55 protein-coding genes (1 of these 55 running past the window's edge) are annotated in these 56966 nt (G+C 61.7%); 33 read left to right on the forward strand and 22 right to left on the reverse strand.

The genetic code is table 11. From position 1 onward, the window contains the following. Window positions 1–63 precede the first annotated feature (63 nt). The 5 genes from G4D79_RS08925 to G4D79_RS08945 are packed head-to-tail and all read left to right on the forward strand — an operon-like array spanning window position 64 to window position 5442. A complete protein-coding gene (locus G4D79_RS08925) occupies window positions 64–303 on the forward strand; it encodes a hypothetical protein (protein WP_047271996.1) in 240 nt (79 codons plus the stop codon). Beyond that, the gene (locus tag G4D79_RS08930; protein ID WP_180279648.1) at window positions 303–1853 is read left to right on the forward strand and encodes a sodium:solute symporter; all 1551 of its coding nucleotides are present in this window, start codon (window positions 303–305) and stop codon (window positions 1851–1853) included. The genes G4D79_RS08925 and G4D79_RS08930 overlap by 1 nt, the downstream gene beginning before the upstream one ends. A 42-nt stretch (window positions 1854–1895) precedes the next feature. Further along, on the forward strand, window positions 1896–2783 hold the full coding sequence (locus tag G4D79_RS08935; protein WP_099698380.1) for an alpha/beta fold hydrolase: 888 nt from the start codon (window positions 1896–1898) through the stop codon (window positions 2781–2783). 32 nt (window positions 2784–2815) lie between these two features. Beyond that, window positions 2816–4069, forward strand: a complete 1254-nt coding sequence (locus G4D79_RS08940) for a DUF1116 domain-containing protein (protein WP_180279647.1) — start codon at window positions 2816–2818, stop codon at window positions 4067–4069. Continuing rightward, the gene (locus tag G4D79_RS08945; protein ID WP_099698378.1) at window positions 4066–5442 is read left to right on the forward strand and encodes an amidase; all 1377 of its coding nucleotides are present in this window, start codon (window positions 4066–4068) and stop codon (window positions 5440–5442) included. The genes G4D79_RS08940 and G4D79_RS08945 overlap by 4 nt, the downstream gene beginning before the upstream one ends. 87 nt (window positions 5443–5529) lie before the next feature. Here the strand turns inward: G4D79_RS08945 and G4D79_RS08950 are convergent, their stop codons facing one another. Beyond that, window positions 5530–6765 carry an MFS transporter gene (locus G4D79_RS08950; protein ID WP_214514234.1) on the reverse strand — a complete coding sequence of 412 codons (1236 nt, stop codon included), beginning with the start codon at window positions 6763–6765 and terminating at the stop codon, window positions 5530–5532. Between the two features lie 69 nt (window positions 6766–6834). On the opposite strand from G4D79_RS08950, the gene G4D79_RS08955 reads away from it, so the two are divergent. Next, window positions 6835–7848, forward strand: coding sequence for an AraC family transcriptional regulator (locus G4D79_RS08955; RefSeq protein ID WP_099698376.1), 1014 nt, complete (start codon window positions 6835–6837; stop codon window positions 7846–7848). 54 nt (window positions 7849–7902) lie between these two features. On the opposite strand, the gene G4D79_RS35215 is transcribed toward G4D79_RS08955, so the two are convergent. Further along, complete coding sequence (locus tag G4D79_RS35215) at window positions 7903–9078, reverse strand: CdaR family transcriptional regulator (RefSeq protein WP_207624349.1); 1176 nt, start codon at window positions 9076–9078, stop codon at window positions 7903–7905. Between the two features lie 150 nt (window positions 9079–9228). Here G4D79_RS35215 and G4D79_RS08965 point away from each other — a divergent pair, with 150 nt between their 5' ends. From G4D79_RS08965 to G4D79_RS08990, 6 genes are all read left to right on the forward strand, one after another. After that, a complete protein-coding gene (locus tag G4D79_RS08965; protein WP_047272007.1) occupies window positions 9229–10557 on the forward strand; it encodes an MFS transporter in 1329 nt (442 codons plus the stop codon). 88 nt (window positions 10558–10645) lie between these two features. After that, on the forward strand, window positions 10646–12295 hold the full coding sequence (locus G4D79_RS08970; protein ID WP_214514235.1) for an amidohydrolase: 1650 nt from the start codon (window positions 10646–10648) through the stop codon (window positions 12293–12295). A gap of 42 nt (window positions 12296–12337) precedes the next feature. Next, window positions 12338–13099 (forward strand): maleylpyruvate isomerase family mycothiol-dependent enzyme, encoded by a 762-nt coding sequence (locus tag G4D79_RS08975; protein ID WP_235867987.1) that lies wholly within the window; start codon window positions 12338–12340, stop codon window positions 13097–13099. 23 nt (window positions 13100–13122) lie between these two features. Beyond that, window positions 13123–14511, forward strand: coding sequence for a 4-aminobutyrate--2-oxoglutarate transaminase (gene gabT, locus G4D79_RS08980; protein WP_083056527.1), 1389 nt, complete (start codon window positions 13123–13125; stop codon window positions 14509–14511). After that, window positions 14508–15974: an NAD-dependent succinate-semialdehyde dehydrogenase gene (locus G4D79_RS08985; protein ID WP_099698650.1), complete on the forward strand. Its 1467-nt coding sequence runs from the start codon at window positions 14508–14510 to the stop codon at window positions 15972–15974. The genes gabT and G4D79_RS08985 overlap by 4 nt, the downstream gene beginning before the upstream one ends. 122 nt (window positions 15975–16096) lie before the next feature. Next, window positions 16097–16420, forward strand: a complete 324-nt coding sequence (locus G4D79_RS08990) for a putative quinol monooxygenase (RefSeq protein WP_099698651.1) — start codon at window positions 16097–16099, stop codon at window positions 16418–16420. 782 nt (window positions 16421–17202) lie between these two features. Here the strand turns inward: G4D79_RS08990 and G4D79_RS08995 are convergent. From G4D79_RS08995 to G4D79_RS09010, 4 genes are read right to left on the reverse strand one after another with little or no spacing between them, the layout of a single operon-like run. Next, window positions 17203–19116, reverse strand: a complete 1914-nt coding sequence (locus G4D79_RS08995) for an ABC transporter ATP-binding protein (protein ID WP_064112376.1) — start codon at window positions 19114–19116, stop codon at window positions 17203–17205. After that, the gene (locus G4D79_RS09000; RefSeq protein ID WP_047272016.1) at window positions 19117–19968 is read right to left on the reverse strand and encodes an ABC transporter permease; all 852 of its coding nucleotides are present in this window, start codon (window positions 19966–19968) and stop codon (window positions 19117–19119) included. Window position 19969: 1 nt separating this feature from the next. Continuing rightward, window positions 19970–20923 carry an ABC transporter permease gene (locus tag G4D79_RS09005; protein ID WP_099698652.1) on the reverse strand — a complete coding sequence of 318 codons (954 nt, stop codon included), beginning with the start codon at window positions 20921–20923 and terminating at the stop codon, window positions 19970–19972. A gap of 36 nt (window positions 20924–20959) precedes the next feature. Next, window positions 20960–22597 (reverse strand): ABC transporter substrate-binding protein, encoded by a 1638-nt coding sequence (locus tag G4D79_RS09010; RefSeq protein WP_134929666.1) that lies wholly within the window; start codon window positions 22595–22597, stop codon window positions 20960–20962. Window positions 22598–23259: 662 nt separating this feature from the next. On the opposite strand from G4D79_RS09010, the gene G4D79_RS09015 reads away from it, so the two are divergent. From G4D79_RS09015 to G4D79_RS09030, 4 genes are all read left to right on the forward strand, one after another. Further along, the gene (locus G4D79_RS09015; protein WP_099698653.1) at window positions 23260–24321 is read left to right on the forward strand and encodes an FAD-binding oxidoreductase; all 1062 of its coding nucleotides are present in this window, start codon (window positions 23260–23262) and stop codon (window positions 24319–24321) included. Between the two features lie 119 nt (window positions 24322–24440). Then, a complete protein-coding gene (locus G4D79_RS09020; protein WP_007729973.1) occupies window positions 24441–25628 on the forward strand; it encodes an ATP-binding protein in 1188 nt (395 codons plus the stop codon). Next, window positions 25625–26344 carry a M50 family metallopeptidase gene (locus G4D79_RS09025; RefSeq protein ID WP_003940327.1) on the forward strand — a complete coding sequence of 240 codons (720 nt, stop codon included), beginning with the start codon at window positions 25625–25627 and terminating at the stop codon, window positions 26342–26344. The genes G4D79_RS09020 and G4D79_RS09025 overlap by 4 nt, the downstream gene beginning before the upstream one ends. 173 nt (window positions 26345–26517) lie before the next feature. Continuing rightward, on the forward strand, window positions 26518–27354 hold the full coding sequence (locus G4D79_RS09030) for an NAD(P)-dependent oxidoreductase (protein ID WP_099698654.1): 837 nt from the start codon (window positions 26518–26520) through the stop codon (window positions 27352–27354). A gap of 54 nt (window positions 27355–27408) precedes the next feature. Here the strand turns inward: G4D79_RS09030 and G4D79_RS09035 are convergent, their stop codons facing one another. Both G4D79_RS09035 and G4D79_RS09040 read right to left on the reverse strand, forming a co-directional pair. Further along, window positions 27409–28416, reverse strand: a complete 1008-nt coding sequence (locus G4D79_RS09035; RefSeq protein WP_003940093.1) for an NAD(P)H-dependent glycerol-3-phosphate dehydrogenase — start codon at window positions 28414–28416, stop codon at window positions 27409–27411. Window positions 28417–28513: 97 nt separating this feature from the next. Beyond that, window positions 28514–29242, reverse strand: a complete 729-nt coding sequence (locus tag G4D79_RS09040; protein WP_047272025.1) for a FadR/GntR family transcriptional regulator — start codon at window positions 29240–29242, stop codon at window positions 28514–28516. Window positions 29243–29375: 133 nt separating this feature from the next. Between G4D79_RS09040 and G4D79_RS09045 the strand changes: the two genes are divergently transcribed. From G4D79_RS09045 to G4D79_RS09065, 5 genes are all read left to right on the forward strand, one after another. Next, window positions 29376–30764 carry a GntP family permease gene (locus G4D79_RS09045; RefSeq protein ID WP_003939838.1) on the forward strand — a complete coding sequence of 463 codons (1389 nt, stop codon included), beginning with the start codon at window positions 29376–29378 and terminating at the stop codon, window positions 30762–30764. A 12-nt stretch (window positions 30765–30776) separates the two neighbouring features. Next, window positions 30777–31307, forward strand: a complete 531-nt coding sequence (locus G4D79_RS09050; protein ID WP_003940404.1) for a gluconokinase — start codon at window positions 30777–30779, stop codon at window positions 31305–31307. 46 nt (window positions 31308–31353) lie between these two features. Next, window positions 31354–31893: a LiaF domain-containing protein gene (locus tag G4D79_RS09055; RefSeq protein WP_030536533.1), complete on the forward strand. Its 540-nt coding sequence runs from the start codon at window positions 31354–31356 to the stop codon at window positions 31891–31893. A 10-nt stretch (window positions 31894–31903) separates the two neighbouring features. Next, window positions 31904–32341, forward strand: a complete 438-nt coding sequence (locus tag G4D79_RS09060; RefSeq protein WP_007729979.1) for an SRPBCC family protein — start codon at window positions 31904–31906, stop codon at window positions 32339–32341. 143 nt (window positions 32342–32484) lie between these two features. Then, a complete protein-coding gene (locus tag G4D79_RS09065; RefSeq protein WP_099698655.1) occupies window positions 32485–33456 on the forward strand; it encodes an alpha/beta hydrolase in 972 nt (323 codons plus the stop codon). Between the two features lie 6 nt (window positions 33457–33462). On the opposite strand, the gene G4D79_RS09070 is transcribed toward G4D79_RS09065, so the two are convergent. Genes G4D79_RS09070 through G4D79_RS09080 form a run of 3 tightly spaced genes read right to left on the reverse strand, consistent with a single transcriptional unit; the run spans window position 33463 to window position 35736 of the window. Beyond that, entirely contained in the window at window positions 33463–34266 is an 804-nt protein-coding gene (locus tag G4D79_RS09070; protein WP_007729981.1) for a transglutaminase family protein, read from the reverse strand. Window positions 34267–34324: 58 nt separating this feature from the next. After that, window positions 34325–34891, reverse strand: a complete 567-nt coding sequence (locus tag G4D79_RS09075; RefSeq protein WP_007729982.1) for an NTP transferase domain-containing protein — start codon at window positions 34889–34891, stop codon at window positions 34325–34327. Window positions 34892–34893: 2 nt separating this feature from the next. Continuing rightward, window positions 34894–35736: an alpha/beta hydrolase gene (locus G4D79_RS09080; protein WP_019745522.1), complete on the reverse strand. Its 843-nt coding sequence runs from the start codon at window positions 35734–35736 to the stop codon at window positions 34894–34896. 146 nt (window positions 35737–35882) lie between these two features. Between G4D79_RS09080 and G4D79_RS09085 the strand changes: the two genes are divergently transcribed. Then, entirely contained in the window at window positions 35883–36992 is a 1110-nt protein-coding gene (locus G4D79_RS09085; protein ID WP_065454953.1) for a DUF6670 family protein, read from the forward strand. 18 nt (window positions 36993–37010) lie between these two features. Continuing rightward, window positions 37011–37586 (forward strand): AAA family ATPase, encoded by a 576-nt coding sequence (locus G4D79_RS09090; protein WP_099698656.1) that lies wholly within the window; start codon window positions 37011–37013, stop codon window positions 37584–37586. Here the strand turns inward: G4D79_RS09090 and G4D79_RS09095 are convergent. Together G4D79_RS09095 and G4D79_RS09100 are read right to left on the reverse strand one after the other, a co-directional pair. Then, a complete protein-coding gene (locus tag G4D79_RS09095) occupies window positions 37569–38213 on the reverse strand; it encodes an SUMF1/EgtB/PvdO family nonheme iron enzyme (RefSeq protein ID WP_063316032.1) in 645 nt (214 codons plus the stop codon). The genes G4D79_RS09090 and G4D79_RS09095 overlap by 18 nt on opposite strands. A gap of 26 nt (window positions 38214–38239) precedes the next feature. After that, window positions 38240–39760, reverse strand: coding sequence for a PucR family transcriptional regulator (locus tag G4D79_RS09100; RefSeq protein ID WP_228401375.1), 1521 nt, complete (start codon window positions 39758–39760; stop codon window positions 38240–38242). A gap of 175 nt (window positions 39761–39935) precedes the next feature. Here G4D79_RS09100 and G4D79_RS09105 point away from each other — a divergent pair, with 175 nt between their 5' ends. After that, entirely contained in the window at window positions 39936–40400 is a 465-nt protein-coding gene (locus G4D79_RS09105) for a nucleoside deaminase (protein WP_003940577.1), read from the forward strand. Continuing rightward, complete coding sequence (gene codB / locus G4D79_RS09110; protein WP_099698657.1) at window positions 40397–41728, forward strand: cytosine permease; 1332 nt, start codon at window positions 40397–40399, stop codon at window positions 41726–41728. Before G4D79_RS09105 ends, codB begins: the two co-directional genes overlap by 4 nt. A 94-nt stretch (window positions 41729–41822) precedes the next feature. On the opposite strand, the gene G4D79_RS09115 is transcribed toward codB, so the two are convergent. Continuing rightward, window positions 41823–42668, reverse strand: coding sequence for a mechanosensitive ion channel family protein (locus G4D79_RS09115; RefSeq protein WP_003939801.1), 846 nt, complete (start codon window positions 42666–42668; stop codon window positions 41823–41825). 86 nt (window positions 42669–42754) lie between these two features. Between G4D79_RS09115 and G4D79_RS09120 the strand changes: the two genes are divergently transcribed. The 4 genes from G4D79_RS09120 (at window position 42755) to G4D79_RS09135 (ending at window position 46482) form a co-directional block, all read left to right on the forward strand. Further along, window positions 42755–43393, forward strand: coding sequence for a DUF2461 domain-containing protein (locus tag G4D79_RS09120; protein WP_003939783.1), 639 nt, complete (start codon window positions 42755–42757; stop codon window positions 43391–43393). 428 nt (window positions 43394–43821) lie between these two features. Further along, the gene (locus G4D79_RS09125) at window positions 43822–44814 is read left to right on the forward strand and encodes an ABC transporter substrate-binding protein (protein ID WP_099698658.1); all 993 of its coding nucleotides are present in this window, start codon (window positions 43822–43824) and stop codon (window positions 44812–44814) included. 83 nt (window positions 44815–44897) lie between these two features. After that, a complete protein-coding gene (locus G4D79_RS09130; RefSeq protein ID WP_214514236.1) occupies window positions 44898–45683 on the forward strand; it encodes an alpha/beta fold hydrolase in 786 nt (261 codons plus the stop codon). Between the two features lie 70 nt (window positions 45684–45753). Continuing rightward, window positions 45754–46482, forward strand: coding sequence for a Clp protease N-terminal domain-containing protein (locus G4D79_RS09135; RefSeq protein ID WP_081558480.1), 729 nt, complete (start codon window positions 45754–45756; stop codon window positions 46480–46482). Window positions 46483–46551: 69 nt separating this feature from the next. Here the strand turns inward: G4D79_RS09135 and G4D79_RS09140 are convergent, their stop codons facing one another. Further along, window positions 46552–46755 (reverse strand): cold-shock protein, encoded by a 204-nt coding sequence (locus G4D79_RS09140; RefSeq protein ID WP_003939930.1) that lies wholly within the window; start codon window positions 46753–46755, stop codon window positions 46552–46554. Between the two features lie 346 nt (window positions 46756–47101). On the opposite strand from G4D79_RS09140, the gene G4D79_RS09145 reads away from it, so the two are divergent. Both G4D79_RS09145 and G4D79_RS09150 read left to right on the forward strand, forming a co-directional pair. Further along, entirely contained in the window at window positions 47102–48151 is a 1050-nt protein-coding gene (locus G4D79_RS09145; RefSeq protein WP_235867875.1) for an ABC transporter substrate-binding protein, read from the forward strand. A gap of 46 nt (window positions 48152–48197) precedes the next feature. Beyond that, window positions 48198–48917, forward strand: a complete 720-nt coding sequence (locus tag G4D79_RS09150; RefSeq protein WP_058226622.1) for a dienelactone hydrolase family protein — start codon at window positions 48198–48200, stop codon at window positions 48915–48917. On the opposite strand, the gene G4D79_RS09155 is transcribed toward G4D79_RS09150, so the two are convergent. Beyond that, on the reverse strand, window positions 48918–49643 hold the full coding sequence (locus G4D79_RS09155) for an SDR family NAD(P)-dependent oxidoreductase (protein WP_075834490.1): 726 nt from the start codon (window positions 49641–49643) through the stop codon (window positions 48918–48920). It lies immediately after the preceding gene. A gap of 72 nt (window positions 49644–49715) precedes the next feature. Between G4D79_RS09155 and G4D79_RS09160 the strand changes: the two genes are divergently transcribed. After that, window positions 49716–50255 carry a MarR family winged helix-turn-helix transcriptional regulator gene (locus G4D79_RS09160; protein ID WP_099698127.1) on the forward strand — a complete coding sequence of 180 codons (540 nt, stop codon included), beginning with the start codon at window positions 49716–49718 and terminating at the stop codon, window positions 50253–50255. Here G4D79_RS09160 and G4D79_RS09165 read toward each other — a convergent pair whose 3' ends face one another. The 6 genes from G4D79_RS09165 to pcaH are packed head-to-tail and all read right to left on the reverse strand — an operon-like array spanning window position 50256 to window position 56184. Continuing rightward, window positions 50256–51467 carry an acetyl-CoA C-acetyltransferase gene (locus G4D79_RS09165; RefSeq protein ID WP_007730007.1) on the reverse strand — a complete coding sequence of 404 codons (1212 nt, stop codon included), beginning with the start codon at window positions 51465–51467 and terminating at the stop codon, window positions 50256–50258. A gap of 24 nt (window positions 51468–51491) precedes the next feature. After that, entirely contained in the window at window positions 51492–52316 is an 825-nt protein-coding gene (locus G4D79_RS09170) for an IclR family transcriptional regulator C-terminal domain-containing protein (protein ID WP_007730008.1), read from the reverse strand. Beyond that, on the reverse strand, window positions 52313–53494 hold the full coding sequence (gene pcaD, locus G4D79_RS09175) for a 3-oxoadipate enol-lactonase (RefSeq protein WP_099698120.1): 1182 nt from the start codon (window positions 53492–53494) through the stop codon (window positions 52313–52315). The genes G4D79_RS09170 and pcaD overlap by 4 nt, the downstream gene beginning before the upstream one ends. Next, the gene (pcaB, locus tag G4D79_RS09180) at window positions 53491–54819 is read right to left on the reverse strand and encodes a 3-carboxy-cis,cis-muconate cycloisomerase (RefSeq protein WP_030536552.1); all 1329 of its coding nucleotides are present in this window, start codon (window positions 54817–54819) and stop codon (window positions 53491–53493) included. The genes pcaD and pcaB overlap by 4 nt, the downstream gene beginning before the upstream one ends. An 11-nt stretch (window positions 54820–54830) precedes the next feature. Continuing rightward, window positions 54831–55472, reverse strand: a complete 642-nt coding sequence (gene pcaG, locus G4D79_RS09185; RefSeq protein ID WP_099698119.1) for a protocatechuate 3,4-dioxygenase subunit alpha — start codon at window positions 55470–55472, stop codon at window positions 54831–54833. Further along, on the reverse strand, window positions 55465–56184 hold the full coding sequence (pcaH, locus tag G4D79_RS09190; protein ID WP_007730015.1) for a protocatechuate 3,4-dioxygenase subunit beta: 720 nt from the start codon (window positions 56182–56184) through the stop codon (window positions 55465–55467). The genes pcaG and pcaH overlap by 8 nt, the downstream gene beginning before the upstream one ends. Before the next feature lie 171 nt (window positions 56185–56355). Here pcaH and G4D79_RS09195 point away from each other — a divergent pair, with 171 nt between their 5' ends. Next, a protein-coding gene (locus G4D79_RS09195; RefSeq protein WP_007730016.1) for a CoA transferase subunit A crosses the window boundary here: on the forward strand, window positions 56356–56966 show its 5' portion. It continues 136 nt past the right edge of the window; the window shows 611 of its 747 coding nt (coding positions 1–611); its start codon is at window positions 56356–56358; its stop codon lies beyond the right edge, outside the window.

The raw sequence follows: 56966 nt of genomic DNA on the forward strand, positions 1-56966 counted from the left end.
TCATCTGGCTATACGCCGCCCAGCCGGCCCTGTTGACGGCCTGCAGAGACGAAAAGAGTACCAATGAAACGCACTGGCTTATTCAGTCGTTCCCCAGCGAGGAACATCGCCTTCGGCGCACTATTCGCGCTGATCAATATGATCGCGCTCTGGCCACCTTTGTACATCGCAATGTCCCACCAGCACGGTCTGGTCATCGGCGTACCGATTTCGGTCTGGTACCTGATACTCGTGTCCGCAGCTGCGATCGCAGCAGTCACCGGCCTCTGGGTCACCGAGTGTCGTCAGGGAGCGGTGGACTGATGATCGTCACTTTTGGCGCCTTAGGCGTCTTCTTCGTGGTCATCGTTATTGTCCTTCACATCTCCAAGAACCGGCAAAGCGTCGCGACGTTCAGCAACTACGCCGTCGGCGAGCGCTCGTTTTCGAGCTGGTTCGTGTCGATGGCGTACACGAATTCATGGTGGCCCGGTTCGACTTTTACCGCGGTTTTCGGTCTGACCGTTGCTAGTGGCGTGATCGGGTTGTACTTTCTCGTCTACTCCGTCCTTGGTGTTCTCGCGATGTATTTCATCGCCCGGCCAGTATGGAAGTGGGGTAAGAAGTTCGACCTGCGGACCCAGGCGGATCTACTGGACCTGCGGTACAACAGCCGCGGCCTGAAATTGATCGGAAGCGCCATCAGTGTCGTCGCCCTCGTGCCCTGGCTCGTTCTCGGGCTCATTGCAATGGGCGCGGTAGTTCAGTGGGCATCGCTGGGTAAACTCTCTGACGCCGACTCCATCCTGATCGGGATTGCAGTATTGGTCGTGCGTCAGTTCTGGACCGTCCAGATGGGTATGAGGGGTCTCATCCTCACCGATATGGTCCAGGGGATTGTTGCCTACATCGGATCGGCCATTTTGTGCCTGGGCCTGTTGTTCTTCTACTTCGGTGGCATCTCGAACATGAGCAAGCTTACCGACGCTCAACTGAGCCTGCCCGGCTTCGGATCCGATGAAGGCGGACTCTACTACTTCGGCATCGTGGCCGCCGGAATCATTGGAAGTCTTTGCTGGCCTATGATATTCACGCGAATCTACACTGCGGCCAGCGTGCGTGAAGTGAAAAAGGGCTCGCTGCAAACAATGGCAATCGGCTTCGTGTTCTGCGTTCTACTCATGTTTGTCGCGCTGTGCGCGGCGCCGATTCCTTTCGCGGCCGCCAATCCAGTATCGTCGTTCTTCGCGATCGCGCAGGACGCCGGTGGTACCTGGTTGTTGGCGATCGCGCTTGTCATAGTTTTCGCGGCGGGAATGGGTTTCGTCGACGGGGTCACCCAAGCGATCGGCACTCAAGTTGCAAACGACATCGTTGCTGTCGTTCACCCACTGCGGGACAAGCAGGAGCTCTACCTCGCCAAGGCTGCGATGGCAGTTACCGCAATGGTTGCCGCGATCATCGCGTACCGCATCTACGATTCACCCAAATTGGCCGGCGTCACGCAGTTGGCGTATCAAGCCATCATCCAACTTGCCGTACCGATCTTCGGTGGACTCATGTGGCGCAAAGGTAACAGGGACGGCGCAATCGCCGGGCTGCTCGTCGGTGCGGTAATCGCTCTGGCGCTGACGGTTCCGTACATGGACCAAGGCGGGGCAGTGCCGTGGCTTGAGGGGTTAGGTTCCGGGCTGGTCGGCCTCGTAGCCAATCTTGTCGTCTTCGTCGCGGTCAGTCTCCTTCGAGCCAGTGACCGGGAAGAGTTGGAACGAGTTGATCAGCTCTTCGAGTCGGCCCGAGAGCCGTCCCGCAGCCCCGGCCAGACAACACCCGTGCCGAGTGCCGGCCAGGTAGCGCCCGCACCTTTACCGTGACCCGATCTCGGGACTTTCCCACAAAGAAGAGGAATTGAGTTCATGAGCACGTTTGATCAAACCATCACCATCCCCCACCTCGGCGGCTCGGTCATAGGGGCCACGTTCGGGCGACCTTACAACCCCGAATTGCCGACCCTGGTCATGATCAACTCGTACACCACCTCTGCGGAGTTGTACCGCGACCAGTTCGCGGATACTGCGCTGACCGGCAGGGCCAACCTGCTGGCGCTCGAGCCGTACGGTCATGGTCGAACCCGTTCGACATACAAGCATTTTACCTACTGGGACAGCGCAGTTGCGAATCTGCAGGCGCTTGCGGCACTGGACATTCCGAACGCATTCGTCTTGGGGACTTCGCAAGGGGGGTGGATTGCCACTCGGATGGGCTTGCTGGCACCAGAGGTAGTCAAAGGCCTGATTCCGTTGGGTACCTCGCTGGACGTCGAGAGTCAACGCAGTCGTGACCTCGGGTGCTGGGACGGGCCGGGATTCTGCACCCCCTACATCGAGGCCTTCGGCGAGCCGGTCGACGACGACTGGGTTGTTCCCGATGATTTCGTCGATGCCACCTTCGACGCTGCGCTGGGAGGCTTGAGCCCGGAAGACCGAGTGAGGTGGCTCGAGATCTACCGCACGAACTATTCCGGCGACGCGGGCCGGCACCGACTGCGGCTCGCCACGATCAATCTCCGTGATCGCGACGGCTTGTTCGGGCGATTGGACGAAGTGACGCAGCCGGTTCTGTGGCTCCACGGCACGGCAGACCAGGTTTATTCAGTGGCCAACGCCGAGGACGAAATCAAACTGTTCACCCGTGCGGCAGAAGTGCGCCTCGAGACGATCCCGAACGGGCATCACTTCCTGAGTGCGTCCAAACCCGCTGAAGTCAATGCTGCTGTGATCGATTTCCTTGGTCGGTGGGCATGACCGACACACAGCTCGAGCAAAAGGAAGAAGCTATGCAAGACATATTGTCGGACAGGCGAATTCATGCAAATGCGGTCGCAGTGAATGCGATGCTGCAAGCAGACCCCGTCTTGATCGACGTCACCCCGGCACTCGATGCGCTCCCCGGCATGACCCGCCACACCATCCTCACCTCGGGGGCCCCGTTGCCCTGGCCTGCATACGAAGGAGGCCAGCGCCGAGCAATACTGGGAGCAGCACTCTTCGAGGGGCTCGCGAACTCGGTGGAAGAGGCCGACGCTCTCCTGCATGCGGGAGACATCCTCGTCCGGCCGTGCCATGACTACGGGAGCGTAGGCTCGCTGACCGGGGTGACGACGGCGTCGATGCCTGTCCTCGTTGTCGAAGATTCGATGTCGGGTTCACGCGGACACTGCGTTCTCTACGAGGGAAGTGCCCGCGAACGCCTCACCTACGGGGTATGGAACGAGGCCGTACACCAACAATTGACCTGGATCAAGGACGTGCTCGGCCCAGCTCTCTCAGCGGCACTACGGCGCACTGGCGGTCTACACACCAGTCCGATCATTCGGCGTGCCCTCGGTATGGGCGATGACTTGCACAGCCGTAATACAGCGGCAACAGCGGTGTTCTTCGAACAGATCTACGAGTCTGTTCTCGAGGCCAACGGCTTCACTGCAGCAACCCGCGACGTTCTGAACTTCCTCAGTCGGAACGACCTGTTCTTTCTCCATGTCGCCATGGCGACGGGTAAGAGCATCGCGACAACCGCCAGCAATACACCGCACAGCAGCATCGTCACCGCTATGGCGTTGAGCGGGAAGGAGTTCGCGATTCGTACAGCTGGCACCGGCCAGCGATGGTTTCGCGCGCCGATTCCCACGTTGCAGGCGAAATATTTCGACGGGATCACCGCTGAGGATACTGCGTACATGGGCGGGGAGAGCCTGATCACCGAGACGGTGGGACTCGGCGGCCTCTCGGCGGCGGCTGCTTTTTCGCTTCAGGATTACAGCGGCGGATCGGCTCAGAACATGGTCGAAACGACGGAGACAATGTACGGCATTACTCACACTGAGCACCCCCGGTGGAAGATTCCGTATCTAGGGTTTCGTGGCGTTCCGTTCGGAATCGACGCGGCACGTGTGGTTTCCACCGCGATCACTCCACATATCCACATGGGTGCCGCCCTGCGTGAGGGCGGACACGCGGGCGCCGGTCTGCTCATCGCCCCGATCGAACCCTTCCGCGAGGCCATCGCGGCGCTCACCGTGTCGGCGGCATGACGGAGAATCCCCCTTCGGCCGTCCATGGCTCCGCGACTGGCGGCTACTTCAGCCGAAGAACCATCACGGACCTGGCTGCGGACCTTCGGGCTCGTCGGGTCACGTCAGCGGACTTGATCGGGATTGCCATCGAGGAGGCCGAGAGCTCGCAATCGACAATCAACGCGTTCGTCACCATCGACGTGGCCGGAGCTCGTGCGGCCGCAGCCGCCGCCGATCGAGAATTGGCCGCAGGTGCTGACCGGGGTCCGCTGCACGGGGTGCCGATAGCGGTGAAGGACATGATCGATGTACGAGGTCTCCCGACGACCGCCAGTTCGCGTCATTTCGTGAATCGGATCGCCGCTCGCGATGCAGATTGCGTCGAGCGGCTCAGACGCGCAGGTGCGATAGTGATCGGGAAGACGACGACGCATGAATTCGCGAACGGTCCGACGGGGGATCGTGCTGCTACTGGACCCACTCGTAACCCACATGCATTGGGGCACATGTCCGGAGGGTCTAGTAGCGGTTCGGCGGCCGCCGTCGCTGCCGGCATCGTTCCAGTCGCACTCGGCACCGATACCGGTGGTTCCGTGCGAATCCCCGCAGCATGCTGCGGCGTCGTCGGTGTTCGCCCCACACAAGGGGCGATCAGCACGCACGGAGTACTTCCTCTGGCCAGTTCGATGGACACTGTGGGCGTTCTGGCTCGCTGTGCGGCTGATGCACACGTCGTACTGTCGGCGTTGATCGACGATTTCTCACCACCGGCCGAGGGCACTTCCGTCGCCGGTGTGCGCGTTCGCTGGATATCGCCGAGATCAATTCATGCCACTCAACCATCGATTGCCCGTTCTGCCCGCGATCTGGTCGCACCATTTCTCGCCGACGAAATAGATATCCACGGCGCGGAGGCACTTCGCTTCTCCTATCGTGTCATCCAAGGGCGTGAAGCTCACGCGGTCCACGCCGAAAGGCTCAGTCTCGCAACCGATCTCTACGACACAGAGGTGCGTGAGCGTCTCGAGATGGGCGGCACGTACACCGATTCGCAGTTCTTGCAGGCGATCGCAATTCGTGAACAGTTCCGTGCAGGTGTTGCTCAGCTACTCAGTGCGGTCGATTTCATTGCGCTGCCTACGATTCCCTTTTCGGCACCGCCGCTGTTCAGCCGTCGGGTGAGTGTCGAGGATCAGCCGGTCGACGTTCCAAGTGGTCTGCTCTCACTCACCGCGCCGTGGAGTCTCATCGGACTGCCCGCAGTGTCCATTCCAGCAGCCGACGTCGACGGTTTGCCTGTGGGTGTACAGCTCGTCGGACGCTCACACACCGAGGCTGGTCTTCTGTCGTTCGCGGCGAAGCTCGAGGCGCGGAAGCTGTTCGAGAGTTGAGCGGGCCAGATCACGCTGCTCGCGCACCGATCAGCTGACCTCGCTGATTCGTAGTCCCAGTCTGCCGCCGTATGCAGGTAACCGGTGTCACGCAAGGTGATCGGGGTTCTTCACGGACAATGTGATGAACAATGCTGACGCAATCAGCACGACTCCGAAAACCGAAAACACCGCCATGGCACCCCCGGCTCCGAACATCGCACCGCCTGCTGCGGCACCTGCAGCGATTCCGGACTGGACACCGACCACCACGATCCCGCCTGCACTTTCCGCCTTGTCGGGCACGGTCCTGGTCGCCCACGTCGACCACGCCACCGAAACTCCGCCGAATGCCAAGCCCCACAACACCACCAAGGCTGCGCTTACGCTCTGAGTTGCAGGCACCAGTGCCAGACCTAGAGCAGCTGTCCCGATCAGTAAGGGCATCAGCGCCAATGCCAGACGCAGGCTGAGTTGGAGGAGCCATCCGGCGACAAGTGTGCCTGCCAAGTTCGCCACTCCGAAGGCGAACAATAGAACAGTCAAGGTGGAGGCGCCGACATCGACCATGGTTTCGAGCGCCGGTCGAATGTAGGTGAACAGTGCATAGTGCCCGATATGGACGAGCAACATGCCGACGATGCCGATCCCGAAGCGTGGATGTACCAACACCGACCACAAAGTTCTCAACCGTGCCTCGTGCCGCGGTGCCATCGGGGGCAACGCGAACAGTTGGAAGGCAAGCGTCACGACCCCGAGGGCCGCGGTGACCCAAAAGGCACTGCGCCAACCGGACAGTTCACCGAGGTAACTACCGAGCGGCACGGCCACGATGGTTGCCACGGCGATACCGCTGAAAATGATTGATACAGCGCGAGGTACCGACGATTCCGGTACCAGGCGCATCGCCGTGGCAGCCGCCATGCTCCAGAAACCACCTAACGCAATACCGAGCAGGATCCGCATCGCCAACAGCACCAACATGTTCGGGGCCAGGGCCACGAGCGAGTTCGACGCGATCATCAGCACAGTGAAGCTGAGCAGAACAATCCGCCGGTCCATCCGTCGTGTCAGGCTTGCCGTCAGTAGTCCAGAGAGGATTGCTGCTCCAGCCGTGACGGTGACTGCTTGGCCCACCAGTGCTTCCGGCACGCCCAAATCATCGGCAATCGGAGTCAACAGACTAGCCGGAAGATACTCGGCCGTAAGCAGTCCGAATACGCCCAGAGCCAGTGACATCACCGCCATCCACTTCGGTGTTACCGGCAGCGGTGGCGGGTCGACAAATGCGGCTGCTCGGACGGGTCGGGTATCGGGCGCGGTGCTGCACACATCACTGGACAACGGCTGTACTTCTCCTGGATCGCATGAAAGGCTTTGAGTCAACACTAGATACGACTTTCAGGATGATCTATGACCGAGGATCCGGCCGTTTTGATCAAGAGTCCGGCCGAGTCGGCTGCCGGGACGTTCGCCTCGTCCTCCGACCTCATCAGCGAACTGTTGACGAGTATGCGGTTGCGTGGAGTGCAGTACCGTCGCGTCCATGCCGGTCCGCGATTCGGCATCGGCTTCGATGCGAAACCGGGCCGTGCCTATTTCCACTTCCTCGCAGTCGGTCACGCGTTTCTGCGTGCCGAGAACGGCACCGTCCACGAACTGTCAGCGGGCAACGCTGTGTTCATCCCGCACGGTCGACCCCATCAGTGGCTGTCCGGGCCGGGCGTAGTGGTTCAGGGCATCGACAGCTACGACTCCGAACCCCTCGGCGATGCGGTGGGGGACGTGAACGTCGGCCTCGCCGCCGACCTGTCTCCCAGCGCCGTATTGTTCACCGGTTACATGGAATTCGATCTCGGCGGGATGCAAGGCCTGAGTCGTATCATGCCCGAGATCATGATCGCCGACGCCCAGGGGGAGCGATATCCCGGACTTTTACCGATCCTTGCTGCGATGAGGCGTGAGACCTGTTCGGCGCGTGTCGGTTTTGCTGGTGTTTCAGCGCGTCTCGCCGAAGTCGTGGCTGCGATGATCGTGCGAGGGTGGGTTGAATGTGGCTGCGACAATGCCTCTGGACTGGTGGCGGCGCTGCGCGATCCGCGACTGGCGGGAGCCATCTTGGCTGTCCACCGGGATCCCGGACATCATTGGACGGTAGCGGAATTGGCATCGCAGTGCCATGTTTCCCGATCGGTGTTCGCGGAGCGCTTCCATGCGATGATCGGCGTACCGCCTCTGCGGTACGCGACGGAACTGAGAATGCTTCTTGCCAGCCAGTGGCTGGCCCAGGACACGATGTCGGTGGAAGCCATGGCTCGAAATCTTGGTTACACCTCTCAAGCTGCGTTCAGCCGCGCTTTCAAACGCGTTACCGGGCAACCTCCCAGCGCACGCAGAGCTACCTCGCCCATACAGTTCGTTGCGTGACGCTTCCGACGGCGATCGCCCCGAGAAGGTAAAGGGGAAGGCGTTCGAGTGCTTCTAGGCCCAACCCACGACGAGTCTCGCCGATTGTTCAGGAATCGTGGGGTCCAAACCGGTGAGTTTCGCAAATCGATGAAGACGATTGGAAACGGTGTTGCGGTGACAGAACAGCTCGTTGGCCGATTCCCCGATACTGCCTGTTTTCATATAGCTGCGCACGCATTCTTCGAGGCGGACCCGCTCCGCGTCTCCGCAGGTCACCAAAGCATCGTCGACATCGGTGAGTAGCCCGCTACCTGATTCTTGTAGGCCTAGTTTGGCCAGTCTTGCCCACCCTCGGTCCCAGGTGAGAGCCGCGTGGTCTTCGCTGGTGATTGTTCGTGTGAGAGCTCGTGCGGTATTGGCCGCCGCGCGAAGGGCTGACAGACCGGTGTCGGCGTTGACAATTCCGACTCGAAGCTTGAGGAGGTTCCGGCCGACATCGGTAGCTTGCGGTCCGTCGAGGTCGAATCTGCGCGTGAAGGCAATCAGGACGTCGCCGAGGTAGTGGGTGTACACCGTTCGTCCGGAGCGCTCGGTTTCGGAGATGAACACTCGTAGCGCCGGGATGTCGTCACCGGCAGCTCCGATGACCAGAAGGGGGGCGCGTTGTGGGATTCGGAGTTCGGCTGCAATAGCATCCAGTTGATCTGTGTCTGTGGATCGGGGATCCTGGAACAGGTTTGCGATGCGTCCTTGCAGTGCAGACGATTCCTCTCTCAGCATGCGTTCTCGTTCGGCCATGTAGGCCCCTTGTGTCTGTGCGGCGTACTCGTCGACGGTGCGAAGCACGATCCACGTGTGTCGAACCAACAGTTCGGCATCCCTCGGTGACGACGCGGAGGTGAGGGCCTCCCACAGCACGTTGTAGTCCAATCGGATCGCGGTCATCAATGAGGTGATGGGGATCCCTGCCCGTGCACGAGAGATGCCGACATCGTTCGCGACGGGGACGAAATCGGGCAGACCTCCCGCGCGCAGACCTTGGAGCATGGCGGAGAAGGCCATCCGGCCTGTGCGTTCGATCTCGGACGTCGGAAGCGGCGACGAGTCGTAGCCCGCGATCGAGGCGACACGTTTGACGAAGGTGTCGGTCAGTTCGGCGACGTCGAGGCTGTCGAGCAGCTCTTGCCATCTTCCTGAGTCGCGGGCGTCCGGCTCGTTGCCCGGTCGTGAGGGGGCGAAGTGGTTCACCAAGTCAGAATAGGGCATATGCACAAATTCGTGGCCGTAATCGGCGGGGAATGCCTAGGGACAGTGAGCGAATAACCTGAAATGCTTGCAACAGGCCGAAATCCCCTGGGGACAGAAGCAGACCGAATCCCTCATCCCTGATGGAGAGTTATGACGTACACACAATCGACGTCGATCGAATTCGGAGCCGTTCACGAGCTCGACAAGAAGAGCGCAAACAAGGTCGCACTCGGCGCTCTGGTCGGTTCCGTGCTCGAGTACTACGACTTCTTCCTGTTCAGTGCCGCGGCCGCTCTCGTGTTCAATGTTCAGTACTTCACCAGCGGCAACGCAACCTTGGCCGCACTTGCCTCGTTCGCCACTTTCGGAGTAGGGGTAGCGGCCCGACCGATCGGCGGCATTGTCTTCGGTGCAATGGGCGATCGGATCGGCCGCCGAAAGACGCTGATGATCACCATCGTCGGTATCGGCATCATTACCGCGTTGATCGGCATACTGCCCACCTACGCAGCGATCGGCATCGCGGCGCCGGTGCTGCTCGTGCTGCTGAGAATCGTGCAGGGACTTTTCGTAGGAGGGGAATGGTCAGGTGCCTTGACCCTGGTGGTGGAGAACGCGCCACTGCATATGCGGGCGCGATACGCAGTGATTCCCCTCATCGGATCTCCGATCGGAACAATTCTGTCTTCTGGTGGATTTTTTCTGGTCACCATTGCAATTTCGCAGCAGAACTTCGAATCCTGGGGTTGGCGCATTCCCTTCCTCCTCTCGTTACCGTTACTTCTTGTCGCGGTTTATATTCGGCGCAAACTCGAAGAATCCCCTGTCTTCCGTCAGCTCGAGGAAGCTGGGGAGTTGGCGACCAATCCCGTGAGCACAGCCTTCAAACACAGCTGGCGTCAGATTCTGATCGGAATGGCGGCTTCACTTCTCGGAATGGGCGGGTTCTACCTCGTCACGACATTCTGTGTGTGGTACGGAGTGAACGTACTCGGATACAGCCGATCGTTGATGTTGCTCGGAACTATCGTCGCGGCCGTCGTCGAGATCTTCGTGATCTTGTTGAGCGGGCGGTTGGGCGCGCGATTCGGTTCGAGTCGGGTGATCATGTGGGGCGGGATCGCCTCTGCCGTAGTCGCTTTGCCGGCTTTTCTGCTACTGACTTCGGGCGTTCCCGTGCTCATCGTTCTGTCGATGACGTTGGCAGTGGCGACGTTGTCGTTTCCCTACGCAGGTACAGGAGCTGTTCTGACCGGACTCTTTCCGGCGCGAACCCGATTCACAGGTGTTGCCGTCGCGAACAACACCGCCGCGATGATTGCAGGATTCGTTCCACTTCTGGTTACCAGCCTCGTAGCTGCAGCTCATGATCACTGGTGGCCAGCTGCGTTGGTTCTCGCGCTGATCTCGTTGATCACCGCATCGGCAGGAGCGATCGCGCCGAAATTCAGCGTGGACCTCCCCGGCTTCAAGCACTGAGAAACGTAGCGCGGCTGGTGTTCGAAACATCGCACCTCGTACCGCTGGATCAGACGCGGCTCGATTACTGGACAAGGACATTTCTCTTATGCAACTCGATCTCATTGTGCGGGCGCGCGAAATCATCACTATGGATCCTGATCGGCCGATCGCTTCGGTTGTCGGAGTAATCGGTGACCGTATTGTCGGGTTCGACGACGAGGTCGCCGGTATCGAGGCGATACGAACCCTGGACTTCGCAGACGCCTGTGTGACGCCCGGTCTGATCGACGCTCACTGTCACACCGTCTGGTGGGGACTCGGATTGGCGGCGATCGACCTCAGCCGCGCCGCCAGTCTCGAGGATCTCTACAGGCTGATCGAGACCGAAGTAGAGCGTATCGGTGATGACGCCGATGCCTGGGTCCACGGCACAGGTTTCAACCAGGGGCACTATGGCGGCGAATTCCCTGCTATCGATCGGCTCGACGCCGTGACGGGAGACCGCCCACTGTACTTACGGCACACCTCCGGTCACGCAGCGATTGCGAACACCGCTACGTTGCGTCTCATCGGTGCGCTTGACGACGGGTTCGAAGTTCCCGTCGGAGGTGTCGTCGTGCGGGATGACGAGGGCCGCCCTACCGGTGTCGTCGAAGAGTCGGCGCAAGGGTTGGTGCAGGCGTTGCTCTTGCCCTACTCCACCGAGCGGCTCGCTGAGGCAATCGACGAAGCAACCAAACGCTTTGCTGCACAGGGGATAACAAGCTTCACAGAAGCCGGTGTCGGTGGCGGTTGGATCGGCCACAGCCCCATCGAAATCGCGGCCTATCAATTGGCCGCAGATCGCAATCATCTGCACGCTCGTGCACAGTTGATGCCGGCAATCGACGCTCTTCATCCCCTTGCCGCGAACGCTTCGGACTTCTGCGGCGAGGGGACAGGAGTTGGCTTGGACCTCGGGATTCGTTACGGCTTCGGCGATTCCCACCTTCAGCTGGGGCACGTCAAGGTCTTTCTCGACGGTTCTTTGCTCGGGGCGACCGCCGCTGTGACAGAGGACTTCTGCGGCCATGAACATAACCGGGGATACCTCCTCGACACGCCGGAACTGTATCGAGAGCGTGCACTCGCGGCATATCGATCGGGGTGGCCGCTTGCGCTGCATGCAATCGGAGACGCAGCAATAGACCTGGCCCTGGACCTGATCGAGGAGGCACAGAAGAGCTACGGCCGCCACACAGCTCCGTGCCGTATCGAACATTTCGGCATCGCTCGACCGGATCAAGTGCGGCGTGCCGGCGATCTTGCTATTGCTGTGACCCCCCAGGCAGGTTTCATCGGGCCGCTCGGCGATCAGATTGTCGATCTTGTCGGGACCGACCGTGAACCGTGGCTCTACCGTGGGCGATCAGTCATCGATGCGGGAGCAATACTCGCAGGCTCATCAGACCTTCCTGTCGCCGACAACAATCTTCGTAGAGGTATGCAGTCGGCCGTCGATCGTCGTACCGACACCGGATTCGTCCTGGGCTCGAACGAGGCGATCACACCGGAGGAAGCCCTTCGAACGCACACGGAATGGGCTGCGCGCGCGACCGGTCAGATCGACGACAAAGGCACCCTCGAACGGGGAAAACTTGCGGACTTCGCCGTGTTCTCGTCGTCGCCGCTCACCGCGCCAAACATATCGGAGATCGACGTCGTCGCAACAATACTCGGAGGAAACCTAACCCATGATGCCCGACCGACTCGCTGAAGAATTACTCGTAATCTTGTGAAGGAGAATGCCGTGAACGTGATGCGAGAGCCGGCTGACGAACTCGCCGTCGATCTCGGCTACGTGAAAGCCGGACAAACGCACTTCGACCGGACGTTGCGTGAACTCGGTGACAACGAACTACGTGGACCCTCGTTGCTTCCAGGATGGACTCGCGCGCACGTGATCGCGCACGTCGGTTTCAACGCCCGCGCCCTCGGCCGCCTGGTGGATTGGGCGACGACAGGCATCGAGAAACCGATGTACGAGTCTGCCCATGCGCGGAGCCGGGAAATCGGCAGTGCAGCACCACTGTCAAATGTCGAACTCCGTGAACTCTGCGACAGGGAGGCGAGAGCGCTCGAAATCGCCTGGAGCGCAGTCCCCGACAATCGCTGGTCTACCGAGGTGAGCAACGCTCAAGGTGTGCGGATACCGGTCGTCGATACAGTGTGGATGCGATCTCGCGAATTGTGGTTACACGCAATCGATCTCAACTATTCGGCGAGTGCAGCGGACATACCGCCAGCGGTGCAGCGACGAATAATTCACAATGTCCTGGATACGTGGGCCACCCGAGACGACTATCGCGTGCACATGACAGTTGCGGACACCGGTGAAGAGTTCGAACCGGCTTCGAGTCACATCACCACCGCCGATTCGACCACGGCACGCACGGCGGTGTCCGGGTCGCTTCCGAATCTGCTGATGTGGGTGACCGGCCGCAGAAACATCGCAGTGTCCGCGGTCGACACGTCGGGCCGCGAGATCGGCACAGCCCCGACAGCTCCGCGCTGGCTCTGACGCTCACTATCGACAACACGAAAATGAGGAACGAATTGTCAGTCTCGTCAGTAACGGGCGGCCCGCTGGTGTCGCAACATAGAGAACTCGTAACCGCAATTCCAGGACCGCAATCGCAGGTGCTTATGCGTCGAAAAGAGGCGGCCGTTGCGGCCGGTGTAGGGCACGTTGTACCCATATCGATCGTCGCAGCCGGAGGCGGGATCTTGATCGATGCCGACGGCAATTCTCTGATCGATCTCGGTTCGGGCATTGCCGTCACCGGCGTCGGCAATTCAGCTCCAGCCGTTGTCGAAGCCATAACTCGCCAAGCGAAACTGTTCACTCACACCTGCTTCACCGTCACCCCATACGACGGCTACGTTGCGGTCGCCGAGAAGCTCAACTCGATCACCCCCGGTGACCACGAGAAGCGCACAGCACTGTTCAACACCGGTTCCGAAGCCGTCGAGAACGCGATCAAGATCGCACGCTCCTTCACCAACAAACATGCGGTTGTGGTCTTCGATCACGCGTTCCACGGCAGAACCAACCTCACCTTGGGCATGACTGCGAAGAACACCCCTTACAAAAACGGCTTCGGTCCGTTCACGCCCGAGATCTACCGTGTTCCAACCTCGTACCCATATCGCGATGGGCTGAGCGGAGTGGCGGCGGCAGAAATTGCGCTCCTGCAGATCGAAAGACAGGTCGGCGCTTCCAATCTCGCAGCAATCGTCATCGAGCCCATCCAGGGCGAGGGTGGATTCATCGAACCCGCGACCGGTTTTCTGCCTGCTCTATCCGAATGGGCAACTGCCAACGGCGTCGTATTCATCCTCGACGAAGTCCAAACCGGGTTCGCCCGTACCGGTGATCTCTTCGCTGCGAACCACGAGCGAGTCGTACCTGATCTCATCGCAACAGGAAAAGGTATCGCGGGTGGATTGCCACTGGCCGCGGTCACTGGCCGCGCAGAGATCATGGATTCACCACAATCCGGCGCTCTCGGGGGCACCTACGCCGGAAACCCAATCTCCTGCGCCGCGGCGCTCTCCACAATCGAAACGTACGAAAAGAACAACCTGGTTGTTCGTGCACGTGAAATCGCGGCGATCATCGATGAGGTCTTCACCGAACTGGGCGCCTCGGACGACCGTATTGGTGACATCCGAGGCCGCGGCGCGATGAAGGCCATCGAAGTAGTACACCCCGACAGCACAGATCCGAACCCGGCGCTGACCGATTCCGTCGCAAAATTCGCCGCGGATCATGGCGTAGTGGTTCTTACTTGCGGCACCTACGGAAACGTCATCCGATTTCTCCCTCCGCTCGCAATTTCGGACGAACTGCTACGCGAAGGTCTACGCGTCGTGGCCGACGGATTCCGTACGAACGCCCCGACCTCAGCCACAAAGGAAAGCCAGTCATGACATTGAAGCCACATGAACAGGACCTACTCAACCGTGTCGAAACCGGTATCGGCGTCGGCGGAACATGGGCGACATCGAGTTCGGGCGCGACCTTCACCGTCGAAGACCCCGCAACCGGGCATGTGATCAAGACGATTGCCGACGCAACGGTCGACGACGCCATTCGCGCCCTCGATTCAGCCGTTGCAGCACAACAAGAGTGGGCCGAAACACCTAGCCGCCTACGTTCGGACATCCTCCGCAGAGCATTCGACTTGCTGATGGATCGCAAAGAAGAGTTTGCTCTGCTCATCGCCCTGGAAATGGGGAAGCCGATCGCCGAAGCGCGCGGTGAGGTCGTTTACGGTGGAGAGTTCCTTCGGTGGTACTCCGAGGAAGCCGTACGCGTCAGCGGAGACTATCGCCGAAACCCCGAGGGGTCAGGCAACATCACAGTGTCGCACCTCCCTGTGGGGCCCTGCTACTTCATCACACCATGGAACTTCCCACTCGCGATGGCAACCCGCAAGATTGCTCCGGCACTCGCCGCCGGTTGCACCACTATCATCAAGCCGGCGGAACTCACTCCGCTGACCACGATCTACCTGGTGCAGCTGCTGGAAGAGGCAGGACTTCCGCCGGGTGTGGTGAACGTAGTGCCCACGTCGAATCCCAGCGCTCAGTCCAGTGCCCTGCTATCGGATCCACGCCTTCGCAAGCTGAGCTTCACAGGCTCGACGGCGGTTGGCGTCAAACTCCTCGAAGCTGCTGCGCAGAACGTATTGCGTACTTCGATGGAGCTCGGCGGCAACGCACCCTTCCTGGTTTTTGAGGACGCAGATATCGACCGAGCGGTCGACGGCGTGATGCTCGCAAAATTCCGCAACATCGGTCAGGCATGTACCGCCGCAAACCGCATATTGGTACACGATTCCGTGGCCGACGAATTTGTTCGTCGAGTAAGTGAAAGGGTTGCTGCGTTGAAAATTGGTCGTGGGGCCGACGAAGGTTACGACATCGGCGCACTGGTCGACAAGAACGCCATCGCGAAGACAGAAGGTCTCGTCGCTGACGCAGTGGACACCGGCGCGGAGATTGTCACCGGAGGTCAGGCCATCGTCGGCCCAGGCAACTTCTTTCAACCGACCGTGATCGACAAGATCGGGCCCGAAGCTCGGATGGTGAACGAAGAGATATTCGGACCAGTGCTGGCAATAACTCGCTTTTCGTCCGAGGACGAGGTCGTGCACATTGCCAACAACACCGAGTACGGCTTGGTCAGCTATGTCTACACAGAGAACGTCGGCCGAAGCCAGCGAATGATAGAAAAACTTCAAACCGGGATGATGGGCCTCAACACCGGTCTCGTCTCGAATGCAGCAGCGCCTTTCGGCGGCATCAAGCATTCGGGGATCGGAAGAGAAGGCGGCTTCGAAGGAATTCGCGAGTTTTTGTCCACGAAGTACACATTGACACCCCGATGACACTTGAATCGACCGCACGAAAAGCGTCAGCAGGCGCCAGGACCCGTACCGAACGTAATCGTCGTTGAGTTGCAGTCCGGCACTGTGTTCTGCTCGTAATCTACTACTAGAGAGGAAGTTTCGTGACCGAGAGCACACAACGTGCTACGTCGAACTTTCGGGTAATCGCCGAATACCGGCTGGACGAGGAAACCGCGGACGAGGCGCTCGGCCATCTGGCCCAACTCGCTGAGGCAAGCCGGAACGAGCCGGCCAATCTCGGCTACGAGTACTTCCGCAACGTCGAGAATCCGCTACACGTAACCATCCTCGAGATGTATATCGACGAAGTCGGCTTCGAAGCGCACCGAACATCGCCGCACTTCATATGTATCGGCACGGACAAGATCCTTCCACTTCTCACTGATCGCATCGTGCGCACGTACTCAGACGAGGGTGATCGCTGATGGCCAAGGCCACCGAGTCGCGTCCCATCATCCTTACAATCGCCGGCCCGGCAATCGTCGGCCCGACTGGTGGCATGATGGAGGACCGAATTTTCTCGCCAAGAGATCCCGACGAGTAGACGCGTCCTCCGACGACGCTCACGCGATGTTCGGCAAGAGCATCGCTGCAGCCGACTGGCATTCGAACCGACGGAAGGCGTCGGGTTCAACGGGGCCGAAATCAGACGAGTCACGTACGTCCCGAACGAAAAGTTCGCCGCCGGCGGAAGCTTCATCGGCAGTTTGCCGACACGCGTTCCACCGCGAACCAGATGCAGGGTGGCGTCCGATGCCATTCGGCAGCAATGCTTCTCAGATTCGTCACCATGCCCGTTGTGCCCGGCGCCGGTAGCAGCCATTTGCAGGATCGCCACTGGGTGTAGATGACGGGCGCTGGGTACAACGCGCAACAGTGCTCGCCCGCCACGTGGGGCGGACCTACGGGCTCGCCGAGATGGCCGATGACGGCGTGGATGGTCCTCTTTCGTCGGACTCTGCGATATCCGATCTCGAGCTGGATATCGTCTGCAGCCTTGCAAGGCCTTGGCGATGCTGTACGTCGATGTCTTTCGGCGTCACGGCTTCGGGTTCACGAAGTGGTGTTTTCTGTGGCAGTCCGTGCATCCGTGTCGGTCCGTCGGGAGGTGCAGGATCGGCGGATGTTCCATGCAAATCCGAGGTCGGCATTCGTGTTGCGTGCCGGCAGTTCAAGAGTGGGTGCCCGGTCGCCGTATCCAGCAGTGCTACCTCGGGATTGCATTTGAACTACGTTGCACAACTGCTGAAATGGAGGATGGAACCGATGCGAGCAGTCGTTGTGTGTATTGGTGATTTGGTGCGTCGAGCACGGCCTCTGTCTCGCCGGCTTCTACGATTTCACCCCGGTAGAGAACCACTGTTCGATCGGTCATCTGCCTCACGACTGCTAAGTCGTGAGTGATGAAGAGCATGCTCATCCCGTTTTCCGCTCTGATAGAGCGAAGCAGCTCGAGAATTTGGGCCTGCACGGACACGTCCAGGGCGGCAACAGGTTCGTCGCAGATGAGCAGCCTGGGTCGAACGGCAATTGCCCGGGCAATCACGGCGCGCTGACGTTCGCCACCCGAGAGCGCAGCCGGACGGAGAGCGGCGTAGCTGCCTGGTAGTCCCACCTTGCCGAGTAACTCCGAGACTTCCGAGGCTACGGAATCGCTATCGCGTTTGTCCGCTCCGGTTCGTACGGCTATAGCTTCTCGCAAGGCTGCACCGATGGTTCGGGATGGATTGAGCGCTGCGTACGGATCCTGAAACACTACTTGGATCTCCCGGGCCAACTCGACTCTGGTTTTTCGCGCAGTGGATCCAGTGGGCGCGAGCTCTCTGCCGAATGCCGATATCCGGCCGGAGGTGACGTGCTCCAGACCTAGGAGAGCACGAGCGATAGTTGTCTTCCCTGAGCCGGATTCACCTACCAGTCCCACTGATTCGCCGGCGCGGATCGAGAAAGTCACGCCGCGGAGGGCGTGCGAGTCCTTGGGCTTGCCGAACATCGCTTTGGCGCGATATACCTTGTGTACGTTCGCAACCTCGACTATCGGTGGGCCGATGGTGTCGAAAGATCGTGACTCGGATTGTTGAGGTAGAGGTGGTTCGAACTCGGAACCGCGGGGAAACTCGTCGTGAATCCGATCGATCCGGATGCAAGCCGAAGCGTGTTCGATCGTGATGGGAGTAAGAGCTGGTCGGGCTGAAAAGCATTCGCCGACAGACCATTCGCATCGGTCAGCGAATGCGCAGATCGCCTCGACGGCTGCGGCTCTGGGCACACTGCCGGGAATCGACGTCAACCGTTCGACTCGACGATCGACAGGGGGACTGGCCGACATCAGCCCACGTGTGTAGGGATGCGTCGGGGTGCGGGCAAGATCGGCGACCGTAGCCTCCTCCACCACGCGTCCGGCGTACATGACCTGGATCCGATCGCAGACGTCCATCGCCACGTGCAGATCATGAGTGATCAAGATGAGCGCCATGTTTCGTGACTTCTGTAGACCGGCGAGAAGTCGGAGGACTTCGTCCTGGGTGGTCACGTCCAGTGCAGTTGTCGGTTCGTCGGCGATCAGCAACTCCGGATCGCCGGCAAGCGCGGCCGCCATGGCAACTCGTTGCCGCATCCCCCCGGAGAGCTGAAAGGGGTACTTTTGTGCGACGGCGGGATCCAAGCCAACCTCCGCGAGACGCGCAGCAACTTCGGCCCGAACTTGTTGGCGTCCGCCTTTTCTGACATTTGGCGGGAGTGTCTCCCGCACGTGCTCGCCTACCGTGTGGATGGGGTTGAGCATGCTGAACGGGTCCTGCATCAAAAGACTGATTCGGGAGCCCCGTAACGATCGCAGTTCACGTTCGCGTGTGCCGATCAACGGGATTCCGTCGAAATCTGCTGCTCCTCGTGCATAGATTCCCGGCGGTAGCAAACCGACAAGCGAACGAACTGCCATCGATTTTCCACTGCCAGACTCGCCGACTATCCCGAGAGTCTCGCCTCGGGGGACCGTGATGTTGACATCGCTGACGAGCACCTGCGACCTGTTCGCGTACACCGATAGCCCGGAAACTTTCAGGAGGGGGCCATTCGCATCGGCCGTTTCCGATTGTACTGTCACATCTTCCACAGTCATCTACTTCCGTTCTCCTGAGTCTGACAGCCGTTTGAAGAACCAGTCGCCGAAGATAGTTGCGGCGCTGCCGGTCAGGATGAGACAGGCTGCGGGGGCAACTGCGACCCAGGGGTTCTCGGAGATCATCGATTGCCCCTGGGAGAGCATCGATCCCCAATCTGCAGCCCCGGGGGCGATACCGATACCGAGAAATGACAACGACGAGAAGGCGACCAACGCTCCGACGAAATCCAGCAGGAAGACGGCGAGCACGGTGGGCGCGATGTTGGGCAGCACATGGCGGATCATGATCCGTGAGTCGGTCAATCCGAGGGTCTTCGCAGAGTCGATGTACGGCAGACGAACCTGGACGCGCGTCACACTGCCGACTATTCTGATGGCGCTCGGTACTGACAGGAAAACCAGAATCGCCACAGTCAGCCAGTAGCTCCCGCCGAGAATCCCCAGGAGCACGATGGCGACGAGGAGCGCGGGCAGGGCATACACGAGGTCTGCGAATCGGTTGAGGACGTTGTCGAGTGCACCGCCGTTATATCCGGCGACCAGCCCCGCGGATGCGCCGGCTATCACTGTTCCCATCGCTACGCACAGCGGTCCGAGCACGGAGCGGCCGGTACCGTCGATCAAACGGGAGAGGACATCGCGTCCCATATCGTCGGTGCCTAACCAGTGTGTGCGATCGGAACCGGTCACACCGCGGAGAAGATCCTGAGTGTAAGGGTCGTAAGGGCTTATGAGCCGACCGGCGACAGCCGCGAATACCATCACACCGAGGATCACCAGTGCAATCACAACGGTGATGGGAATTCGCGATCCCTGCCTGCTCTTTTCGCGATCGGTGAGTGCGGTCATGTCATCCCTTTCCTGCGTACCGCATGCGCGGGTCGACGAGGAGAGCTACCACGTCCACCGCCAGGTTGACGACAATCACGAAGGCGCCGAGACACACGGCCAACCCTTGTACGACGGGTAGGTCCTTTTCGGTGACCGACTGCACCATCAGCGAACCGACTCCCGGTACGGAGAACACGGTCTCGACGAGTATGGCGCCGGACAGCGCAGCGATCAGTATCAGACCGGCCGCAGTCACCACCGGCATTGCGGAGTTCCGTAACGCATATCGGAAGAAGACCCGTGAGGGGTCGAGACCACGAGCTTTCGCGAATGTCATGTAGTCCTGCCGGAGCACGTTGAGCGCTCCGGCGCGTGTCTGCCGGATCAGCAGTGCGATGAGCGCGATGCCGAGTGCTGTTGCTGGCAGGGTGAGGTGCACCAAGCGATCGAAGAATCCATTGCCCACGCCGTAAACGGGGAACAGTCCGAGCTCGAGTCCGAATACGAAAATCAGCAACATTCCGACTGCGAAACCTGGTGCACTCATACCTATTACGGAAGCCATCGAGATACCTCTGTCCACCCATTTATCGCGCTGATACGCCGCTGACATTCCGCAGGGGACCCCGATCCCGACCACCAAAACAAGTGTGTACACCGCCAGTTGGATCGAGACCGGTAGGTGATCGGTGATGATGCCGGTCACCGGCGCACCTGATCTGGTCGACGTCCCGAAATCGAGCTGCAGTGCATCGACCAACCAGTGCCAATACTGAACAAGGAAAGGATCGTTGAGGTGATGTCGTGCCTCCAGGGCCGCGATCAGTTCGGGTGTGCTCGGACGAGAGCCGACAAGGACGGCAATTGCAGAGCCTGGCGTCACCGACAGCAGACTGAACACCAGAAAACTGATTACCAGAAGCAGCGCGGCCGACACCACGAGTCGCTTGCCGATGAACGCCGCTACTGCCATCTCAATCGAACCTCGTTGTGTGGGAGAGATAGTCGTTCACGACGTTGCCTTCACCGCGGTAACCCACGAACCGTTGACGAAGTCGTAGAAGGACATGTCGCGATCGAAGGCGAACCCGTCGGCAATTGCGTAGACCAGATTCGGATTGAACAGCGGGACGTACGGAAGTTGTTCGTGGATGCCGGTCAAGATGGTCTGGGCGGCAGTCCATCGGTCCAGGGGTGAGGTCGATCCGTTCAGGACGGGCAGCGCCTGTTCGACGGAATCGGTAGACCAATTCGAGGCGTTGAATTTCGGTGCGACAGCGTTCTCCTTTCCGACGACGGAGCCGATCAATTTGGGGTCGGGCGTCGATGCGGTAATCGACAGGAATCCGATTCCGGGAACCTTGTGGGCGTACAGGTCGGAAATCCATTGGGTCTGGGTGATGGGCTTTGGAACAACGGTCACACCGAGTGGCGCCAGGTTTTGTTGCAGGTTGAGTACCGTCAGTTCCGTCCAGTTCACGTTGTCGGTGTAGGGGACCTCCACCGTGAATCCCTGGGGGTGCGACGAGGCGGCAAGTTCTTGCGCCGCAAGGTTACTGTCGAACTCGATTCCGCCGATTCCGTCCAGGAAGGATTGCGCGTTCCCAGGGGAACCGGCGACACCGGTCAACATTTCCGGAGTTGCCAAACCCTTCAATATCGCGGAGTCGTTGCCGAATGCCGCCTCTGCGATTCCTTTTCGATCGATCGAGTGCGCGACGGCCTTCCGCACGTGGACATCGTCGAACGGACTCGTACTGGTATCGAACGTCAAATACGTGAGCTTGGTCAGAGGGACCTCGATCGTGTCGATTCCACCGATCTGCTTCCACTGTGACTGCTTCTTGATGTCGGCCACATTCGCAGCTTGGATGTCGCCGGATCGCATTGCCAACTGAGCGGTGTTGCCGTCCGGAATCACGTCGAACTTCAGCGTTTCCGGTGCAGGTTGCTCCGACCAGTAGTCATTGTTACGGACAAGTTGCACACCGGAACTTGAATATTCTTGGACCCGGTACGGGCCAGTGCCCACCGGAACCGCTTGCGCAGTACCCAATTCGGCAGCATGTTCTTCAGCGAACCTTGCCTGTTGGATCAGTCCGAATAGCGCGATGCTCTGCCTGGCAACCGGATCGGGATGCGACAACTTCACAGTCACCCGCATCGGTCCGGTTTGTTCGATGCTTTCGAGACTTTCCAGCTCGCCGGCAGTTTGCGCCCCGGCTGCGGAATCAGAGACGTGCCGAAGGCTCCAGATCACGTCCTCCGGGGTCAGTAGAGTTCCGTCGGAGAATCGCACGTCGGACCGGATGACGTAGTCGATGGTCGTCGGGTCAGGAACCGATACGGCTTCGGCGAGATGAGGTCGCAACTCTCCTTCACCGGAAAGCCGTTCCAGCGGTTCGGTGAACAGGGTCTGAACCTGCATGGAAGGACCGAAATCCTTAGTGATATCTAAGGAGATCGGAGCCGCTGCAAGAGCGAAGGTGAAGGCGGGTATCGGATCGTCGGTGATCGTTCGAGTCTGTGTGGCGCCCGGTGCGGAGCCACACGCGGAAACCACGAGGACGAGTGCTGTTGCCGATACCGCGTACGTGGCGGTTCGCGTGTAAGCGCGCATCGCGCGATGTAGAACTGGCTTCTTCAAGCGTCAACTCCCTGTTCACGAAAACCCAACCGGATATGACGGGTAACGCTACGGAGATGTAGGTCACATATCGTTAGACGATTGTCGAATCCAGCGCGGATATTTTTCGACGATCGGAAGAGTGCTTTGGAAAGTCCCGAGATACAGAGTCAGAGCAAAGATTGCACGCCAACGCGTTCAGACGGAAGCCGGGATTTCAGTATCGGTGTTCTGGGGGTGATGCGACCTGAAGTCGGGATCGGTTGTTGGAGGGCTTCTTTAGGGCCTCGGCCACGACTGGGCGTTCACCAGTGCGACCCGTCGCCAATGTCGACAGCCTCAAAGCATCAGCGCGCGGATGACCTCGGGTTACCTGATCGGCGACTTGGCGACAAGACTGGGCGGGCTTTACGCCCGGTCTGGCGGGCCTGTCGGTGCCCACGGGCGGTTGTTGTTCTCTTTTGGGAACTGCTGCGTGTACTCCGATGACTGGTGACCGCAGGTTCACCGCGTGGGGAGTGGCTCGAGTTTAGGGTGCTCGGCGTGCAGTGCTCGTCCATACCTTCGAACGGGCGGTCGCTCTCGCCGCCGAGCGGGAACAGGCCTAGTCCTCCATTAACCGCCGAAGTCCTCGCATCCAAATCGAGTGGATCCAGGTTGCGGCTCGCAGATATGGTCCACTGGTGACGCATCCGAATGGTCGAAACGACAGCCCGATCCTGGTGATTGGTGCCGGTGTCGTCGGTGCGTCGATCGCGTATCACCTGGCGCGCGTTGGTCTCCGAGTCACCGTGCTCGAGCGGGGCTCGGTGGCGGGAGGGGTGACCGGCAACTCGTTTGCCTGGGTCGGCCTCTCGAAGAGTGCAGCAGAAACCTACTCCGATCCGTTCCGACATGGCGTCGCACTCGAGCTCGACCGACTGGAGCGCGAACTCGTCGAGCCATTCGGTCTGCGCCGCAGAGGCGCGATCACGTGGGAGACGACGGAAGCGGAGACTCGAAAGTTCGTCGACGCGCATCGAGCACTCGGCCATCCCGTCGACCTCATCGGTAAAGAGGAAATCCTTGCTCGTGAGCCGGGATTACGGACGGCCCCGTTAGTGGCAGCCTGCGCGCCTGATGACGGTGGCGTTGATCCGGTTGCGTTCGCTCGATCGCTCCTGCGAGGTGCCGAAGAGTACGGTGCCACAGTGTATTCCGATGTCAGTGCGCTCGGGGTGCTCACGGAGGGCATGAGAGTGTGCGGAGTAATGACTGCCGACGGTCCCGTCTACGGGTCGGCCACCGTGCTCGCTGCGGGTACCGCGATTCCTGGACTCGCGGCGTCGGCGGGAGTCGACGTCGAGGTCGACGCCTCCCCGTGTTGCCTCATCAGATTCTCGACACCCCACCCATTGGTGAACGGAATACTCTCCTCTCCGGATTTCGAGATCCGGCAATTGGACGACACGACACTGATTGCGGCTGAAGATGTTCCGGTCGGGTTCTCCGGAGATGCTCGTGAGCTTGCGGGGCCGACGCTGCACGCGATCCGCAGTCAGCTCGAGGACGGTGACCAAGTGGAACTGATCGAGGCGGTAGTCGCTGACCGTCCCATCCCGCGTGGTGGCCGCCCGCTGCTGAGCTTCGCCGAAGGCGTGTCGGGGCTCTATCTGGCCGCGACGCATCCGGCGATCATTCTGGCCGGAGCAATTGGAGCCCACGTGGCCGGGGACTTCGCCCGAGCGTCAACCCTGGACGGTTAGACGACGACGCCGGAGCCCGGTTCGACAAGGTTCGAGCCGATATTGCGGTTCCTAGTTCTCTCTAGGACACGCGCTAGAGAGCGGGATATTCGTCTACTCGGCTTGTACCGTCGATGGGCATGGACCCCGTGCGCAATCCGTATGCCCCCGGTGCCGGTCAACGCCCGCCGGAACTCGCCGGGCGCGACAAGCAGATCGACGCCTTCGACGTCGTTCTCGAGCGAATTGCGCGTGGCCGCCCGGAACGAAGTGTTGTCCTCACCGGATTGCGTGGCGTCGGCAAGACCGTCCTGCTCAATCAGTTGCGTTCGGCCGCGATCTCCCGAAGTTGGGGGACCGGCAAGATCGAGGCGCGCCCCGATCAGGATTTACGACGCCCACTCTCGTCAGCGCTCCACATGGCAGTCCGAGAGATCGCGGTCTCCCATCGCGATCCGGAGCGAGTCGAGCAGTTCCTCGGAGTCCTCAAATCGTTTGCCCTACGCGCCACTGCAGACAAGGGAATGCGCGAGCGCTGGCAACCAGGCATCGACGCACCTGCGATCAAAGGTCGCGCGGACAGCGGCGACATCGAGATCGACCTGGTCGAGTTGCTGCTCGACGCGTCGTCGCTGGCCAGAGATGTCGGCGTCGGGATCGCCATCTTCATCGACGAGATGCAGGACCTCGGTGCCGCGGATGTCTCGGCGATCTGCGGGGCCTGCCACGAGTTGAGTCAGGACGCGGCACCGCTGATCGTCGTCGGTGCAGGGCTTCCGCATCTGCCTGCTGTGCTGTCGGCGTCGAAAAGCTACTCGGAGCGCCTGTTCAGCTACCACCGGATCGACCGCCTCGAGCGTGAAGCTGCAGATCAGGCACTGATCGCACCTGCCGAGCGTGAGGACGTCGAGTTCACCGAATCCGCGCTCGACGCTCTGTACGAAGCGGCTGACGGGTACCCGTACTTCGTTCAGGCCTACGGAAAGGCCACGTGGGATGTGGCGGCGTCGAGTCCGATCACGGCAGAAGACGTGCGCGTCGGCGCGCCGACGGCTGAGGAAGAACTCGCTGTCGGTTTCTTCGGATCGCGGTACGAGCGAGCAACGCCCGCGGAGCGTGAGTACATGCGCGCCATGGCCGATCTCGCCGGTGACGACGGGCCCGTCGCAACCGCGAAGATCGCCGTCGAGTTGGGGCGCAAACCGGCTTCCCTGTCGCCGGCACGCGATGGACTGATCAAGAAGGGGCTGATCTATTCGGCAGAACGTGGATCCATCGGATTCACGGTCCCGCACTTCGGCCGATACCTGCGCGGACAAGCGGAGTGAACGCGCTCGAAACCGCGTGGGATCGGGTGGCGGCGCTCAGTCCCAATCCGCCGGCCTGGGTGGTTCAACTGGCCGCGTTGATCGCCGTGATCATCGTTCTCGAACCACACCTGTGGCGGATCGCCCGCAACGTCGTCACCATCGCACACGAGGGCGCTCATCTGATCGTCGCCGTCCTGGTCGGTCGACGGTTGAAAGGTCTTCGCCTGCATTCGGATACGTCGGGTGTCGCGATTTCGTCGGGCAAACCGACCGGCTTCGGCGTCATTCTGATGACGTTCGCGGGGTACGTCGGACCGTCGATTCTCGGACTCGGCGCGGCCGGGTTGTTGGGCGCGCAGCGTGCGGTCTCGGTGCTGTGGATCGGCGTATTCGTCATCGCGGTGATGATGGTCCTGATCCGGAACCTCTACGGAGTCTTCTCACTTGCAGTCGTGGGAGCCGTGTTGTTCGGGCTCGTCTGGTGGGGGACCCAGGAGCAGCAAGTGGCCGCAGCGTACTTCCTGACGCTCTTCCTCCTCTTTGCCGGACCACGCCCGGTCGTGGAACTTCAACGGCAGCGAATGCGACGAGGCGGGGCACCGGACTCGGACGCCGACCAATTGGCCAGGCTCTCACCGATACCCGCGATCGTCTGGGTCGGTTTGTTTCTGCTCGTGAACGTCGCGGTGCTCGTGCTCGGCGGATGGTGGATTCTGCGCCCAGTGGGTGGCTGACCGGATTGATCCGTTGTCCCGTCAGGACAACGGACCAACGATTGTTGATGCTCTGCGGACGTAGTCATCGCATGAAGGCGCTCATATCGTGGAAGTCGACGAGTGGCCGTGTGGGGACTTCACACGGCCACACCCGCAACGACTAAGACCGTCGACGATGACAAGGATTCGTTTTGGACGACAAGAACTTCCGCGGGCGAACCGCGATCATGTCCGGGGGAAGCCGTGGCATCGGACTTGCCATCGCCCGTGCGATAGCGCGCCGCGGCGGAAATATCGTGTTGCTCGCCAAGACCGATACGCCGGATCCCAGGCTGCCCGGAACTATCCACACGGCTGTGGACGAGTTGAACGAGCTCGAGGGTCATGCCGTTCCGGTCGTCGGCGACGTGAGGAACGACGACGACATCGCGCGGGCCGTGGCTGCAGCGGTAGAGCACTTCGGTGGCATCGACATCGTGGTCAACAACGCGAGCGTCCTCGACATCTCGAAAACCGAAGATCTCGCGATGAAGCGATTCGATCTGATGCAGCAGGTCAACGTCCGTGGCACATTCGCGCTCACCCGCGCCTGCCTTCCGTACCTTCAGGTTTCGGCCAACGCGCACGTATTGACGCTGTCGCCACCGCTCAACTTTTCGCCGCACTGGTTGGGTGCTCATCCGGGCTACATGCTGGCCAAATACGGAATGACATTGGCGGCCTTGGGCATCGCCGCAGAGTATTCAGGTGCACCGATTTCGAGTAATTGCCTGTGGCCGGAGACCATGATCGCCACGGCCGCTGTCGGAAACCTGCTCGGGGGAGACGACAGTATCGAGCACTCGCGTTCACCCGAGATCATGGCCGATGCGGTTGTCGAGATTCTCGGGCGTCCCGCCGGCACGGATACCGGTCGTACAGTGCTCGACGTCGAGATCTTGCGCGAGGCGGGGATCTCGGATTTCTCGCAGTACGGCGGTCGGTCACCGTTGGCGATCGACATCTTCGTCGACGCGCCAATTCCGTGATCTCGGGCGATCTACAGGTATCTAGCCAAATCGCTAGATAACTGTAGATCTTCCTCACGCCACCTCGTGCTCGCCGCCCGGGGCAACCTTCTGAAGTCCGCGATATGCGTCGCTGGCACTTTGGCGACCGCCGATGACGGCCTCGACCTCCGCGGCAATCGGCATGTCGACACCGTATTCACGGGCCAGATCCATGACGGTGGGGGCAGTCTTGACGCCCTCGGCAACCTGGCCGAGCTTGGCTACCGCCTCCTCGACGGTCAATCCCTGCGCCAGAGCTTCGCCGACGCGACGATTGCGAGAAGTCGGAGCCATGCAGGTGGCAATCAGATCGCCGACGCCCGTCAAGCCGGCAAAGGTGCGCGGGTTGGCGCCCATCGCTTCACCGAGTCGAGTCATCTCGGCGAGGCCGCGTGCGAGCACCATCGCACGAGTGTTGTCACCGACTCCCAGGCCGTCGGCCATGCCCGAGGCGATGGCAACGATGTTCTTGAGGATGCCGCCGAGTTCGCAGCCGAGCACGTCGGTGTTGCGGTAGACGCGGAAGACCGACGACGCGAACAGGGGTTGCAGCGCGGCGGCGACGCGATCGTCCTGGGTGGCCACGACCGATGCCGCGGCCATGCCGTCGACGATCTCCTTGGCGATGTTGGGGCCCGCGAGCAGTCCGACGGGATGGCCGGGCAGGCACTCGGCGATCACTTCGGTGGGGCGCTGCCGGGTGCCGGGCTCGAGACCCTTGGACAGTGACAACACCGGGACCCACGCCCGAACCTCGTTGGCGATCTCGGCGAGGGTGGAGCGAACGGCGTGCGATGGCACCCCGCATACGAGTACATCCGCCTCGCGGGCGGCTTCGACCAGATCCGAGGTTGCCTTGAGCCCCTTGGGAAGTTTGCGCTCACCAAGGTATTTGGAGTTGGTCCGTTGCGAATTGATCTCGTCGGCTGCTTCGGAATTGCGTGCCCACAACAGGGTCGGGGTGTTGCGGGCGGCGAGGCCGGCCACCGTGGTTCCCCACGATCCGGCACCGAGGACGACGACGCGTACCGGGCGGGCCATCAGAGTGCGCTGTTCTGGGTAGCGAGTGCTGTCATGGCGCCAAGCGTTCCACTTGCGGAGCAGTTGCGGGCCAATTCCGCCGAGTCTGTGGCTCGACTTACAGATGAGGCGGCGGTTCGGGGCTTTCGCGCATTGTTTCGACCGCTTCTGCGGATTCCGCGACGATCGAGCGCATGGCGGCTTCCGCGGCGTCGGCGTCCCCGGCCTGAATAGCAGATGCGACCACTCCGTGCAGGTGAATCGCTTCGGGGTCGGCCTCGTGGGGCATCAACGAGTGGCGGGTGCGGCCTTCGAGTATCTCGACGACGATCTGCGACATCGCCCGCAGCATCGGGTTGCCGGAAGCGGCGAGCAGTGTGCGGTGAAAGTCGGAATCATGGCCGAGATATGCGTCGGTATCGGCAGCGCGAGAGGTAGCTGACATGCCGATGACGGCTGCAGTGAGAGCGCCGCACTGCTCAGGTGTGGCGCGAGTTGCGGCGAGTCGCGCAGCCAGAGGTTCGATGCCGGAACGGAGTTCGCTGAGGATAGACAGCTGCTCGAACCGATCAGGACCGGCCAGTTGCCAGCGGATGACATTGGGGTCGAGCGAGTTCCAGTGTTCGGAGCCCAGGATGGTGATTCCGACGCGTCGACGAACCGAGGCAAGTCCGAGGGATTCGAGAACGCGGACAACTTCGCGGATGACGGTTCGCGACACGTCGTAGCGCGTTGCCACCTCGTCGGCGGAGATCGTGGTACCCGGAGCGAGCACACCACCGACTATGTCTTGGCCGAGCTGTTCCAGCATCGAGTCGTGTAACTGCTGAAACGGGACAGAAGGCATACGTAGATCGTCCCATGCGTATGGAGTAAGCCCGGTGGAAGCCGAATAAATACTACAAATTAGTGTCTGCTCTTGAAATTGTAGGTTAATTAAGGAACAGTGACCTCAATCACTCATCGGACTGGGAGTCCCTATGAACACCACAGCATTGCTGGCGGCCGAGGTCGTCCCCGCTGGTAGCGACGCACGATTGATCATCGCTGCAGTCGCCGGCGTCGCGGTTATCATCGCGCTGATCACCTGGCTCGACCTGCACCCCTTCCTCGCACTGTCCATCGGTGCGGTTGGTGTCGGTCTGGCGGCCGGCCTCGGATCGGCCGAGTCGGTCGCGGCATTCGCGACAGGCTTCGGGTCGACCATGGGAAGCGTTGGAATCCTGATCGGTTTCGGCGCGATGTTCGGCAAACTCCTCGCCGATTCCGGCGGTGCCGACCGAGTGGTCGACACGCTGGTCGGCCGTTCCAGCACCAAGGCGCTTCCGTGGACCATGGCTCTGGTCGGCGCAGTGATCGGTCTGCCGATGTTCTTCGAAATCGGTCTCGTCCTGTTGATGCCGGTCATCATCCTCGTCGCGCGGCGTTCCGGCTTGTCCCTGATGCGCATCGCGATCCCCACCCTCGCCGGCCTCTCGGCCATGCACGGTTTGGTTCCCCCGCACCCCGGGCCACTGGTTGCCGTCTCGGCTTTGAACGCAAACCTCGGCCTCACCCTCGCTCTCGGTGTCCTCGTCGCGATCCCCACGGTTGTTCTCGCCGGACCGGTCTTCAGTAAGTACGCCGCGCGGTGGGTCGACGTGAAGGTCCCGGATCTTTTTGTCACAGGCGAAGATCGAGGCGAGGAAGAGAAGAAGCAGCGTCCCTCGTTCGCGGCTACCCTCGCAGCGATCCTCCTGCCGGTTGTTCTCATGCTGGGCAAGGCATTTGCAGACGTGATCGCACCCGATTCCGAGGCACTCCCCAAGTCCGTCCTCGACTTCCTCGGAACACCCGTTGTGGCTTTGGGTCTCGCGGTTCTGGTCGGTATGGTGCTGCTGGGTCGCGGCGGCGGAATGGACCGCAAGGCCATCTCGAAGTCACTCGAGAGTTCCCTACCTCCCATCGCAGGCATCTTGTTGATCGTCGGCGCCGGTGGCGGTTTCAAACAGGTCCTGATCGACACCGGTATCGCCGGAGTGATCGCCGACGCGATCAAGGGCAGCAGCCTTCCCGTGCTGTTCCTGGCCTGGCTGGTGGCGGTATTGATCCGCGTCGCAACGGGTTCGGCAACGGTGGCAACAGTGACGGCGTCGGGCATCCTCGCTCCGGTTGCGGCAGACCTCTCGTCCGCACATGTCTCGCTGATGGTGTTGGCGATCGGTGCGGGCTCGCTCTTCCTCTCGCACGTCAACGACGCCGGATTCTGGTTGGTGAAGGAGTATCTGGGCGTCAGCGTGGTACAGAACCTCAAGACCTGGACCGTGATGGAATGCATCATCTCGGTATCGGGCCTGGCCGGAGTGCTCGTGTTGAGCGCATTCATCTAGGTAGGCGAGCACATGAACAGCGAAGCGGCACAGCAGAAGCAGTATCCCGTGCTCGTCCTGATGGGTGTCTCGGGTTCGGGAAAGTCGACGGTCGGCGGCATGCTCGCCGGAGCGATGGGTTGGGACCTTCAAGAAGGCGACGATCTGCATCCGCAGGCGAACATCGACAAGATGGCGACCGGGCATCCGTTGAACGACGAAGACCGCTGGCCCTGGCTCGACAAGATCGCCGTCTGGATCAAGAGCCATACCGACGCCGGTCAGCCGGGCATCGTCACGTGTTCGGCACTCAAGCGCAGCTACCGCGACGTGCTTCGCGGTGAGCACGTCGTGTTCGTGCACCTCGCCGGTTCGCGGGATCAGATCGGCCAGCGATTGACCGCTCGCCTCGATCACTACATGCCCGCCTCGCTGCTCGACTCCCAGATCTCGACGCTCGAGGCCGTCGACCCGGACGAGCAGGCCATCGTCGTCGACGTGGGCGGGAGTCCCGCCAAGATCGCGGAGGAGATCCTGCGACGGGTGGAGACATTCGAATACTGAGCAAGCCCGGCGTGTAAGCACCCGAGGTTCGGGTTACGGTGCTTGGGTGACTGCTGCTGAAGAAGGCCACGACGTCGATCAATTGCGTGTCGATGCCCAAGCGCGTCTGGAAGTCGCGGTGGGTGAGGGGCGTTTGACCCTCGAGGAGTACTCGGACAAGGCGGCAGTGGTGTGGTCGCCCACCGCAGATCGAGGGCAGCTCGAGCAGATCGTGCCGTTCAGTGCGGCACCACCTGCTGTGGTGTCGCCGCCGCAAGCAACGATCGTCGGTGTCTTCGGTGACACGAAGCGCTCCGGCCGTTGGTCTTTGGCGAAAAAGACACTCGCTCTGCTGTTGTTCGGGGACGTCAAGTTCGATCTGCGATCGGCAACCATCACAGCGTCCTCCTCGACGATCACCATCGTGTCGATCTTCGGGGACACGAGGCTGCGGGTTCCGGAGGGTGTTTCAGTCGAGTTGGGTGGCTTCGACCTTTTCGGAGATCGGGAATTCGACGGGGGTCGACAGGATCCCGGCCCAGGTGCACCGGTTATTCGTGTCGTCGCGTATTCGTTGTTCGGCGATCTCACCGTGCGTACCGGCTAGCTCGGACGCCGTGACCGACTTCGACTTCCACAGCGTCTGGACGCTTCCTGCCTCTGCTGACCGCGTCTACGAGGTTCTCGCGGATGCCGAACGGTATTCGCAGTGGTGGCCTCAGATACGCCGAGTCGGGACGATCGACGAGCATTCAGGCTCCATGTCCATCCGCAGCGCTGTCCCTCTGACGCTGCTGGTCTTCGGGCGACGCGAGGTGGAAGACTCAGTTGACCGCTTTCTGAAAGTGCGTCTCACCGGCGCAATGACCGGGTGGAGTAGCTGGGCGGTGCGCCCCGCTGGATCTGGTTGCACAGCCGAATTTCGGCAACAGGTAGCGGTGTCCGGAGCGCTTGGTCTGGCCGCGAAGGTCGCGAAGCCGCTGTTCGAGTGGAATCATGAAGCGATGATGCGTGGAGGGCACCGCGGACTGTGCGCATATCTCTCCCGGCCGTGATCGCGACCAGAACTTGCACACGCTCGAGCAATTGATCCATACCCGTCGTGTCATTTTGACGCAGCGTCAGTTATCGTTCACATCAGCAGCCGACAAGTATGTGTAACTCAAATGCACAAAACGGCTTGACCTGGGAGGACGCTATGCGGACGCGAGATTCGACGGTATGGCATTGGAACGCGAGTCCGCGAGCGCGGGTCATCTTCTGCCTGACCAGGACGTTCGTGAAGCCGATGTTCACCCTCTGGCCGACCACCGAACGTGGTATCCGCCAACTCGAGCGACTCGACGCGATGGCGGACAAACTGCCGAAGCCGAAGAACCTCGATATCGAGCCTTTCACGCTGGGTGGTGTGCCCAGCGAGAAGGTGCAGCATCCACGCAAAGCGCAGGGCGAGTTGGCCGGCGCCACGATCCTCTACTTCCATGGAGGGGGATTCGTCTTCTGCGGTCTGGCAACGCACCGGGCACTGTGCGGTTTGCTCTCTGCGAAGGCCGGAGTACCGGTGATCTCCGTGCGCTACCGCCAGCTGCCGGAAGGTTCCATCGGCACCTCCGTCAAGGACGCAATGGCCGCGTACACCGCGTTGCTCGAGACAGCCGAAGACCCGAACAAGATTGTGGTTGCCGGTGACTCGGCGGGCGGATACCTGGCCATGAAGGTCGCCGAAATTGCCGCACTGCGCGGAATCACGCGGCCCGCTGCCGTGGTGGGATATTCCCCTCTTCTCAACGTGAACCTCGAGGACCATGATCCCGATTTCATGAAACGTGATGCCTACCTACCGATGTCACAGGTGGAAAAGCTCAAGGACCGGTGGCTCGAGGGTCCGGACGAGATTCCTGGTGCGCAGTCGCCGATCAACGCCGACGCCAGTCTGATTCCGCCGTCGTTCCTGGTGTCCGCCGAATACGAACTGATGCGTCCGGACGTCGAGATCATGACCGAAAACTTGATCAAGGCAGGACAAGCCGTCGAAACGCACATCTGGAGTGGGCAGATCCATGCTTTCCCGGTGATCGGGAAAGCTCTTCGGGAGGGGAAGGCGATCGTCGATCTCACGATCAAGTTCCTCGAGCGAACGATGGCCTCGCAGAACCAGATCAGCGCCTGACGCTTTTCAGCCGATCGATGTGAGTGTTGCGTAGTCGTCGTTGTCGAGAACGCCGTCGACGACTGCGCGAACTTCCGAGGCGTGCAACGTGATCGAACCGCCGTGATTGTCGAGGAAGGCTGTGTCTGCGGCATCTCGGCCGGTCGAGATGCGCACAAGATTGCTGCGCGGCGCCAACTGCGTTGCATCGACCACGCGCCAGACGTGGTCGATATTGGCTTCGACTACGGCGTGAAAATCCATCGGATCGCAGCCCGGCGCGTAGACGGCCACCAGTCGAGCGGGAATCCCCACGGCGCGCAGCAGTGAGATGGTCAGGTGCGAGTAGTCGCGGCACACTCCGGCGCCGGCGAGCAAGGTGTCTACCGCACTGTCGGTGCCGCGACTGGTGCCGGGAACATAACTCAAATGTGTACTCACCCAGCGAGTGACTTCGAGGAGGAGTTCGGCCGGGGGAGTGGCGAGATCGAATTGCCCGGCGACAAAACCGAAGAACTTGTCGGCCTCGGCATACCGGCTGGGGCGCAGATATTTCGACACGTCGTAGTCGCTGACCGACAACGGTTCTGCGCGGCCGATGACGGTTGCGTCGTAGCTGACGATCAGTTTGCCTGGGGCACAGTCGAGTAGGTGGATCCGGGTACCGTGTTCGGCGGTGATCTCGCGGGGTTCGAGCGGATTGCCGTCATGGACGAACGACATCGTTTCCAGCAGTTCGACACCCGGCGCGCGCGTCACCGCGATCTTGAACTCCAGGTTGGTCGCCTCGTCGATCTCGATGTCGAGCAGGGCGGCGACGGTACGTTTCATCGGGCCATCTTTACACCGAATACGGACACCCACCACCTGGGAGGATTGTGACGTGCGATCAGGCTTCGGGATAGTCGACGTCGACGCCGCTGCTGAGGTCGCTGCACTCCACCAACTCGACCCCGTGTTCGCGTAGGTAGGTGTTGGCGCCGCCGTCCCCGGTGAGTGACTTTGCAAGCGTCGGCCAGTGGTCGCGTCCGATCAGGACGGGATGGCCGGGTCTTCCGTGAAAGACAGCTCTTCGCAGTATGTTTCGTGATGGGGAAATCTGACCCACGATCCGCGTCACGGTGTCGGCGTTGAGGTCCGGGACGTCGACTAGAGAGATCGCTGCCGCATCTGCGTCGTCGATTCGCATGGCGGCCTCGAGTCCGCAGCGCAGTGACGCGCTCATTCCGTGTTGCCAATCCGATATCACCACAATGACATCGGTGGTGGGCAGTAGTTCGAGGGCGTCCTCTGCCTGCGCGCCGAGCACCACGATGACCGGTGAGAGGCCTGCGGACTGCAGTGTCGTCACCCCGTGGTGGAGCCAAGACTGACCCTCGGTGTTTGTGACGAGCGCTTTGGGTTTGCCCATGCGGGATCCGGCCCCGGCCGCCAGCAGGATCCCGCACGTAGACATGACTATGCTCCGGTGACCCGCGGACGCAGCCACTCGATCAGATCGTTCAGAACTTCTTCCTGCTCAGGCTCGTTGAAGATCTCGTGGTACAGGCCGTCGTACACCTTCAAGGTGACATCCGAAGAGCCGGCCAGATCTGCGACGAGCTTGCTGCCGGCCGGGTCCGTCAAACGGTCGTCCGAGCCGTGTTGAAGCAGTACGGGAATGGTGAGCGAGGGCAGGCGCGCCGGGAAGCCTTCCGCGGCGGTGATCATGCCGCGCGCGATGCCGGCGGGAACCTTGCCGTGGTGAACCAGCGGGTCGGCGTTGTACTTGTCGACGACCTTCTGATCACGCGATACGGCAGCAGCTTCCAGGTTCTCGACGGGCACGTCCGGGAGGTATTTGCCGACGATCTTGCCCAGCTGCATCACGATCTTCGGAGTGCCGGTTGCGATGATCACCGCAGGTCCGGACAGGGCGAGGGCTTTGAGATCGGCCTGATGGTCGAGGGCGTAGGAAAGGGCGATCGCGCCGCCCATGCTGTGCCCGAGCAGGAACTTGTCCTTGCCGGGATGTGCCGCCGTCACGATCGAGAACAACGTGTGGACGTCGTCGGTGAAGTCGGAGAATTCCTTGAGGTGAACGCGCTTGCCGCCAGAGCGTCCGTGCCCGCGATGGTCGGGTGCGTACACGATGAGCCCGAGTTCCCCGAGCCGCGCAGCAACATGGTCGTAGCGCCTCGCGTGTTCGCCGAGTCCGTGGCACAGGACGAGAACCCCGGTGGGTTCGCGGTCCGGTGTCCACACGTCGTAGACGATCTTGGTGCCGGCCACTCCGGTGAACGACGACTCTTCGTGCTGCATTGTTGCGCCCTCTCTGCGACCGGTTCCGGTACGCGGATTCTCACATGCTATTCGCCGCGTGCGCAGGGCGCGGGTGTTCAGGGTGTGAGGTCGTCGAGGAAAATTCGACACTTGTTTGTTACGTCTGGTTACATTAACTTAGGGGCGTGACCGGACAAACCGTTGATCGTTCCGACCCTGTTCCCGCCACCCGCTCGCGCCGATTGTGGCGACCCGCGGTTCGGGCTTTGCTGGACGGCGCGCTACCGCTGATCGACAAGCGAATGGCGGAATCGGTACGCCCGTTCGATCGGCCCGACATGATGCGTCCGCACCTGGCTTCGCGGAAGTTTGCGTGGACGCACTACGGGATCTTCGTTCCCCGGCTGCCAGGGCCTTTCCGTTACCTCAACACCATGACGTTGATCGGTGCAACCGGGACGGTGGTGTTCGACAACGACTATCTCGCTGCACCAGACGCGCGAAACACCGCAACCGTGCTGAGTTCCACCGCAGCGCCGGGCCATCACTTCTACCGGGCGTACGACGCTGCCGATGAGTGTGCGTTCGAAGAAGATGGTTCGCGAATCGCCTTCGGTGACAACCTGATCATCGAGAACAGCTATCCGAACTTCCGTGTCACCGGGCGATACGACTCATTCGACGTCGATCTCGAGATCGTGGCAACGGACCAAGCGTCGTGGTTCGTGCGTAATCCCGTCTACGACCACGTCAGTCTGCTGGCACAGTGCTCCGGAACAATTGCGAGTCCGGATGGACCGGTGAGTATTTCGGCTCCGTGCACCGTCGAGTACGCGCGGTGCATGACACCGCAATCGTTGACTCGCCGCGCGCTTCCCGAGTCGTGGAAGCTCCCGGCCGACTTTTTCACCTACCAGATCGTTCAACTGGACGACCGGCATCAGTTGTTGCTCACCGATGTTCGAGCGTCAGGGGTTTCGGCGTGCAAGCTCGCCTACATTCGGACTGTCGACGGTAGTGCGAAGGCCTTCGACGACGTCGAGTTCGACGTGCTCGAGTACGCCGACGCATTGCACGTCGACCCACAGGGTCGCGAGATGCGTGTGCCGCGCGTACTGCGTTGGCAGGTGCGCGATTACGGTAGGACGGTCGTGGAGTTCGAGGCGGAGATCGACTCGGAGTGGCGCTACGGTCACGGCAAGGGATACGTCGGCGCGTATACCTACCGGGGAAGCTTCGACGGTGCGTCGATCAACGGCACCGGTTACATCGAATGGGTGGACTGCGAAGTGTAAGGCCCCTAGGGTGTATCGGTGCCTTTCGTAGACCCCGCCGCGCTGACGATTCGTCCGCAGAAGATCCTTGTCGCGGGGACTTCCGGTGCCGGAAAGACGACTCTCGCCGGTCGAATCGGGCGGCTTCTCGAGATCGAACACACTGAGCTGGACTCGCTGTTCCACGGGCCCGGCTGGATTCCGCTCGACAGTTTCGAAACCGAAGTACGACGCTTTTCCAGCGAGCCGGCCTGGGTGACCGAGTGGCAGTACGGTGCGGTGCGTCGACTTCTGGCCGAGCGTGCGGACCTGATGCTGTGGTTGGATCTGCCTCGGCGGACGGTGATGCGCCAGGTGATCACACGAACCGTGCGTCGGCGATTGCAGCGAGAGGTGTTGTGGAATCGCAACATGGAGCCGCCGCTGCATACCATTCTGTTCGATCCGGATCACGTGGTGCGCTGGGCCTGGCGAACCGACGGACGCAACGTCGGGCGTATGGCCACGGTTCTTGTCGATGTGCCGTCGTTGCCGATAGTTAGGCTTCGCAGTCGAGAAGAGATCGAGGCTGTGCTCGAAGTCCTCGGCCGTCTGCCCTCAGATCGTCTGAGCTAGGCGAAATCCCAAGTCGTCGATAGCAAACGTCGGGTGGCTTCGCCTCCTTACGGTAGCGCCGCAACCGCGCTCACTTTCGGCCCAACTGCCGCCGCGGAAGATCCGGTACGTGCCGTAAACCTCGGGGTCGTAGAGATCCCAGCACCATTCCCAGACATTGCCGATCATGTCGTACAGGCCCCAGTTGTTGGGTGTCTTGGTTCCGACGGGATGCGCTCTACCCTCTGAATTGTCGCTGTACCAGGCAATCTCGTCGATCTCGCCGTAGCGGTAGCCGGAGGTGCCGGCCTTGCATGCGTACTGCCACTCGGCCTCGGTGGCGAGCCGGTAGCCAGTTGCGCCCCGGTCCCACTGCGGAGAATCGGTGTCGACGTCTCGATATGCGGGTGTCAGACCGTCCGCGGCCGAAAGTGTGTTGCAGGTTGCGATGGCGTCCTTCCATGAAAGGTCGACCGCTGGTTTGCTCGAATCGTCCGACGAATCTCCGTGAAGCAGCGCCCTGGTGGTGAGATGGCTTGCGAGGCGGAAGGATTCGACTTTCGAGGTCCACGAAGTACCTTTGCGGTCGTCCCGAAGGTGCACCTCGCCGGCAGGGATCTCGATCATCAACTCCGCTGCTCCGGTCATTCGTTCATCATCGCAGAGGTTGTCGCTCACCCGGGGAGACGCTCGAACGCTGCTTGTGGATCAAGGCCGGTGCGCATGCGCCATGCGGTCAGCGCAAGCCCGAGGCAGACCACCTGTGCCGGATCGTCGAGGGAAACACCCATCAGCTTCTCGATACGCGTGAGCCGTGCATAAAGCGACTGACGCCGAATGCCGAGGAAATCCGCGGTTCTCGCCTTGCCGCCCCGATGTGCGAGGTACGCGTCGAGCGTTCGGACGAGGTCGGCGGAATGTGCTGTGTCGTATGCGATCAGCGAACCGAGTTGCTCGGTTACGAACACGGACAGCGAAGCGGGTGTCGTTCCGGCGGCGAGCAGTCGTTGGACGCCGACGTCCCTCGCGAGGATCACTCCGGTCCGGGAGCCGAAGCGCCGCGCGATCTGGACGACTTCGCGAGCTTGCGCGACCGCAGCCCCGACGCCCGACAGATCCGCGACCGGCGTCGCCACTCCGAGCGTGCGTACCGCGGAACCGCCCGGCCCGCGGCGTAGCAGCTCGTCGGCTTCGGTGAACGCAGTCCGCACTCGAGCGGGGGATGCGGACGCCCACCCATGCGCGAGCACGATGACGTGATTGGCCGCAGTCCCGACGACACAGGAGCCGAGCACGGCCCGCACGGCGTCGCGTACTTGGTCAGCGAGCTCTCGAACCGGGGTTTGCCGATCGATGTCGACAGCGGCGACGAGGACGTGGTGCCCCTCCGACAACGGCGTCCACCCGGCCGCTGTCAGTCGCTCGGACAAGTCGCCGTGCGATGTGAGCACACCGCCCACCACGTCGGTGATCACCGATTGGGCGAGTGACTGTCTTGGGCCGAGATCGCCGTGACGGCCGAGTTCCAGAGCTACCGCGACGGCGGCGCAGTTTGCGACGGCGGTTCGGCGTGTGGTTGCCGGCCCGCACAGGACAAGTCGACCGAGTGAGTTCGTCGGGCCGCGTACGTCGTGGATAGTGCGTTCGGTCTCGGATCGCTCTGCGCCGGTTGTGCTGCGCTCGACGGTTCTGCCATCCGCGTCGAGCAGATCGACGCCGCACCCCGCGAGTCGTGACACTTTGTCGAGCAGCGCAGTCATGCCCTGGCCTGCAACCACGAGACTCAGAAGTTCTTGCCAGACAGGCTCGCCCGCTTGCGCCGAACCGAGAGTGCGGCGGAGCATGAGGTCGTGAAAGTCTTCGACCATCCGCTCGAAGGGCACTACTGCGTGCAGGGCCAAGAACGCGAGTCCCCGTCGGCGCGAAGCTTCGACGAGTTCGGGAGGGGCCGTGAGGAACGAGCGCCCGACTTCCATCGCGAGTGCGACGCATCCCGCGTCCGCCAATTGGTCGATGTAGGCGGTGAGCTGCTCGGGAGATCGCCCGTGCAGACCGAGGCCCGTGGTCAGAAGGACCTCACCTCCGGACAGCAGCCCACCCATCTCGTACACCTCGGACGAATGGACCCAGCGGACCACCGCGGTATCGATGTCGCCCGCGAGCACCTCGATTGCGGCGGCCTTGAACGAGGGCATCGCAAGAACTTGTCGCAGAGTCGGGAGCATTTCTATATCGTCCGCCGAGGGGGCACTTCGTCATAGAGCTAGTTCTGCCGAACTGACAGGTTGTCCCTTGTCGGGCTGTTACCACCGTGGTCGGATTGTGACACGAGCCACAATCGACGATTTTGGTCAGACTCCAGGAGCGCACATGAATCATCCGGCACACACCGATGAGTATTTTCTCGGACTTGCGATCGAACAGGCGAAGATCGGTTGGGAGGAGGGCGGCGTGCCGATCGGCGCGGCGCTGATTCACCGGGGCGAGGTTCTCGCAGTCGGACGTAACCGTCGGGTCCAGATGAACAGCGCCATCCGTCATGGAGAGACCGACTGCATCGAGCGCGCCGGACGACTGCCGGCCTCGGTGTATCGCGAGTGTGTCCTCTACACGACTTTGTCGCCGTGCTTCATGTGCGCCGGAACGGCGCGCCTGTACGAGATCCCTCGAATCGTGGTCGGCGAAAATCGTTCCTTCGAGGCATCGGAGGAATGGTTGCGCAGCAGCGGAATTCAGGTCGACGTCGTCGACGACGCGGAGTGTGTGGCACTGATGGACCGCATGCTGGCCGAGCGCCCGAGCCTGTGGCTCGAAGACATCGGCGAAGTTGTATGAGCAGCGCCGTCGAACCTGCCACGGTCGCAGGCGATTCGGAGAGCGCAGGCCACCCGATCGATCCAGACTATCCCGTCACTCCGGTTCCGCTTCATGCACGTAAGCCGTTCTTCTCGCTCGCGGTGGTGTTGCTGGGGTTCACCATCTTCACACCGACGATGTTGGCCGGAGCAGCGCTCGGTACCGCGTTCTCGTTCTGGAAACTGATGGTGGTGATCGCCGCCGGATCCGCCATCTTGGGGGTCTACGTCGCCATGATGGGGTTCGTCGGAGCCCGAACCGGGCTGACAACAGTTGTGATGGCGCGCTACAGTTTCGGCACTCGCGGGTCCAAGCTCGCTTCGATCCTGCTGGGCGGTACCCAGATCGGCTGGTACGGAGTCATCATCGGCACGATCGGCGATCTCACCGCGCAGGCATTGGGCTGGGATTCCTATCTCGCGCGGGCGTCGGTGATGATCGCGGCGAGCATCTTGATGTGCATCACCGCCTGCTACGGCTACCGCGGAATGTATTGGGTCTCGCTCGTCTCGACGCCCTTGATCCTGGCGTTGGCCTGCTGGGTCGTATTCCGGTCCCTCGAGGAAGTCGGTGGGTTCTCCGGCCTGGTCTCGGTTCAACCGCAGACGACCATGACGATCGCGCTCGCAATCACCACTGTGGTCGGCACGTTTGTATCGGCGGGAACGCAAGCGCCCAACTGGACCAGGTTTGCCCGTTCCGGATCACAAGCGGTGTGGGCCTGCGTTATCGGGTTCCTCCTCGGAAACGGATTGATGATCCTGTTCGGCGCCATCGGAGCCATCACGTTCCACGAGGGTGACTTCGTGTTGATCCTCTACAACCTCGGGCTTGTCGGCTGGGGCCTGGTCTTGCTGTTCGGAAACCTCTGGAAGAGCAACGCAGACACCGCATACGCCTTCGGAGTGGCCGGTGCCGAACTGTTCAGAAAGCCTCGCAAGACCCCGTTCGTCATCGGTGGATGTGTGATCGGCACGGCGCTCGCTCTGACCGGTGTGCACAACCATCTGGTCGACTACCTGAGTCTGCTCGGAACTTTCATCCCGCCATTGGGCGGCGTGATCATCGCTGACTTCCTGTGCCGGTGGCGGCGAGGCATACCCGAGGGGTACACCCCGCAGCCGGTCCACTGGCGAAACCTGGCCGTCTATGCCGTCGCAGCGTTCCTCGCTTGGCTTTCCGGTGAGTTCGAGGTGGGAATCCCGCCGCTGATCGGCATCGTCGTAGCAATTGCTCTGACGATGTTCCTGCACCGGGTGTTTGGCAACAGCTCGGCAGATCGGGAGGTCTCGACCTCCACCGTCTGAATCGTGCTTCAGACACCAGCGAGCCCCCGGCGGTATCGACCGCGCCGGGGGCTCGCGTACTTGATGGAAAGGGCAGACGCTTCAGTCTCAACCGTCATCGCAGAACAGGCAGGTACGGCGCCTCGATTCCCTGCTCTTCGAACGCAGTCAGCGCCGAGCGCGCAAATGCGCGCTGGACTGCCCATTGGCGCCCAGGCTTGACCTGCGCCGTCACTCGAATGGTAATTGCCTCGGCAGTAACCGAATTGACTCCCAGCATCTCCGGCTTGTCGATCATGTCCGCCCTGATCGGTTCGGACTCCGCCGCCTCGAGGACAGCTCGCGTCGCCACCTCACACGCTTTGTGCACGTTCGCATTGTGGGCGATCGGGAGATCGAGAACTGCAGTGGCGTAACCCTGACTCATGTTGCCCACTCGCAGGATTTCGCCGTTGCGGCAGTACCACAAGGTGCCGTTCACATCTCGAATCGTGGTGACGCGCAGGCCCACTGTTTCGACGGTGCCGACCGCGTCGCCGAGATCGACGACGTCGCCGACACCGTACTGATCCTCGAGCAACATGAAGATGCCGGAGAGGAAGTCACGCACCAGGTTTTGTGCACCGAAACCGATGGCAAGGCCGATGACTCCGGCGGATGCGATGAACGGCGCGACGTTGATCCCGAGGATGCCGAGAATCTGCAGCACACACCAGACCAGGATGACGATGGACACCGTCGATTTGAGTACCGAACCGATGGTCCGGGCTCGCTGCGATCTGCGCTCGTTCACCTTGGCGTTCGGAGACTTGCGAGGCTTCGACATTCGATCGATCCCGCGGTGCAGTGCGAAGCGCAGAACGACTGCGAGTGCCACGTAGATCGCGATCTCGACGGGTCGGTGAATCAACCAGTCTCGGTTGGTATCGGTCAGTTCCCATGCTTGTATTTCGGAAATCATCTCCATGCAGTCTACGGATTCGGGACGATCCGGGCATCGGTGCAGGGCAGACGGTCCAAAGCCGAACAGGCAGCTAGGCTTACGTCATGGCTGCGTTCACTGGCATACCCGTTGCTGCACTCGATTTCTACGAAGACCTGGAAGCCGACAACAGCAAGACCTGGTGGGCAGCGCACAAGGAGACGTACGACGAAGTGGTTCGTCGTCCGATGGCGTCGTTGACCGCGGCGTTGGAGGACGAATTCGGCACGGCCAAGCTCTTTCGGCCGTATCGTGACGTTCGATTCTCGAAGGACAAGATCCCGTACAAGACGCACCAGGGAGCGTTCGTCGGTCTCGCCGAGAGCTGTGGCTACTACGTGCAGATCGACGCGGCAGGGTTGATGGTGGCCGGTGGTTTCTACGCCAGCAGTTCGGAGACCATCGCGCGTTATCGTGCGGCTGTCGACGACGACGTTCGAGGGCCGGAGCTCGAGAAGATCCTGGCCTCCGTCGAGAAGGCCGGATTCACGATCGGCGGCGACAAGCTCAAGACGGCGCCTCGCGGATACACGGTCGATCACCCGCGGATCGAATTGCTGCGTCACAAGTCGCTGACTGCTGGTCGTAGTTACCCAAGCCCGTCGTGGCTGGACAGCGCCAGGACATTGAAGGAAGTTCGCACAGCGTGGCGCGCACTGACGCCTTTGGTCGAATGGTCCGGACAGGTGCTCGGACCGAACTGACCGTCCGACAGAAAAGTGTGACGTAGCCGTAGGAGAGTTCACCTCGAGTTCATCAAAACTCGAGACGCCTGGGGCTAGCGTGGTGTGTGTAACCGAAAGTTTCGGCCCCGCTTCGAGTCGCAGCGCCGCAGTTCGAAGCCATTTTCTCTCGATCGACATCGTGAACAACCCGTGTCAGTGGAGACCATCATGGCTATGTTTCTCGCTCTCGTCCTGATCATCTCGGTCCTCGGAATCGTCGGCACCTACCTCGCGTTCAGTGCGGTCTACTTCGTCGAGATGCGCAAACTCGACAAGTAAGGGGTGCGAATTGGCCTGATTCGACTATTTCTGGGCCGATCGCGACGACCCTCCCTGCGTACGCTGTTAGGGCATCCTTATCCGCTCGCAACAGTGGATGATTCATTTCTTTTGGAGGTTCGACACGCATGCCCGCTCAATCCACGCTCTTGCTTCCCGAGGGCTACTCCGACAACCGCCTCGTTTCGGACCTCACACGTCGGCAGTTCGGCTTCGGTGCCGGGATCGCCGGGCTGGGCGCGTTCCTGGCGGCCTGCGGTGACAGCGGGAGCAGTTCGGGTGAAACCGAAATGCGTTCTGTGACGACACCTCTCGGAACGTACGACATTCCTGTCAATCCGAAGAGGGTTGTCGCGATCGACTCGCGGCTCGATCTGGAACCTGCTGTAGCTCTGGAACTTCCGCTCGTCGGCTACACGTACGCCCAGGCGACACCGTGGGTGCCTATCGATTCGTCGGTACCGTTCCTGTCGGAGATCCCCAACCGCGAGCAGATCTTGGCGCTCGAGCCCGACCTGATCGTGTGCCTGAACTACGAGAGCGAGTGGTGGCCGGTGGCCGAGATGTCCACCATCGCACCGGTTCTGACGACAGAGTTCACCGACGACTGGCGCACAAACCTCTCGCGGTTGTCGGGCTGGCTCGGTCGAACGGCCACACTCGATCGATTGACGCTCGACTACGACAATCTGATTTCCGACATCCGCAGTCGTCATGCCGAGAAGATTGCGTCCAAGACCGTCGCCAGTGTCTCGTTCATGCCGGACACGAACACGCTGTACGTCACGAGCATCCGTACCTCCGAGAAGGGCGACAAGCCCAGCGACATGACGCTCGGCGACATCGGTGGCAAAACCGCCACCTCGGAGGGGCTCGATCCCGAGGGCGGCGTCAGCCTCGAAGGCCTCGACGTGCTGGCCGGCGTCGACGGCTTCATGATCACCGAGAACGAGGACAGTGCGGCGTACCAGGCATTGGTGGCGAGCAAGCTGTGGCAGCGACTCCCGGCAGTGCAGGCGGGCAACGTCACCAGTCTGGGTGGCTCTACGTTCTACGGTTCGATCTACACGATTTCGTACGTGGCACAGGGTTGGGATGCCCTGTACAGCAAGATCAGCTGAAGCCCCTGCCGACCGGACCGATGAGTTTCGGTAGCGCGGGCGGTCTAATCAGGTAGGCATTGACCAGACCTGAGGAGATCGACGTGCAAACAGAGCAATCCCCAGCGGTAGTGCAATCCCGCGACGGTACGACCATCGCATACGAACGCTCCGGTGCCGGACCAGCAGTGGTCCTGGTCGCCGGAGCGTTCTGCGACCGCGGATGGTTCGAATCCCTGGCTGCAGAGTTGGCGGCGGACTTCACGGTGTATTCGTACGACAGGCGCGGACGCGGGGACAGCGGTGACAGTCGCGCGTTCTCGATCGACGCCGAGGTGGAGGACTTGCGAGCGGTCGTCGCTGCCACCGGTGAAACGCCGCTGGTCTACGGATTGTCGTCGGGTGCTGCGCTGGCTTTGGAAGCCGCTGCGCAGGCCGTTCCGATGCGTAAGCTTGCCGTCTACGAGGCGCCGTACATGGACGACGACCAGCGTGACGAGACTGCCCAAAGTGACCTGGAGCGATTGATTGCGGGCGGCGACAGGGAAGGTGCTGTGACGCGTTTTCTGGATCTGACCGGCGCGTCTCCGGAGATGGTCGACGAGATCAAGCGGAGTGCCGATTGGCCCGACATGTGCGCCATCGCGCACACCTTGCCTTACGACGTCGCGGTGTGTGATCACGGCTGTCAGTCGCTCGACTGGCTTGCCTCCATTACCGTCCCTACATTGGTCATGTACGGCGGTGACAGTGGTCAATGGGCACCTGCCTCGGCGACGAGAATCGCTGCAAAAGTCTCGGGGACAAAGACTCTGGAGATCCCCGGTCAGGGCCACGGCGTCGCCGACGACGCTATTGTCCCGGCTCTGCGTGAATTCTTTTCCGGCTGAGCACTGGGCGGCGAAGACGATCGTCAACCTAGGGTTGACGCTTTCGCATGCGTCAACCTATGGTTGACGCATGAGCAAACCAGTGGAAATGACCAACAAGGTTCGACTCGACGACCTCATCGACGCGATCAAGAAGGTGCACACCGATGCTCTCGACCAACTCTCCGACGCCGTGATTGCCGCTGATCATCTCGGTGAAGTTGCAGATCACCTGATCGGTCACTTCGTCGACCAGGCGCGCAGGTCGGGAGCGTCGTGGACGGAGATCGGCGCGAGCATGGGTGTCTCGAAGCAGGCTGCGCAGAAGCGTTTTGTTCCCAAGGCGCCGAGTGATCAGAAGCCGATGGATCCGAACGAAGGGTTCAACCGGTTCACTCCCCGGGCGAAGAACGTCGTCATGGCCTCGCAGAACGAAGCCCGCGCCGCCGGTAACGCAGAGATCCGGCCGGAGCACCTGCTCCTGGGGCTCGTCGAGGAGCCTGCCGGGTTGGCTGCGAAGGCGATAGTGGCGCAGGGGGTGGAGCTCGGATCCGTCCGAGCTGCAGTGGCCGGTGTACTACCGGCTCCGACTTCCGAACTACCAGAACTCATTCCGTACGACGCTCGTGCGCGCAAGGTCCTGGAACTGACGTTCCGTGAGGCTCTTCGCCTGGGCCACAACTACATCGGAACCGAGCACATCCTGCTCGCACTGCTCGAACTCGAAGACGGATCAGGTGTTCTGGCTGATCTCGGAATCTCGAAGTCGGTGGCGGAGTCGAACATCGTTGGAGCGTTGGCCGTCATTCAGGATCAGTGATTCAGAGGTGAATCCGATGCAGAAGAGGGCCGCACCCTTGCGGGTGCGGCCCTCTTCTTGTGTCACTGATTAGACAGCGCGCACATTGGTGGCCTGAGGACCCTTCTGGCCCTGGCCAACCTCGAACTCCACACGCTGGTTCTCGTCGAGCGACTTGTAGCCGTTGCCCGAGATTTCAGAGTAATGAACGAACACGTCCGGTGTTCCGTCGTCGGGAGCGATGAAACCAAAGCCCTTTTCGCCGTTGAACCACTTCACGATGCCCTGTGCCATACCGATACTCCCTACAAACTCGATCCGGGCCCTCACATCGAAGTCCCGATCTCGATATGTCTATCCTCCCACGCCGCGCAAGTCGAACGGTGGGCGACGTGCAAAAGACGGTAATTCGGAAGCTTTCGAGGAGGGAATGGCAACTGATCTTCGACTGATTTTCGACGCTGGAGCGACCCGATCGCCGAAGGCAGGGACTGGTGGCTCGCCCAACTGCCTGCGGTGATAGATCAGCGGGAATGTACTTGTCCGCTCGAGAACGGTCCATTTTTATCGCTCCGATCTCTCGGAATCGCAAACGTAGGAACCCTATGGAAGATGAGGGTGGGCTAACCTCTCTTTCGCTGTGCCCTCGGCGCGCGCAGCAGTCGCCGAGAAGGAGAGTGCATACATGTACGGAACGATTTGTGAATCCACGACGTCTGAACTTGTGGACCAGCTCAGTCGCCGCGGGTTCTTCGGGGTCGGCGCACTGGCGGCGGCCGCCATCCTTGCGGGGTGTTCGACTACATCAGATGCTTCTGATGCCGGCGAACAACGTGAGGTGATCAATGCGCTCGGAACCACCACGATCTCGGGAAAGCCGGAAAGGATCGTTGTTGCCAGCGACTTCACGGATCTGGAATTCCTGCTCTCGCTCGGCGTTCACCCAGTCGCCTACGGCAACACAGGATCGTGGGACCGCGGTTCACTGCCTTGGCAGAGCACCGCGGGAATAGCCGACCTCGAAAGCTTCGGCACCACAGGCGAAATCAACCCGGAAATCATCGCGCGCTACTCACCGGACCTCATCATCGGAATGAAGACTTATCTCGAACCTGCAGCCGAGAGGCTCAGTCAGATCGCTCCGGTCATCGCGCTGGACTGGACCACCTCGTGGCGTGACGGCGTCGCCACGGTCGGGCAGGCCGCATTTGTCGACGAGGCTGCTGCTGCAGCGATCGCCCGGACCGACGCTCTGATCTCCGACACCGCAGCTTCCCTGAACGGCTTGGGTGGCAAGACGATCATGATCGGCTCGATGTACGGCGATCAGTTGTATGTGCAGGGGGATGCCAGTGCGCCCGGGGTTCTGCTGCGCGAACTCGGACTCGACTATCGCGGATACAACGCCGAGCAGATGACTGCGCTGTCGATGGAGCAGGCGGAGGTACTCGCACCCGCAGACATTTTGCTCAGCCTCGCTTCTGATCAGGAAGCGACGACGAGGTTGGAGAACTTCGCAGTTTTCCAGAACCTCCCCGCGGTGAAGGCGCGAGCCTATGCGCCGGTCGAACTTCTGCTCTCGAATGCCTTTGTCGACAATTTCGGTCCACTGAGCGCGCCGTACGCCTTGCCGCAGCTCGCCGGGGTCTTGACCGGGCTTGCGGCGGGCCAGGGAAAACAACTCCCCTGACCTCGCTTCTGAGCGTACGGACCCTGCGTCGGCCTAGCATCGAAACATGGTGGACATAGATCTGACGGGCCGCGCCGCAGTAGTCGGCGGATCACAACCGCTGCGAGCGATACTCGAAACCCCCACTACCCCCGGCCCGTGGCCGGGGGTAGTGATGATTCACGAGGCATTCGGGCTCGAGGAGGTGATGCAGCGGCAAGCCAAGCGGCTGGCCGCTGCGGGATTCCTGACGCTCGCTGTCGACCTCTACAGCGCGGGCGGGGCGAAGCGGTGCCTAGTGCCCACCATGACGTCGATGCTTCGAGGACACGGCAAGGCGTTCACCGACATCGAAGTCGCTCGCAGTTGGCTGGTGGAATCCCGGGACTGCACCGGAAAGATCGGTGTCATCGGATTCTGCATGGGCGGCGGCTTCGCGCTGGTCAGCGCCGGAGATTTCGACGCTGCCTCGGTCAATTACGGTCAGCTTCCACGCAAACTCGATGAGGCCGTGGTGGATGCGTGCCCGATCGTCGGGAGTTTCGGAGGCAAGGACTTTTCGCTCCGGGGTGCTGCAGCGAAGCTGGAGACGGCGCTCAGCAATGCCGGTATCGAGAACGACGTCAAGGAGTACCCCACCGCCGGCCACGCGTTCCTCAACGACGCGGAGGCCGGACCCAAGGTGCTTCGTCCTTTGGAGCGCATCCTCGGAATCGGTCCCGATCCTGTTGCAGCGCAGGATGCCTGGAAGCGAATCGACTCGTTCTTCGAGCGCCACCTGGCGTGATCAGCGACTGGTTCTCTCACCGCCGTTGACTGCCAATACCTGACCGGTGATCTGCCGGGCACCCGGTGAGGCCAAGAAATGGACGGCTGATGCGATGTCGTCCGGGGTTCCGGCGCGCTTGGTGCTGGTGGATTCGATCAGCATCGTGCGACGCTCGTCCGTCAGAAAGTCCCGGAAGAACTCGGTGTCGGCGATGTAACCGGGGGAGACGATGTTCGCCGTGATGCCTTCTGGGCCCAGTTCGGCGGCCAGATCGACATTCCACGTCGCAACTGCTGCTTTGGCAGCGCCGTACGCTCCAGCTCCCTTGTCGGCGGCAATCGATCCGATGGTGATGACGGCACCGCCACTGGGGATTCGATCTCGAACTGCTGCTGTGGTCAACACTGCCGAGATCAGATTGGAGTCCAGATTGGCCCGCCACCCGGCGGCCAGGGATTCCAGATCTGACGGCGCTTCGCGATCGAAGTCCGTGTTACCGCCGGCGCAGTGCACCACGACGTCGATGGTTCCCGGAAGTGAATCCTGCAGCCGCTTCAGGTCTTTCGGGTCGGAGTTGTCACAAGTCAAGGCGTGAACATTATCGCCCAACTCCTCCGCGGTCTTTTCGAGTGGTTCCGTGCGTCGGCCGGTGACAAAAACGGTGTCTCCGTCTCGGGCGAACGCCGCTGCAACTGCGCGTCCGATCCCTGTTCCGCCGCCGGTTACTAGAACTGTGCGTGTCATGCCTACCTCCGTGAGCTACGTTTAGACCTATACGAAGAACGTATCATTTAGAGCTAAACGAGGTGTGCAGTGGTGGGCGACTACAACCCGGACGACGCGGTGGACGCGGTTGCCTTGGCATGGCTTCGCGAAAGGCCGGGCACGCCCGTGGAGGGTATCGGCATCGTCACCAGGCTGTGGATGTGCGCCAAGCTGCTCGGTGAGGATCGCCGACGGGTACTCGCCTCGGCCGGTGCGGACACAGCCACGCTGGACCTACTCAGTGTCCTGCGGCGATCCGGCGAGCCGTATCAGTTGACGACTCGCCAGATCACCGAGCAGACCGGAGTCACGGCCGGTGCGATCTCGCAACGACTCGCGCGCGCGGAGAACGCGGGTCTGGTGGAGAGGTCCTCCGCCGCGCAAGGGTCACGAATAGTGCTCGTGACCCTCACTGCCGCCGGTCACGAGCTGGTGGAGCAATTGGTGGACCGAGTTCTCGGCCGTGAAGCCGAACTGACGTCGATTCTCACCGAGCAGCAGCAGGCCGAACTCACCGAACTGCTGCGTGTCTTTCTCGACGGCCTACGCGGCGAACTCGGTGACTCCGGCGTCGCGCACGTCGGGGCTTGATCAGGACAGGCGCTCGAAGACCGCAGCCAGGCCCTGCCCGCCGCCGATGCACATCGTCTCGAGGCCGTAACGCGCTTCGCGACGGTCCATCTCGCGCAACAGGGTGGCCAGGATTCGTCCACCCGTAGCTCCGACCGGATGTCCGAGGGAGATGCCGGAGCCGTTGGGGTTGATGCGTGGGTCGTCGGCCTCGAGATTCCAGCTCTGCAGGACTGCAAGTGCTTGTGCCGCAAAGGCTTCGTTGAGTTCGATGACGTCCATGTCCGCCAGGGACAGCCCGAGGCGGCCGAGTGCCTTCTCCGACGCCGGTACGGGGCCGATGCCCATGGTGCGCGGCGGAACGCCCGCAACGCTCCAACTCGCGAGGCGTGCGAGCGGTCGCAGTCCGAGGGTACGAGCTTTGTCGGCGGTGGTGACGATCGCCAGTGCTGCGCCGTCGTTCTGACCGCTGGCATTACCTGCAGTCACGGTGGAGTCGGGGTCGATCTTTGCGCGCATGGGACGAAGGCGCGCAAGCGATTCCATCGAGGTGTCGGCGCGTGGATGCTCGTCGGTGTCGACGAGCAGGGCCTCGCCCTTGCGCTGCGGAACGGATACCGGAACGATTTCTTCGGCGAAGACGCCGTTCTTCTGTGCTGCGACGGCACGCTGATGGGACTGAACCGCGAGTGCATCTTGATCCTCGCGGCTGATGGAGAACTCGGCGCGCAGGTTCTCTGCCGTTTCGATCATTCCGCCGGGAACCGGGAAGTCACGTCCGCCGGCTGTGACGCGGGCGCGCGCGAGACGATCGCTGAGCGCAACTCCTTCACCCTTGACGCCCCAACGCATTCCGGTTGCGTAGAACTCGGCCTGGCTCATCGACTCGGCACCGCCCGCGAGGACCAGATCACTGCCACCGGATTGAACCTGCATGACGGCCTGGATGACTGCCTGTAATCCCGACCCGCACCGGCGATCCACCTGCATGCCGGGAACATCGATGCCCAGACCCGCGTTGAGCGCCGCGATGCGTCCGATCGCCGGAGCCTCACCGTTCGGCGAAGCCTGGCCGAGAATGACGTCGTCGATCTCCGCGCCGGAAATGCCGGTACGCGTGACGAGTTCGGTGATCAGCGTCGAGGCGAGATCTTCCGGGGCTACGTCACGGAAGACACCGCCGAAGCGGCCGACAGGGGTACGGAGCGGTTCACAGATGACAACGTCAGGCATTGGTTCTTCCTTGGGTCTGCTCGGTCAGCGGGTGGCAGCCGAGTGATTGTTGGACGACTGAGTACGTCCGAGATCGACGGAGATGGCGTCCGCGGTGGCGACTGCGGCCGGAACCAGTTCACCGCGAACAGCTTCGGCGCTGTAGCGGGCGGCTTGGGTGGAGATGTTGACGGCCGCGACCACGTCACCGGTCGCGTCCCGGATGGGTGCGGCGAGCGAGCGCAGACCCTCTTCGAGTTCCTGATCGACAATCGCGAATCCGTCGGCGCGAATCTTCTCGAGTTCGGCACGCAGTCCGTCGGCGGTGGAGATGGTCTTGCCGGTCAGGCGGGCGAAGGACACTCGGGCGAGGTAGGCGTCCAGTGCGTCGTCCGGCAAGCCGGCGAGCAGAACTCGACCCATGGATGTGGCGTACGCGGGAAAGCGCGTGCCGATGGTGATGGACACCGTCATGATGCGGCTGACCGGAACACGAGCCACGTAGACGACGTCGTCACCGTCGAGGATCGACACGGACGTGGATTCACGGACCTTGGCGGACAAAGCTTCCAGATGCGGCCCGGCAATCTCGGGGAGAGACAGACTGGACAGGTAGCTGTAGCCGAGTTCGAGGACGCGAGGCGTCAACCAGAACACCGAACCGTCAGTACGTACGTATTCGAGTTCGACGAGCGTGAGTAGGAAGCGGCGAGCAGTCGCACGCGTGAGATCGGTGTGCCGGGCAACCTCGCTGAGGGTGCGACGCGGGTGCTCACCGTCGAAAGCCTTGATGACGGAAAGCCCACGGGCCAGCGACTGCACGTAGTCCGGGGACGGTCCCGGCGCCTGCTCGCTGCTGTTCTCACTCATGTTGTCTCGTTCTCCTCAGGTTCGGCCGAGAGGTCCGCGAGTGCTTGCTTTCCCAGCGCAAAAGCCAAGTTGCTGTTCGGCACACCCGCATAGACCGCGGTATGGAGAAATACTTCCACGAGTTCGTCGGGATCGATCCCGGCACGCAGCGCAGCGCGAATGTGCATGTCGAGTTCGTGTTCGTTGCCGACGGCAGTGAGGATCGCGAGAGTGAGGAGCCTGCGGGTGTGGTGATCGAGGCCGGGGCGCGACCAGATGTCACCCCACGCCGTGCGAGTGATGAAGTCCTGGAAAGGGGCGGTGAACTCGGTGGCACCGGCAATGGAACGGTCGACGTGGGCGTCGCCGAGCACCTGGCGTCGTACGGTCATGCCGGCCGACACGGCGGCGCTACGTTGGGCGAGCGCAGATGTGTGCGAGGCAATATGCGTTGCAAGTAGTTTGGTGACGCGCCCGGCTTGTTCGACGTTGGCCAGGTGTGCGCCGGGATCAACGACGTGCAGTACCGCGTCGGCGATACCGTCGGCGATCGCGCTCAACGTCGCCGGAGGCGTCGCCGGATCCTGCTCGCCAGCGATGAGGAGCGTCGGAGCGACGATGCGGGCCAGGTCGGCGCGGCCGTCCCATACCGAAAGCGCCTCGCAGCAGGCGGCATAGCCCTCGTCGGGTGTGACTTCGACCATTGCGACGTGGCGGGCAACTAGTTCCGGATCGTTGTCGGCCAGACCCGGCGTGAACCAGCGTCCGACCACGGCGGCCGCGATGGATGCAATACCGTCCGCTCGGACAGCCTGGGCGCGATCGATCCACGGCTGAGCCGGGGCGAACTGCGCGGACGTGCACATCAAGGTCAACGTCTCGACGCGAGTGGGGTGATGTGCGGCGATCCACTGGCTGACAGCGCCGCCGAGGGAGAGCCCGACGAGATGTACGGACTCGAGTTCGAGCGAATCGAGGAGAACGATGACATCGCCGGCAAGATCGGCAATGGAGTAGGGGCCGGCGGGAACCGGCGACTTGCCATGGCCGCGATGGTCGACGGCGATGACGCGGTACCGATTCGACAGCGCGTGAATCTGCGGCTGCCACATGGACAGATCGGATCCGAGTGAACCCAGGAGAACCACTGCCGGGGCATCGAGATTGCCGGTCTGTTGAAAGTTGAGCGCGACGCTCATCGAGATCCTCCTGTGGGGCGTTCGGCGAGGGCGCGGTCGACCAGATCGGTGGCGTGGCCCAGATAGTGTGCGGGGTCGAGTAGTTCGGCGATCTCGGTTTCGCTCAGGTGCTCTGCGATGGCGGGATCACGATCCAATCTGGTTCCGGAAGTGGCTGCCGCGGTGACGATGTCGCGCGCTCGATCAGTGTGTGCGGACAGGGCCTTGGTGACACGCTCGGCGAGAATCAAGCCACCGGTGATGTCGAGATTGCGAGCCATCGACTCGGTGTGTACTTGCAGGCCGGTGAGGCTCACGGAAAGCTGGTGCGCCGCTCCGCCTGCCAGACGCAGGAGATCGGTGACGGTTTCCCACTCGGCGTGCCAGGGGCCTGCAGCGCGGGCGAATTCGTGATCCATGTTAGACAGGGCTGTGGCGACCAGTGCGGGAGCACGTCGCGCTGCTGCGCGGGCGGTGATGGCCGCGACGGGATTCTGCTTGTGCGGCATGGCCGATGAGCCGCCCGGAGCGCTTTCGGCGACCTCGGAGAGTTCGGTGGACGCCATGACGGTGATGTCGGTGGCGGGCTTGGAAACGGCGCCGGCGACGATACCGAGCGTGGTCGCGAGTTCTGCGATGGTCACGCGGTCGGTGTGCCAGGGAGCAACCTGCCTGGCCAGGCCGAGTTCGTCGGCCAGTGCATCGGCGATCCTGAGCCCGTCGGGATACAACGCAGCGAGTGTGCCTGCGGCGCCGCCGAATTGAACCGGCAACGTGGACAGCACGATCTCGAGGCGAATCGCTGCGGCGTCGAGTGCAGTGAACCAACTCGATGCCAGTAGCCCGAAGGTGGTCGGAAGTGCCTGCTGGCCCAGAGTTCTCGCGACCATCGGAGTGGAGCGATGGAGGCGGGCGAGGTGGGCGGCGGAATCGGCGGCGCGGGTCAGGTCGGCCAGAACCACCGCGCCCGCGCGTCGCGTCAACAGCATCAGCGCACAGTCCATGATGTCCTGACTGGTGGCGCCCGGGTGCACCACGGAGGCAGGCACACCCTCCTGTCCGACCCTTTCGCGCAGCATCTTCACCAGCGGAATGACGGGATTTCCGCCGGCGGCCGACGCGCGGCCGAGCGCCACGATGTCCAGACCGCCCGGTTGTGAGAGTTCGGCCGCGGCAGCAGCCACCGCGGCGCAATGTTCCCCGTCCGCCAATCCGACGGTGGCCATCGCACAACTCAGTGCGGCCTCCACGTCGAGCAACGCGGTGACCCACGCCTGGTCGGACAGGTGCTCCGATACGCGGGTGGCCCCGAACACCGGGTCGAACAGTGCGCCGCGAGTGGGCATGTGTACTCCTCTTACAGTTCGAAGAAGGGCGTCTCGACGCCGTTCGCGTCCTCGTCCTGAACATAGACCGTCCAGGAGTACCCACCGTCGACCTTGGTTGCAACCAGCTTCGCGCGTTCGGTTTCGCTCAGTGAGGACAGCACCGGATCTGTTGCGTGTGCGTCGGTGTCCTCGGGGAAGTACAAGCGGGTGACCAGGCGGTCGAGCATGCCGCGAGCGAAGACCGACACGTTCACGTGTGGGGCCTCGTTCGCATCCGTTTCAGTGGGCTGCGCACCGGGCTTGACAGTGTGGACCAGTGCAGTGCCCGTGGGATCCGCTGCGCTGCGGGCGAATCCGCGAAAACCAGCCGGAGTGAGCTCCACTGCGCCACGGGGATCGTCCGGATGGTTGAAGCGTCCGAGCGTATCGGCCTGCCATGTTTCGATCATCGCGTCGGCGACGGGTGTACGGGCGCCGTCGATCACCGTGATGGCCAGCGTGATTCGTCCGGGGGCAGCGGCGGGAGCGGCGTCGGGGCCGTCCGTCCAGGGGAGGCCGATGTGCCAGTACGGCCCGACGGTCTGAGAGGGCGTGACACCGAAGGGGGCGGTGGTGAAGTCGCCGGGGACGACCGGATAAGTGGGTGCGGGCTTCGCGGTGTGATCAGTCATCGTGGTCTTCCTCGTTCTCGAATACGGAGGCGTTACGGCCGCGCAGGACGATGTCGAAGCGGAATCCGAGAGCCCAGTTGGGGACTGTGGCGTCGTAGTCGAAGACGCTGACCATGCGGTGACGTGCTGCTTCGGGTACCGCGTTGTAGATCGGGTCCTGGAAGAACATCGGATCGTCGGGGAAGTACATCTGCGTCACGAGGCGCTGCGTGAATGCCGTGCCGAACAGCGAGAAATGGATGTGGGCCGGTCGCCAGGCGTTGTCGTGGTTCATCCACGGGTAGGCGCCCGGCTTGATCGTGGTGAAGCTGTAGTGGCCGTTCGCGTCGGTGACGCAGCGACCCAGGCCGTTGAAGAACGGATCCAGCGGCGCGGGCCAGTTGTCGCCGGTGTGGCGGTAGCGGCCACCGGCGTTGGCCTGCCACACCTCGAGCAGTGTGTGGGGGACGGGTTTTCCGTCGCCGTCGAGTACGCGGCCGTGAACGACGATGCGCTGTCCCTGTGCTTCGCCGCCGTTGGCAATGGTCAGGTCGTTTTCGCCGGCGCCGACGCGATCCTCGCCGAATACCGGCCCGGTGAGCTCCGTGAGCCGCTGGGGGAGCAGCTTCAGCGGCTGCTTCGGGTGGCGAAGGGAAGTCGTCTTGTAGTCCGCGAAATCGGCCGGGGCGTTGACGCCAGTCGGCCGCTGGTACCTCGGCGGTAGATGCAGCATAGGGAACCTCGTCGTTCGGTTACGTGAAGTTGTTCGCAATGTGTACATGTGTTGCGCTCTGCGAACAGAATAGTTCGTAGATGTGACCCAGGCAATGCCGGGGGCGAAAAATGTTCGTTATGCGGACGGGGGTTCACAATACGTACGGGTCGCGCTACTGTGATCGACATGATGGACAAAGTCATTCCCACTGCTGCCGAGGCCGTCGCCGACGTGCCGGACGGCGTCACGATCGCTGTCGGAGGTTTCGGGCTCGTCGGAGTGCCGGAAATCCTCATCGATGCGCTCCTCGAGCAGGGCGCGACATCACTCGAAACGGTGAGCAACAACTGCGGCACCGACGGGTTCGGGCTCGGAGTGCTTCTGGAGAAGGGGCGTATCCGTCGTACTGTCAGCTCGTACGTCGGCTCCAACAAGGAGTTCGCGCGTCAGTACCTTTCCGGTGAGCTGGAAGTCGAACTCACGCCGCAGGGCACGCTCGCCGAGCGCATGCGCGCCGGGGGAGCGGGCATCCCCGCGTTCTTCACCCCGGCCGGCGTCGGCACCCAGGTCGCCGACGGCGGCCTGCCACTGCGTTACGACGGTAACGGCGGCATCGCAGTTGCCAGTCCGCCCAAGGAAACTCGTGACTTCGACGGCGTCACCTACGTGATGGAGCGCGGCATCGTCGCCGACTATGCACTGGTCCATGCCTGGAAAGGTGACCGGCACGGCAACCTCGTCTACCGCGCGAGTACCCAGAACTTCAATCCGGCTGCAGCAACGTCGGGGCGCATCACCAT

It is taken from the genome of Rhodococcus sp. WY5, from assembly GCF_018588185.1.
GTDB lineage: Bacteria > Actinomycetota > Actinomycetes > Mycobacteriales > Mycobacteriaceae > Rhodococcus_F > Rhodococcus_F qingshengii.

Excerpts from the sequence above, each read along its gene's own strand:
- G4D79_RS09100 (WP_228401375.1), bottom strand. The coding sequence starts at position 39,760 with ATGCCCTCGTTCAAGGCCGCCGCAATCGAGGTGCTCGCGGGCGACATC.
- G4D79_RS09115 (WP_003939801.1), bottom strand. The coding sequence starts at position 42,668 with ATGATTTCCGAAATACAAGCATGGGAACTGACCGATACCAACCGAGAC.
- pcaB (WP_030536552.1), bottom strand. The coding sequence starts at position 54,819 with ATGCCCACTCGCGGCGCACTGTTCGACCCGGTGTTCGGGGCCACCCGC.
- G4D79_RS08985 (WP_099698650.1), top strand. The coding sequence starts at position 14,508 with ATGACATTGAAGCCACATGAACAGGACCTACTCAACCGTGTCGAAACC.
- G4D79_RS08945 (WP_099698378.1), top strand. The coding sequence starts at position 4,066 with ATGACGGAGAATCCCCCTTCGGCCGTCCATGGCTCCGCGACTGGCGGC.
- G4D79_RS09035 (WP_003940093.1), bottom strand. The coding sequence starts at position 28,416 with ATGGCCCGCCCGGTACGCGTCGTCGTCCTCGGTGCCGGATCGTGGGGA.
- G4D79_RS08935 (WP_099698380.1), top strand. The coding sequence starts at position 1,896 with ATGAGCACGTTTGATCAAACCATCACCATCCCCCACCTCGGCGGCTCG.
- G4D79_RS09105 (WP_003940577.1), top strand. The coding sequence starts at position 39,936 with ATGAATCATCCGGCACACACCGATGAGTATTTTCTCGGACTTGCGATC.
- G4D79_RS09140 (WP_003939930.1), bottom strand. The coding sequence starts at position 46,755 with ATGGCACAGGGCATCGTGAAGTGGTTCAACGGCGAAAAGGGCTTTGGT.
- G4D79_RS08955 (WP_099698376.1), top strand. The coding sequence starts at position 6,835 with ATGACCGAGGATCCGGCCGTTTTGATCAAGAGTCCGGCCGAGTCGGCT.
- G4D79_RS09075 (WP_007729982.1), bottom strand. The coding sequence starts at position 34,891 with ATGTCTACGTGCGGGATCCTGCTGGCGGCCGGGGCCGGATCCCGCATG.
- G4D79_RS08975 (WP_235867987.1), top strand. The coding sequence starts at position 12,338 with ATGCGAGAGCCGGCTGACGAACTCGCCGTCGATCTCGGCTACGTGAAA.
- G4D79_RS08970 (WP_214514235.1), top strand. The coding sequence starts at position 10,646 with ATGCAACTCGATCTCATTGTGCGGGCGCGCGAAATCATCACTATGGAT.
- pcaG (WP_099698119.1), bottom strand. The coding sequence starts at position 55,472 with ATGACTGATCACACCGCGAAGCCCGCACCCACTTATCCGGTCGTCCCC.
- G4D79_RS09095 (WP_063316032.1), bottom strand. The coding sequence starts at position 38,213 with ATGACCGGAGCAGCGGAGTTGATGATCGAGATCCCTGCCGGCGAGGTG.
- G4D79_RS09120 (WP_003939783.1), top strand. The coding sequence starts at position 42,755 with ATGGCTGCGTTCACTGGCATACCCGTTGCTGCACTCGATTTCTACGAA.
- G4D79_RS09040 (WP_047272025.1), bottom strand. The coding sequence starts at position 29,242 with ATGCCTTCTGTCCCGTTTCAGCAGTTACACGACTCGATGCTGGAACAG.
- pcaH (WP_007730015.1), bottom strand. The coding sequence starts at position 56,184 with ATGCTGCATCTACCGCCGAGGTACCAGCGGCCGACTGGCGTCAACGCC.
- G4D79_RS09020 (WP_007729973.1), top strand. The coding sequence starts at position 24,441 with ATGGACCCCGTGCGCAATCCGTATGCCCCCGGTGCCGGTCAACGCCCG.
- pcaD (WP_099698120.1), bottom strand. The coding sequence starts at position 53,494 with ATGAGCGTCGCGCTCAACTTTCAACAGACCGGCAATCTCGATGCCCCG.
- G4D79_RS08965 (WP_047272007.1), top strand. The coding sequence starts at position 9,229 with ATGACGTACACACAATCGACGTCGATCGAATTCGGAGCCGTTCACGAG.
- G4D79_RS08930 (WP_180279648.1), top strand. The coding sequence starts at position 303 with ATGATCGTCACTTTTGGCGCCTTAGGCGTCTTCTTCGTGGTCATCGTT.
- G4D79_RS09165 (WP_007730007.1), bottom strand. The coding sequence starts at position 51,467 with ATGCCTGACGTTGTCATCTGTGAACCGCTCCGTACCCCTGTCGGCCGC.
- G4D79_RS09050 (WP_003940404.1), top strand. The coding sequence starts at position 30,777 with ATGAACAGCGAAGCGGCACAGCAGAAGCAGTATCCCGTGCTCGTCCTG.
- G4D79_RS09125 (WP_099698658.1), top strand. The coding sequence starts at position 43,822 with ATGCCCGCTCAATCCACGCTCTTGCTTCCCGAGGGCTACTCCGACAAC.
- G4D79_RS09065 (WP_099698655.1), top strand. The coding sequence starts at position 32,485 with ATGCGGACGCGAGATTCGACGGTATGGCATTGGAACGCGAGTCCGCGA.
- G4D79_RS09080 (WP_019745522.1), bottom strand. The coding sequence starts at position 35,736 with ATGCAGCACGAAGAGTCGTCGTTCACCGGAGTGGCCGGCACCAAGATC.
- G4D79_RS08995 (WP_064112376.1), bottom strand. The coding sequence starts at position 19,116 with ATGACTGTGGAAGATGTGACAGTACAATCGGAAACGGCCGATGCGAAT.
- G4D79_RS08940 (WP_180279647.1), top strand. The coding sequence starts at position 2,816 with ATGCAAGACATATTGTCGGACAGGCGAATTCATGCAAATGCGGTCGCA.
- codB (WP_099698657.1), top strand. The coding sequence starts at position 40,397 with ATGAGCAGCGCCGTCGAACCTGCCACGGTCGCAGGCGATTCGGAGAGC.
- G4D79_RS09070 (WP_007729981.1), bottom strand. The coding sequence starts at position 34,266 with ATGAAACGTACCGTCGCCGCCCTGCTCGACATCGAGATCGACGAGGCG.
- G4D79_RS09170 (WP_007730008.1), bottom strand. The coding sequence starts at position 52,316 with ATGAGTGAGAACAGCAGCGAGCAGGCGCCGGGACCGTCCCCGGACTAC.
- G4D79_RS09005 (WP_099698652.1), bottom strand. The coding sequence starts at position 20,923 with ATGGCAGTAGCGGCGTTCATCGGCAAGCGACTCGTGGTGTCGGCCGCG.
- gabT (WP_083056527.1), top strand. The coding sequence starts at position 13,123 with ATGAGGAACGAATTGTCAGTCTCGTCAGTAACGGGCGGCCCGCTGGTG.
- G4D79_RS09000 (WP_047272016.1), bottom strand. The coding sequence starts at position 19,968 with ATGACCGCACTCACCGATCGCGAAAAGAGCAGGCAGGGATCGCGAATT.
- G4D79_RS09155 (WP_075834490.1), bottom strand. The coding sequence starts at position 49,643 with ATGACACGCACAGTTCTAGTAACCGGCGGCGGAACAGGGATCGGACGC.
- G4D79_RS09135 (WP_081558480.1), top strand. The coding sequence starts at position 45,754 with ATGAGCAAACCAGTGGAAATGACCAACAAGGTTCGACTCGACGACCTC.
- G4D79_RS08925 (WP_047271996.1), top strand. The coding sequence starts at position 64 with ATGAAACGCACTGGCTTATTCAGTCGTTCCCCAGCGAGGAACATCGCC.
- G4D79_RS09045 (WP_003939838.1), top strand. The coding sequence starts at position 29,376 with ATGAACACCACAGCATTGCTGGCGGCCGAGGTCGTCCCCGCTGGTAGC.
- G4D79_RS09150 (WP_058226622.1), top strand. The coding sequence starts at position 48,198 with ATGGTGGACATAGATCTGACGGGCCGCGCCGCAGTAGTCGGCGGATCA.